This window comes from Lysobacter antibioticus, assembly GCF_001442535.1.
GTDB classification, from domain to species: Bacteria; Pseudomonadota; Gammaproteobacteria; order Xanthomonadales; family Xanthomonadaceae; genus Lysobacter; species Lysobacter antibioticus.
This window is the reverse complement of record NZ_CP013141.1, coordinates 2,065,290-2,122,960: the sequence shown is the minus strand read 5'-3', so window position 1 is coordinate 2,122,960 and position 57,671 is coordinate 2,065,290. Positions and strand designations below refer to the sequence as shown.

Below are 57,671 nucleotides of genomic sequence, written 5' to 3'. Positions count from 1 at the left end.
AGGCCGACCGGTGCATCGCTCAGCCAGATGGCCTGCTGCTTGGTCGCGCCATTGGCGTCGTAGTCGCCGAGCCAATGGCCGGCTTCGTCGTACAGCGTGTAGCCGGTGATCGCGCCGGTGGCGTTGTCGGCCCGCGAGACCCGCTCGCCCTTGGCGTTGTAACGGTAGCTGGCCTTCACCACGCCGGCCTGCTTGACTTGGCTCATGCGGTCGTTGGCGTTGTAGACGAACTCCCTCGCCGTGCCACCGATGCTGGTGGTGTTGCCGACCGCGTCGTAGCCGCGGCTGACGCCGCCGACGTTGCTCAGGCGATGGCTGGTGCCCGGGTAGGTGTAGCTGGTGGTGATGCCGCCGTGCAGCAGGCTGTTGCGGTTGCCGGTGGCGTCGTAGTCGTAGGTCTCCAGCGGCGTGCCGGTCGGGCCGTCGCGGGTGATCTTGAGCCGACCCAGGGTGTCGTAGTCGTACTTGGCCAGAGCGGCACTCTGCAGGCCGTCCTTGAGTTCGGTCAGTTCGCCGACTTCGTTGTAGCCGTACGCCAGCGACAGGCCGCCGGCGGCGCTGTCGAGGATGGTCTTGGCGCGGTAGTCCTGGTCGTAGGTGCGGGCCAGGCTGCGGCCGTTGCCGTAGGTCCAGCCGGTGGCCGGGCCGAACGGTTCGTAAGCCGCATTGTTGAGCAGCACCGTGCGCACGCCGCCGGCCGGCTTGATGCCGACTTCGGTGACCTGGTCCAGGGTGTTGCGGACGTAGTCGACGATGGCGTTGTCCGGGTAGGTGATGCTGCGCACCTGGCCCGAGCTGGCGTAGGCGTAGCGCAGGGTGAAGCTGCGGGTGCCGACCGTCTGCACCTTGCGCACGAGCTGGCCCCAACGGTCGTAGCAGTACTTCAGCTCGGTGCCATCGCTGCGCATCGCGGTGACGCGGCCGAGGGCGAAGTTCTCGCCGGCGGCGCAGACCGAGTTGACCGTGTCGTAGTCGTACTCGACGTCGGCGGCGCCGCCGCTGTACGAGATCGTCTTCGGCCGGTTCAGGGCATCGTAGGTGTAGGTATGCGCCTGGGCGTCGTTGGCGTCCTGCTTGCTCGCGAGCAGGCCGGCGCTGTTGTAGCCGTAGGTGGTGACGCCGGTGTCCGGGCTCGACAGCTGGACCTGGTCGCCGAAGCCGTTATAGCCGTAGGTCGTGGCCAGGCCCTTGGGGTCGGTGACTTTGGTGACTTGGTCGAGGGCGTTGTATTCCAGCTTGGTCTCGACCGCGAGGCCGCCGACGTCCTGCAGGGTACGGCTCAAACGATCGAGCGGGTCGTGGTCCTGATTGGTGACACGGCCCAAGGCGTCGGTGGTCAGGTCCGGGTTGCCGTCGGTGTCGTAGCTGAAGCTCGTGGCATGCGCCAGCGAGTCCTTGGCGGTCTGCAGCTGCCCCAGGGTGTTGAACACGCGCGACAGGGTGCGCTTCAAAGTGCCGGAAGCCGTCTTGGTGTCTTCCTGCTTGCGGTTGCCGGCCAGATCGAGGGTGTACTGGATCTTGTTGCCGGCCTTGTCGGCCACGCTGGTCAGGCGCTGGGCGGTGTCGTAGGTGTAGGTGATGTAGGCGCCGCCCGGCGGGGTGATGCGCTTGACCAGGCCGGTCGGCCAGTACTCGACCCGGGTGATGCGGTCGTCGGTCTCGACGCTGTTGTCGGCGCCGCGCACCTTGGTCGCGGTGAGCCAGCCGCGCGGGTGGTACTCGTAGTCCGTGACGATTCCGTTGGCGTTGACGACCGACAGCGGGCGGCCCTGCGGGTCGTAGCCGAAGGTCTCGGTGCTGCGGCCCAGCGCATCGACGACCTTGCGCAGGTCGCCCTTGCGGTAGGTGCACAGCGCCGGCTGGGTCGCGCAGGTGCTGTCGTCGCTGCCGTAGTACTGGAACGTCGTGACATCGTTGACGTCGGTGCGTGGCCCATCGACCGACTTGACCAGGCCCAGGATCGGGCAGGTGCTATTGCTCGCGGCCACGTCGGCCGCTTCGCAGTAGGCATAGGTGGTCGTGCGGGTCTGGTTGCTGACCGTGTCGCGCACGGTCGCCGTGACCGGCTGCAGGCGTGCGTTGCGGACGATGCGAGTCTCACGGTTGCCGACCTGGGTCAGCAGCGTGCGGTTGCTGGCCACGTCGCGCCGTTCGATGCTGCTGCGCTCCTGCGGCAGGCCGACCGCTTCCTTCACCGTATGCGTGCGCGCCAGCTGCCCGGTGACCGGGTCGTTGGCTTCGGCGTACGTGTGCTTGGTCTGGGTGCCGTTGCGGTCGGTGACGTTGTCGAGGCGGCGGCGGAAGTCGGTAGCGGTATCGGCGTATGTTTGCGTCACCGAACCGCGGCTGTCGGTGAATCCAGAGATCTTGCGGGGCAGGGCACCAGAGCCTGAGGTCAGGCCATAATCCTCTTGCTGGCCGAGCGCTCCGGTAACTACCGCTCCGCCGGCCGAGGTGTAAGTGAGGCTGACGCCATCCGCGCCTCCGGCATGAACGCTGGATATAACTCGACCTCGCTCGTCATACGAGAACGTACTGAACCGCGCATTGTCCTCGGTGCTGACGCCGGTCAGGTGCTTGGTGAAGCGAGTGTCTTCGTAGTGATACTTGCGTGACTTCCCATCCGCGTAGGTTGCTGTCTCTATCAGGCCGACCGTTGGAAAGTTGGGAAACTCGTAAAGGTAGGTGTAACTGACGAGCGTCGTGCCTTCCGACGAGATCGAGCTGATCGGAGAGTCGATCGCGGAGCTTTCGTAGTGCAGTTCGATGGATCGTCCGCTCGTATGAGTGACGCGCGTGATCCGGCCATAATTATCGTAAGAATAGGACAGCGAAATTCCGCTATCGAGCAAGAGCTGCAGGGCGCGCCCTTCGTTGTCGAAAATCAGTGTGGCGCCATCGGTATGAAGCGACCAATCGGAGCCATTGGCGACCAGACGATCGCCGCTGTCGTCTGTTGCCAGATACGCGGGCCCATCCTGACGAAACCGGCGTTGGTAACCGCTGCTGTCGATCAGGCCGATGCTGGTGCCGTCAATCGCCAGGCGAGTAGATAGCGAGTGTGTCCATCCTGGCCCAAAGCCGCCGTTGCTGGTCGCAGAGCCCGAGTGATAGAAACGGCGGAACGCAATCCACCCCAGATCGAAATCCTGCTGAGTTTCGAACTTCTCGCCTGTCTTTACGTCGCACGGATTCCCGACGAGACCGCTGGCTTGGCCCGCCGTGCCTTCGCATGAATTGACTTTACCGGCGAGGGTGGCGGTGATTTCGGTATTTACGCAGGCGTTGTACTCGTCACTCCATTGGGTATGCCCATTCGGACACTCGATTCGCCTGGTTCGACCGATGTTGGTGGGGCCGAAGTCGTGCAGGGTGCACGGGGAGTCCGGTGTATTTTTACCGACCTTGACAAGCTGCGAGTAACGTCTCTTCTCCATCCGCCCTTCGTAGCCTGGCTGCGATTCTTGCCAGTCATTGAGCGGTTCGGCGACGGCAGAAGGCGCGCAGGCAGCGCTCATCCCGTCCAGGGTCTGTTTGATCTTCGTGACCGCATCGGCTTCCGTAACGAAGCCGCTTCCATATACGGTGCCGTACTTCCAGTCTGGATCGGTCGGCTGGTCCTTACCCATCCAGTACGTTATGAGGACGTTGCCCTCTTCATCTATCTTCGTGCTCTTTATCTGTTCTACGAACTGATAAGCGCCTTCTGTTTCCGGCGAAGGCGCGGGAAGCTCCCAAATCGCCTCGACAGCTTCTTGTTGAGTGTTGTACTCGGTCGATTGTCCCGCCGGATCGGAGATCTTCCACTTATTTCCGCTTTCTTGTGCAGAAACGCTGGAGATAAACGAGTAGCACATTACAGCGGCTAACAAGCTACGGCTCATGGTCGAGTGGGCAATTTGGAGTAGCCCTCTCGCTGAACTTATGCGTGAAAATGGTTGGTGAAGTCTCGAAGGCATACCTGATCCTTGGTAAAAGTCGCTGGCACGACTAGCGGGCCCCGCCAGGCTCCAAATGGGGCGCGACGGAGCTGCGAATAAAGGCGGGGTTTGATGCAGATGGGTGGCGTCTTCCCTCCGTGGCGACGCAATAGATCGATAGGGGCCGCGTTCCGTGGCCGTGCTAGATTCTCGTCAGGGGAACCCTAAAGTGCAAGCGTCTCGTTGCTTGCGATGAGGGTTGATTGCTGGGTGCAGCCGGGTTATGTGTGTTTTATTGCAATGCGCCATCGCGCAGGAGCAAACGAAAGTATTGGTCGCCTTTTCCTTTGCATCAGCCGAATCGGTTGGTCGTAAAGGTTCCAGACCGGTGGGCGTGAGGTTGGCATGCGAACTCGGCCCGGGATATGTCGATGGCGATCAAGGCCTCGGCCCCTGGACCTGCACCGCTGCGAGCGGCTTCTCGGTCGCACCTAACGATGCCCAGGTCATCAGGGGGAGCTGTAGCTGGCCGTACTGGATTCGCACCCCAGCTTCGTCATGACTACCGAATACCCGATCCACAACCGGAACTCAGAGGAACCATGTCCAACTACCGCAACAAGATCCTGTCTTTCGCCGCCTTGGCCGTGGCGCTGGCGCCGATGCTGGCTTCGGCGCAGGACGCCACCGCCAAGCGGGTGGCCGATTTCGTCGAGTGCAAGCTCAGCCTGGAACAGGTCAATGCGTTCGGCGACGAGCTCAGCGCCGAGCAGATCAAGGGTCTCGCCCAGACCGACGATGGCGGCGACGCTGCGTTGATGCTGTGGAAGAGTGCCCGGCCGTTGTCGGCCTGGGGCGAGACGTCGAACTACATCAACTTCCCGAGCCGTCAGGAGATGCACTTGGCGTACAAGGTGCCGGCGGGGCAGGAGTTGAAGGTCGGCGAGGCGTTGGCCAAGCGCATCGGCGGGATGAGTCCGCGTCCCGACCTGGCGGCGATGATCGAGACTTACGGCTGGAAGGGGCTGGACTATCGCAAGGTGTTGCCGGGCGAGAAGACGGTGCGGGTGTTGGTCGATGTCTCGTATGCGCCGGGCTGGGTGACGGTGGGTTGCGGTTACGGCGACGCGATCCAGTAAGCGTCGGAGTTGGCGCCGGGCCAGTGGCTCGACGCCTCTCGGTTCGAGCGATGCGGTCGCAGTCTTGGCCGTTCGTGGCCGATGCATCGAACGAGCTCCATAGAAGCAGGCCCTAAGCGGCAGGCACTCGGGTAACCGAGTGCCTGGTTTGCCGTAAGCCGCAAAGGGTCGCGGCTCGACATCGCGCAGCACGACGGATGGACACGCTGTTGCGCCATCGTCGACGCGCTCCGCAGGCCGGGCTGGGAGGAATCCGAGCCCGGCAACTGGTCCGGTCGGATTCGCGGGGACTGGCTCACTCAAGGATCCAGTCGAGCCGTAGCGTGAGGCCTCGAAGTGGCGATGCATGCGGGAGCAGGCCTCGGGCCGGCCGTGCCCGGCGCGCCGATCGCGCGCATCGCTTCGCTGTCTCTTACCGAGGAATCCGTATGACTCTGTACTCCTCGCGCCTGTGGGCGCGAACGTCGGTGGCTGCCTGTGTATTGCTCGCGGCGTGGTGGTCGGGTGGCGTTCGGCCGGCACAGGCCGAAACCGGCAAGGAATACGCGCAGCAGGTCGGCGCGCGCCTGGTCGGGCAAGCCGTGCCGGCGCTCGTTCTGACCACCATCGATGGGCAGCGCTTGGACCTGGGTGCCTTGCGCGGCCGCAAGGCGGTGTATCTGAAGTTCTGGGCCACCTGGTGCGTGCCCTGCCGCGAGCAGATGCCGCATTTCGAAAAGGCGCAGCGTGGTGCCGGTGGCGATCTGCAGGTCGTCGCCATCAATATCGGTTTCGACGACACGGTCGAGCAGATCAGGGCTTATCGACGCGAGCTCGGGTTGAGCATGCCGATCGTTCGCGACGACGACGGTTCGCTCGGCGAACGTTTCGGCTTGCGGGTCACTCCGCAGCACGTGGTGATCGGCAAGGACGGCACAGTCCGCTATGTCGGGCATCTGGCCGACGCGCGGCTCGATGCCGCAGTGGCGCAGGCGCGGAACACGCCGGGCTTCGATCCGCGCACGCTCGTCGCGGAAACGCCGGCCGCACCCGTGCGGAATATTCTCCAGATCGGCGAGCCGGTGCCCACATCGAAGATCCGCACTCTCGAAGCACGCCAGCTCGCCTTGACCGACCCCGTGGGCCAGCGCCCGAGCGTGTTGGCTTTCCTCTCGCCTTGGTGCGAAAGCTATTTGCAGAAGACGCGGCCGCAATCGTCGAAGCAATGTCGCGTATTGCGCGAGCAATTGGTGTCGTTGGGGCGCGACCGTCGCGTGCGTTGGGTCGGTATCGCCTCGGGCCTGTGGGCGTCGGAGCAGGATCTGCGCGATTACCGCAACGAGCATCGGGTGCCGGTGCCGTTGAGCCTGGATCGCGACGGCGTGTTGTTTCGCCGCTTCGGCGTGCAGCGTGTGCCGGCCGTGCTGGTGGTCGGTGCCGATGGACGGCTGCTGCGGCGAATCGAAGTCGACGATGCGCTGCCGTCGCGTCTGCAGTCCCTACTCGGTGGGGCGGGCGGCATGGCGCGCGGCAATGCGGCATGGGCTCGTTGAATGACGGGCCTGCTGCGCGATGCCCGAGCCCTACGATGGGCCGGTTCGACCACTTGCGGTCTGGTGTTGGCGGCGGCGGTGCTGCTGTCGCCTTCGACTGCGTTCGCCGATGAGACGGCGACGAGCAGCGCTTACGATGGCGGCGCTTCCGACCTGAGCCGCTCGTTCGCCGATAGCGAGCCGCTGCCGGTCGAACAAGCTTTCGCACTGACCTCGACACTGCTGGGCGACGGCAGCGTAGCCCTGGAATGGCGGATGCCGCCGGGCTATTACCTGTATCGCGACCGGTTTTCCCTGCAGGCCGTCGATGCGCCGCAAGCGCTCGGTGCGCTGCAGTGGTCCGAAGGCCGGCTACACCAAGACCCACAGTTCGGCGAGGTCACGGTGTTCTACGAACATGCGCGGCTGCGCGTCCCGCTGCAGTCGGGTGCGACGCTGCCGCAGCGGTTGGAACTCAAGTTGAGCTTCCAGGGCTGCCTGGAGAACAGTGTCTGCTATCCGCCCACCCTGCGGCGGTTGTCGTTCGAGCTGCCGCCGCCGCTGCGCACGCAGGAGCAGGCCTCGTCGCCTTGGTTGGGCATGTTGCTGATGGCGTTCGCCGGCGGCCTGTTGTTGAACCTGATGCCTTGCGTGTTGCCGGTGCTGTCGCTGAAAGCGTTCTCGATCCTGCATGCGGCGGACGACCCGGTCGGCGCCAAGCGGCGTGCGCTGGCCTATACCGCCGGTGTGGTGTCGTCGTTCGCTGCATTGGGCGGGGTGGTATTGGCCTTGCGAACGGCGGGCGGCGGCGCGGGCTGGGGATTCCATATGCAGCAGCCATGGGTGATCGGTCTGTTGGTGCTGGTGATGTTGGCGGTCGGCCTGGGCTTGTCCGGCGTGGTCAACTTCGGCGCCGGCCTGGCCGGTGTCGGTCAGCGACATGCGCAGGGCCGAGGGCTGGCCGGCGACTTCGTCACCGGCGTGTTGGCCTGCGTCGTTGCCAGCCCGTGCACTGCGCCGTTCATGGGCGCGTCGGTGGCCTATGCACTGGCTTCGCCGCAACCGTGGGCGGCGTTGGCGGTGTTCGTTCTGCTGGGGCTCGGCTTGGCGGCGCCGTTTCTGGCGATCGCGTTCGTGCCGCGCGCCGCGCGCTGGTTGCCCAGGCCGGGTGCCTGGATGGACAGCTTGAAGCAATGGTTGGCCTTCCCGATGTACGCCACCGCGGTGTGGTTGTTGTGGGTGCTCGGCAAGCAACGCGGCGTGGACGCGATGGCGTTGGTGTTGCTGTCGGCGGTCGTGCTGATCCTGGGGCTGTGGTGGTTCGAGAAGAACCGTTTCGCCGGGGCCGGGCATCGCCTGCTCGCGGTGCTGATCGTCGCCTTGTCGCTCTCGCCGCTGACGATGCTGGACGCGCGGCCAGGCGATGCCGCGCCGTCCGTCGCGTCGAAAGCCGAGTTGCCGCCCGGCGCAGAGCGTTTCACCCCCGCACGGCTCGCCGAATTGCGCGGCCAGGGCCGAGCGGTGTTCGTCAACGTCACCGCCGACTGGTGCCTGACTTGCAAGGTCAACCAGGCCGCAGTGCTCGAACGCGACGGCTTTCGCGCCCTGTTGAAAGACGCCGACGCGGTGTACTTGGTCGCCGACTACACCCAACCCGATGAGGCCGTCGCCGCTTTGCTCAAGGCGCAGGGCGCAGTCGGTGTGCCCTTGTACGTCGGTTACGACCGCGAGGGGCGGCGGACGAAACTGCCGGCGGTGCTGTCCTTGCAGGGCATCTCCGATGCCCTGGTGCAGGCTGATTCGCCGGCCTCGCCGACACCGGGCGGCCAGCGCGGTTAGCACGGTCGGCCGTCGGGGCCGGCCAGTCATACAGGTGTGAGCGCTCTTCACGGCCGCGGGATTAGAGTCCGGCTTCGACGCCAGCCATTCGCCACGTCAGCCGCTTCGCGCTCCGCCGTGGTCCGCTCGCATCGCCGTTGGCCGCCGTCGACAGACGGCGCCGGATCACCAGGAGAGCGCCATGTCGACCACCCGCCACCCCTCCGACCTTCCGTATCCGAGCGTCGACGAGATGCTGGGCGAAGCGCTGTATCCGCACGAGTCCGATCTGGCGCTGCAGATCGCCGATGCGATCGAGAAATCGATCCGCGAGCAGTACCGCCCCGGGCAGGCGCGGCGCGACGCGCATCCCAAGGCGACCGGCTTCGTCGAGGCCGAGTTCCGCGTCAACGATTCGCTGGCACCGTCGCTGGCCCAGGGCGTGTTCGTGCCCGGCAAGGTCTATCAGGCCTGGATCCGCTTCTCGAACGGGGCCGGCGACCCGACGCGTTCGGACGACAACGACGACGGCCGCGGCATGGCGATCAAGTTGCTCGGCGTGCCGGGGCCGAAACTGCTCGAGAACGATCGCGAAGCCACCACCCAGGACTTCGTCATGATCAATCACCCGGTGTTCCTGGCCAACGATCCGCACCGTTATCTGTCCCTGGTCGAGAAGGCCAGCAGCGGCCGCTTGCTGGACAAGGTGACGATCCCGTTCGCGCTCGGCCTGAAGGGCACCTTGCGCGCCAAGGAAATCAGCAGCGGCAAGATTTCCAACCCGCTGCAGGTCCGTTATTTCTCCGCGGTGCCGTATCAGCTCGGCGTGGGCGCCGAGCGCCAGGCGATCAAGTTCTCGGTGATGCCGGCTACGGCCGAGGTCGACCCCATGCCTGCGCAGCGCGGCCCCGATTACCTGCGCGAGGCGATGAAGCGCACGCTCGCCGAGCGCGATGTCGTACTGAAATTCCTGGTCCAGCCCAGGACCTCCGACAGCATGAGCGTCGAAGATTCGATGACCGCATGGGACGAGGCGCAGGCGCCGTTCTTCGAGGTCGCAAGCATCCATATCCCGCGCCAGGAATTCGATACCCCCGAGCGCAACCGCCTCGGCGAGGACATCGCCTACAGCCCCTGGCATTCGTTGCCCGAGCATCGTCCGCTTGGCTCGACCAACCGTTTGCGCAAACTGATCTACGACCGCATCAGCCGGGTCCGGCATGAGATGAACTCGGTCGAACAGCCGGGGCGGTAACGGCGCGGCAACGCACGAGCGCCGATCCGATCGGCATACGGCACCGCATTGCAACAGCGGTGCTTGTGCAATGGCAAATGCGGGCGATTTTTTCCAATCGCGCCTGCCGAGGGAATGTGCTCGCGCGCAGCGGGTTCGACCGTCGCCGAAGCTGTGCTAGTTTGGCCGACAGTCAAGAGAGCCCGCCATGTCCTCAAGCCCGCGACGCACCAAGATTCTCGCCACCCTCGGCCCGGCCACCGATCCGCCGGGCGTGCTCGATGCCTTGCTCAATGCCGGCGTCGACGTCGTCCGCCTGAATTTCTCGCACGGCGATCCGTCCTCGCAGGTCGCACGCGCCCAGGCCGTGCGCGAGGCAGCGCTGCGGGTCGGCGTGGAAGTCGGCATCCTCGCCGATCTGCCCGGGCCGAAGATCCGCATCGAGCGCTTCGCCGAAGGCCGGGTCCTGCTCAAGGCCGGCGACCGTTTCGACCTGATCGCCAGCGCGAGCGCCCCTCCGGGCAATCTGCGCGAGGTCGGGGTGAGCTATCTCGGCCTGCCCAACGACGTGGCCCCCGGCGACGTGCTGTTGCTCGACGACGGCTTGCTGCAACTGCGCGTCGGCGCGGTCGACGGCGAGCGCATCATCACCACCGTGCTCAACGACGGCGCCCTGTCGGACCGCAAGGGCTTGAACAAGCTCGGCGGCGGCCTGTCCCTGGGCGCGCTGACCGAGCGCGACAAGGAACTGATCCTGGTCGCCGCCGAACTCGGCGCCGACTTCATCGCGGTGTCGTTCTGCCGCAATGCCGAGGACATGCACGAGGCCCGCCGCATCGCCCGCGCCGCCGGCAGCGATGCCGCGCTGGTGTCGAAGATCGAACGCGCCGAAGCCATCGAAAACCTGGCCGAGATCGTCGACGCCAGCGACGTGGTCATGGTCGCGCGCGGCGATCTGGGCGTGGAAATCGGCGACGCCGAGCTGCCCGGCCTGCAAAAGAAGATCATCCGCGAGTCGTTGGCGCGCAATCGCGTGGTGATCACCGCCACGCAGATGATGCAGTCGATGGTCGACAACCCGATCCCGACCCGCGCCGAAGTGCTCGACGTGGCCAACGCGGTGATCGACGGCACCGATGCGGTGATGCTGTCGCAGGAATCCGCGGCCGGCCGTTATCCGGTCAAGGCGGTCGAGGCGATGTCGCGCATCTGCCTCGGCGCCGAGCGCCAGTTCGACCACGACACCGATTTCGAAGCCGCGCCGCGCAACCTCGAACGCGCCGACCAGGCCATCGCGATGGCGGCGATGTTCCTGTCCGAGCACATCGGCGTGCGCGCGATCGTCGCCATGACCGAATCCGGCGGCACCGTGCGCTTTCTTTCGCGTTTCCGTTCGAATGCGCCGATCTATGCGTTCTCGCGCCACGGCGGCGCGCGCCGCCGCATGTCGATGATGCGCGACGTCTACCCGATCGATTTCGACAGCCGCGGCCTGGCCTCGCGCGACGCCGCGCGCAACGTCGTCAAGCAGCTGTTCGACGCCGGCAAACTGGGCCAGGGCGAGCGGGTGATCTTCACCAGCGGCGACACCATGGAACAGCACGGTGCGACCAACACCCTGCGCCTGCTGCAAGTGGGCGAGGGCGGTTGCGCCGAGGGGCTCGGCGAGCTCTGAGGGTAACGGCGGCTCGGATCACCGGGCCGCCGAGCGTTGCGGGGTAGGAGCGGCGCAAGCCGCGACCGAGACACCGCGCTGACCTCGTTATGGTGAGGTCCAGGTCGCGGCTCGTGACCGAAGGAAATCCAGGAGGACGCCGCTCCTACCCTTGAAGCGATGGCGCGGCGCCGGGCTCAGACGCCGACGTAGCCGCCCGCGTACACCGGCTTCCACTGACCGGACGAGCGACTCCAGATCTGGTACTGGCTGCCTTCGTACTGGTGGAGGCGGAAGATCAGTTCGGCCTCGCCGTCGCCGTCCAGGTCCAGGGCGTCGTGGAAGGCGTGCGATTCGATCGCATCGCCGGCGGTCTCGCCCGCGATCTCGCCGACCTTGCGGTACTGCTTGCCCGAAGCCTCCAGCAACAGCACCGAGTCCAGCGTCGTATCGGCCTGGTCCGGGCTGCGCGGCGGCACTGCGGCCACGGCGGTGGCGACCAGCAGGCGCTTGCCGCCGGCGAGGTCGAGCGCGTGCACGCGCAGGCCGCTGCGCTCTTCGGCGTCGTAAGGACGCAGTGCCTTGTCGACGGCGGCGCGGTCCAGGCGCTGCCGGCCCAGCAGGGCGCGCAGCTCGCGCTCAACCGCACGGCGCTCGTCCGCGCTCACTTTCGCGGCGATGACAGCGGCGCCGGCGCCGAGGGTTTCGTTGCTGGCCAAGCCGTTGAGGCCTTGATCGCGTTCGGCCGCGGGCGGGCGGCGTACCTGCGCTTCCATGCCGAGGCCGACCGCCTCGCCGCGGTCGATGACCTGCACCAGCCCATCGGCGGCGCCGTTGCGGTACAGGTGAAAACCGCGCCAGACCGCATAGGTGCTGTCCGGTGTCGCGGGGTCGGCGTAACGGCCGCGGCCGTCGATGCGCGCGATCGCGGTCAGATAACCGCCGTCGACGCCGAACAGCAGGCGCGGCTCGCCGGACAGGCGCTCGACCTTGGGCGCGGTCATGCGTTCGCGGCGCAAGGTCGCAGCCTGCGCGGCGGCGGTGTCGCCGTCGGCCTGTGCGGCATCGATCGCTAACTGGTGGCTTTCGCGTGCGAACGGGCGCAGCGCGATCGCGCGCTCGGCGATGGTGCGCCGTTCGGCGCCGGCGGCGCGGCGGTAGTCCTGCTCCAGCGAAGCCGCGGTCGGCGCGCGAGGGCCGAGCAGATCAGCGCGGATCCAGCCGACCGAGGGGTTGGGGCGTTCGGAGGTCGCGCGCACCCATTCGCCGAATACGCATTGCACCTTGACCTCGGCGCCGATCGGCACCGAAGTCACCGCGCCGCCGTCGGCGCGCGGCAGCGAACGCATCCGCGCCGCGTCGACGACGACGTAGCGGGTCGAGGCTTGCGGATGCGATTCGCAGTGGGCGACGGCTTCGCGGTAGTCGCGGTCGGCGTCGCTGGACTGGGCCAGAGCGGCGGCGGGCAGCAGGCTCAGTGCGCTGGCGAGAGCGATAACCAGGGTGTGGTGATGCGGACGGAGAACGGACATGCGGAAGGGCTTCCTTGCTGAGAATTGGGAGGGCGGCGTCCATGGCGCGCCGAATGCCAGGGGAATGCTCGGCGGTGGCCGCATGGGTGTCAACGCGGACCGGGTTCAGCGCCTTGCGCCCCAAGTTCCGCCGGAAGTTCCGCCGGAAGTTCCGCCGGATCGGCGGTGCGGCCGGCCGGCACCGAGCGCCGGCGTTTTGACATCGATGACGGCCATGCGCTGAAAACGGTTTCCGTCGAAACTGAGCGCAAGTGCCTGATTCGACAGGCCCAAGGAGGGGGCAAGGTTCACCGTCAGCGGCTATAATCGCGGGCTTCCCACCGCTGCCGCAGGATCTCCATGAGCATCGAACAGCTTGCCGAAACCGCCCAGGCCATGGTCGCCGCGGGCAAGGGCATCATCGCGATCGACGAGTCGAACGCCACCATCGCCAAGCGTTTCGCCGGCGTCGGTATCGACAACACCGAAGAGAATCGCCGCGCCTACCGCGAGCTGCTGCTCACCACGCCGAAGATCGGCGACTACATCTCCGGCGCCATCCTGTACGACGAAACCATCCGTCAGTCGACCAAGGCCGGCGTGCCGTTCACCAAGATCATGATGGATAACGGCGTGATCCCGGGCATCAAGGTCGACAAGGGCCCGCAGCCGCTGGCCGGCTTCCCCGGCGAAGTCGTGACCGAAGGCCTCGACGGCCTGCGCGCGCGCCTGGAGGAGTACTACAAGCTCGGCGCCCGCTTCGCCAAGTGGCGCGCGGTCATCAACATCGGCGACGACATCCCGTCGGGCACCTGCATCGAAGCCAACAGCCATGCGCTGGCGCGCTATGCCGCGCTGTGCCAGGAGCAGGGCCTGGTGCCGATGGTCGAGCCGGAAGTCATCATGGACGGCAGCCACGACATCGACACCTGCTTCGAAGTCACCGAAGTGACCCTGCGTTCGCTGTTCGGCGCGCTGTACGAGCAGAGCGTGGTGCTCGAAGGCACCATCCTGAAGGCCTCGATGGTCCTGCCGGGCACCCTGGCCAGCGACCGCGCCAGCATCGACGACGTCGCCGCGGCCACCCTGCAGTGCCTGAAGTCGACCGTGCCGGCGACCCTGCCGGGCATCGTGTTCCTGTCGGGCGGCCAGTCGGACGAGGACGCCACCGCGCACCTCAACGCGATGAACCAGATGGGCCCGAACCCGTGGCCGCTGTCGTTCTCGTACGGCCGCGCCATGCAGTCGGCGGCGCTGAAGCTGTGGTCGCAGGACCTGGTCGGCAACATCGCCAAGGCCCAGCAGACCGTGTACGAGCGCGCCAAGGCCAACGGCCTGGCGGCGCTGGGCCAGTGGAAGTCGGCGGCGTAAGTCTGCCGTTCGACGCATCGAAAAACGCTGGCCTCGCGCCAGCGTTTTTCGTTGGCGCCGGCTGTTTTCTTGGCACCGGCTGTTTTCATCGACGTGTTCGGAACCGATACCCATGGAAACCCAGTGGCTCGCTTTCTCCGTCGCCGCGCTGATGCTGACGCTGATGCCCGGTCCCGACACGTTCCTGGTGATCGGCAACGCGCTTGGCGGCGTGCGCCGCGGGCTCGCGGCGGTCGCCGGCATCACCTTCGGCGGGCTGTTCCATGTCGCGCTGTTCGCGCTGGGCGTGACCCAGTTGCTGATGTATTCCGAGCGCGCGTTCTGGACGGTGAAAATGCTCGGCGCCGCGTATCTGGCGTATCTGGGCGTGAAGGCGCTGCGCGCGGCGCTGCGGCCGCGCGCCGACGCGCCGTTGCCGGAACCGGCCGCACCGGCGAGCGGGCTGTGGCGAGCGTTCGCGCAGGGCGCGCTGACCAATGCGCTCAATCCGAAGATCGCGATGTTCTATCTCGCGTTCCTGCCGCAATTCCTCGCCCCGGGCGCGGGCATGGCGCGCGACTCGATGCTGATGATCGGCTTGCACTACAGCATCGGCGCGGTGTGGCTGTGCGTGGTCGCGATGGCCGCCTCGCGCATGGCCGGGACCTTGCGCAGCGCGCGGGCGGCGCGCGTGCTCGACGGTTTGATCGGCACGATGATGCTGGGCTTCGGCGCCAGGCTGGCGTGGTCGTCGCGCTGAGGCGCGGCCTGCGAGCGTGACGGATCCGGCCCCGGCCCGTTAGGCTGGCTGGATCCGCAGTCGGCAAGGAGCCCCGCGATGACCGACCACCGCACGCCCTTCGTGCCGCCGCAAGCGGCGACGCTGCTGAAATCCGGCCGCAAGATCGAGGCGATCAAGCTCGTGCTCGATGCGAATCCGGGGCTGGGCCTGCGCGAGGCGAAGGACGCGGTCGAGCGATACGAACGCCAGCCTGCGGACGCGATGCATGCGCCGCCGATGCCCGCCGAAGCGGAGGCGACGCCGGACGGTTTTCCAATGCAGGCCGAACAGGCGCTGCGCAGCGGCAACAAGATCAAGGCGATCAAGCTCGTGCTCGATGCCAACCCAGGCCTGGGCCTGCGCGAGGCGAAGGACATGGTCGAGCGATACGAAGGCCAGCGTGCGCACGCGACGCATGCGCCGCCGATGCCCGCCGAAGCGGAGGCGACGCCGCACGGTTTCCCGGCGCAGGCCGAGCTGGCGCTGCGCAGCGGCAACAAGATCGAGGCGGTCAAGATCGTGCGCGCGCTCTACAAGCTCGATCTGCACGAGGCGCTCGCCCGCGTCGACGCGCATCTGCTCGGGCAACACACGGATGCGTCCACCACCGGCGTGGGCGCGGGCCGCGCCGATCTGCCCGCCGACGTGGCGATGGCGCTGCTGCGCGGCGACCGGGTCGGTGCGCTCGAACTGCTGGAAAAGACCCACGGGCTCGCCAATGCGGAGGCGATCAGGCGCGTGCTCGACCACGAGCGCCAGCGCAGCAAGCGCGGCCTGAGCGGCCGCGCCGACGGCACGGTCCGGCGCGACGAAAGCAACGCCGGGATGCTGTGGTGGGCGTTGCTGATCGCCGTGGCGGCGGTGACGCTCTGGTATCTCGTGTTCCGCAACTGACCGAGCGAACGCCCGCGACCTGCCGGGCGCTCAGCCCAACGAGGCCAGCCAGTCGTCGTCGCTGCCTTCGTTGATGCCTTCGAACAGGAAGGTGCTCAGGTAGCGCTCGCCGGTGTCGGGCAGCATCGCCAGGATCACCGCGCCGTGTTCGGCCGTGCGCGCGACTTCGAGCGCCGCGGCCGCGGTGGCGCCGGCCGAGATGCCGACGAAGATGCCTTCTTCCAACGCCAGGCGGCGCGCGGTGTCGCGCGCGAGCACCTCGTCGACCGTCAGCACGTCGTGGGCAGCGTCGCGATTGAGCACCGCTGGGACGAAGTCCGGGGTCCAGCCCTGGATCTTGTGCGGCTGCCAGGCATTGCCGCTGAGCAGGGCCGCGCCGGCCGGTTCGCAGGCGGTGATGCGCACTTCCGGGCGCGCTACCCGCAGCACCTCGCCGACACCGGTCAGGGTGCCGCCGGTGCCCCAGCCGGTGACGAAATGGTCGAGCCGGCGTCCGGCGAAGTCCTGCAGGATCTCGGCCGCGGTGGTGTTGCGGTGATAGGCCGGGTTGGCCGGGTTCTCGAACTGGCGGGCGAGGAACCAGCCGTGCTTCTTCGCCAGTTCCTCGGCGCGCCGGACCATGCCGCTGCCGCGTTCGGCGGCTGGGGTCAGGATTACCTTCGCCCCATAGGCGCGCATGAGCTTGCGGCGCTCCATCGAGAAGGTCTCGCTCATGGTGGCGACGAACTTGTAACCGAGCGCGGCGCAGACCATCGCCAGCGCCACGCCGGTGTTGCCCGAGGTCGCCTCGACTACGGTGTCGCCGGGTTTGATCAGCCCCTTGGCTTCGGCGTCGAGGATGATCGCCAGGGCCAGACGGTCCTTGACCGAGCCGCCGGGGTTGAAGGCTTCGACCTTGGCGTACAGGCTGACGTGGGCCGGGGCGATGCGGTGCAGGCGGATCACCGGGGTGCGGCCGATGGTGTCGAGGATGCTGTCGTGGATCATGACCGGGCTCCAACTGGGGGATTCGCGGAGTATGAACTCCGTCCGTGCCGCCCGCGCCACCACGTTGATTACGACGATGAAACATCGGGCGGGCCGGGGCTCCGGCATACGAAGGCCGGCCGAACACAGGCCCGCGCTCGCTGGCCGCCGGCCCGAACACATCGCCGGGACGACTTTGCCTATACGGTGGTCAACCAATGGCCCACGCGAGCGTTAATGCTGCACCGCTAGAATCGCGCGGCTTCATCGCCGCGTCGGTTCTCCCCTCCGCGCGGATCGCCTGGCCGGGCCGCACCAGCGCCCGCCAGACCCGCGCCGCCGCCCTCACGGGTACCCGTTCAGAGATCCGCATGCGACCACGTTCCGGCCTTCGCACCTGCTGCACCCTTGCCTTCGCCCTCGCCCTGACCGCCTGCGGCAGCAAGGGCGGGGCGCCCCAGGGGGGCCAGGGCGGCGATCGCCCGATTCCGGTCACCACCGAGCCGGTCCGTCTGCGGCCCTGGAACGACACCGTGCAGGCGCTCGGCAACGTCAAGGCGCGCGAGTCGATCACGGTCACCGCCAAGGTCAGCGAGATCGTCCAGGGCGTGCATTTCGACAGCGGCGATCAGGTCGCCGCCGGCGCGTCGCTGATCACCCTCAGCGGCAAGGCCCAGCAGGCCGCCCTGGCCCAGGCCGAGGCCACCGCCAAGGAAGCCGATGCCTTGTACAAGCGGCAGAGCGAACTCGCCGCGCAGCAGTTGATCGCGCGTTCGGCGCTCGACACCCAGCGCGCCACCCGCGACGCCACCCGCGCACGGGTCGAGCAGATGAAGGCCGACATCGGCGACCGGGTGATCCGCGCGCCGTTCTCCGGCGTGCTCGGCATTCGCCAGGTCAGCCCCGGATCGCTGGTCACCCCGGGCACGCCGATCGCGACCCTCGACGACACCGGCCGGGTCTATGTCGATTTTCCGGTGCCGGAAACGCTGTTGGCGCGCGTCGCCAAGGGCCAGACCGTCGACGGCACCAGCGCCGCGTATCCGGGCCAGCCGTTCCAGGGCGAGGTCAGCACGATCGACGCGCGGGTCGACCCGGCCACGCGCGCGATCACGGTGCGCGCCGATTTCCCCAATCCCGACCATCGTCTGCGGCCGGGCATGTTGATCCAGGTGACCCTGCTGCAACCCGAGCGCCAGGCCCTGCTGGTGCCGGAGATCGCGGTGGTGCAGGTGGGCACCGACTCCTACGTGTTCCGGGTCAAGCCCGACAACACCGTCGAGCGCGCCGACGTCGAAGTCGGCACCCGTCGCGAAGGGCTGGCCGAGATCGTCAAAGGCCTGAAGGTCGGCGATGTCATCGTCATCGACGGCACTGGCAAGCTGCGCGTCGGCAACAAGGTCCAGGCCGCCGGTGCGAACCCGCCCGCGCAGAAGCGCCAGGGCGAGCCGGCCGCAGCCAAGGGCCGTGCGAATGGCTGACTGGATGCGGTCCCTGCTGTCCTCGCTGCCGCGCAAGCCCGATGCCGGCGACCTGCGCGCCGCGGTCAAGCGCGCCCTGGATTTCCGCCTGCGCGGCGTGCCGGAGGCTCCGCCTGAAGACCTCGCCTATGACCCCGAGCAGGCCCCGGGCGACCGGCCCAAGGTCGTGCCGATCTACATAGCGCCGAAGCGCAGTGCGCTCAAGCGCCGCGACGGCGGCGACGCGCGATGAATATTTCCGACCTGTCGATCCGCCGTCCGGTGTTCGCCACCGTGATGAGCCTGCTGCTGATCACCCTGGGCGTGATGGCATTCTCGCGCCTGACCTTGCGCGAATTGCCGGCGATCGACCCGCCGGTGGTCTCGGTCGACGTGACCTATCCCGGCGCCTCGGCGGCGGTGGTCGAAACCCGCATCACCCAGGTGCTGGAAGACGCCTTGGCCGGCATCGAAGGCATCGAGAGCATCGAATCGCGCAGCGTCAACGGACGCGCCTCGATCAGCATCGAGTTCACCTTGCAGCGCGAGATCGAGGCCGCGGCCAACGACGTGCGCGACGCGGTCAGCCGCGTCTCCAACCGCATGCCGGAAGAGGCCGACCCGCCGCAGATCGAAAAGGTCGAGAGCGACGCCGACCCGATCATGTGGCTGAACATGAGCTCCAAGCAGATGGACACGCTGCAGCTGTCCGACTACGCGGAGCGATATGTGGTCGACCGGCTGTCCTCGGTCGACGGTGTCGCCCAGGTCCGCATCGGCGGCCAGCAGCGTTACGCCATGCGCATTTGGCTCGACCAGGATGCGTTGGCCGCACGAGACATCACCGTCAACGAGGTCGAGGCCGCGCTCGGCGCCGAGAACGTCGAACTGCCGGCCGGGCGCATCGAGTCGCAATCGCGCGACTTCACCTTGCGGGTCGCGCGCAGCTATCAAAAGCCCGAGGATTTCGCCCAGATTCCGCTGAAGAAGGGCGCCGACGGCTATGTCGTGCGGCTCGGCGACGTCGCCAAGATCCAGCTCGATTCGGCCGAACGCCGCGCCTATTACCGCAGCAACGGCGAGCCGAACATCGGTCTGGGCATCGTCAAGACCTCGACCGCGAACAGCCTCGACGTGGCCCGCGCGATCCGCGCCGAGGCCGACAAGATCCGCCCGGGCCTGCCGGACGGCACCAACATCTTCGTCGCCTTCGACACCACCATCTTCATCGAGTCGGCGGTCGAGCGCGTGTATCACACGCTGGCCGAAGCGGTGATCCTGGTGTTGATCGTGATCTGGTTGTTCCTCGGCAGTTTCCGCGCCGCGCTGATCCCGGCGGTGACCGTGCCGGTGTGCCTGATCGCTGCTTTCATCCCGCTGTACGCCTTCGATTTCTCGATCAACCTGCTGACCCTGCTGGCGCTGGTGCTGTGCATCGGCCTGGTGGTCGACGATGCGATCGTCGTGCTCGAGAACATCCAGCGCCGCGCCGACCTGGGCGAACCGAAGTTGGTCGCCGCCGCGCGCGGCACCAAGCAGGTCGCGTTCGCGGTCATCGCCACTACCGCGGTGCTGGTGGCGGTGTTCCTGCCGATCGGCTTCATGGAAGGCAACACCGGGCGTCTGTTCCGCGAGTTGTCGGTGGCGCTGGCCGGCGCGGTGGCCTTGTCGGCCTTCGTCGCGCTGACCCTGACGCCGATGATGTCGTCGAAGTTCGTGCGCCCGCACAGCGAAGAGAAATCCAACCCGGTCAATCGCTGGATCAATGCGCGCCTGGAAAGCGTGAGCCGGCGCTATAAAGGCCTGCTCGACCACACCGTCGAGCGGCCGTGGCTGTTCGGCGTGCTGATGGTGATCGCGCTGGCCTTGAGCTTCGGCCTGTTCAAGCTGGTGCCCTCGGAACTCGCGCCGCAGGAAGACCGAGGCTCGTTCCAGGTCTCGATCATCGGCCCGGAAGGCGCCGGCTACGACTACACGGTCAAGCAGGTGCAGCAGGTCGAGAAGATCATCGCCTCGCATACCGGGCCGGACCAGACCATCCAGCGCTACAACCCGCGCGTGCCCGGCGGTTTCGGCGCCAGCGAGGAAATGCACACCGGCCGCATCGCGGTGTTCCTGCAGGACTGGGACAAGCGCGATGTCAGCACCGCCGACGTCGCCGACGGCTTGCGCAGCGAGCTCGGTCAGCTGACCGGCGTGCGCGCGCTGCCGCAGGTCGGCGGCGGCCTGGTGCGTACCCGCGGGCAGCCGATCCAGATCGTGCTCGGCGGCCCCGAATACGTCGAGCTGGCGAAGTGGCGCGACCGTCTGTTGGCGCGCATCGAACAGAACAAGGGCCTGTTCTCGGTCGACTCGGACTACAAGGAAACCCGGCCGCAGATGCGCGTGGAGATCGACCGCCAGCGCGCCGCCGACCTCGGCGTCAGCGTCACCGACATCGGCCATTCGCTGGAAACCATGATGGGCTCGCGGCGCGCCACCACCTTCGTGCAGAACGGCGAGGAGTACGACGTGATCGTACAGGCCGGCCGCGAAGTGCGCGCCTCGCCGGCCGATCTGGCAGCGATCCAGGTGCGCGGCCGCGATGGCGGCCTGGTGCCGCTGTCGAACCTGGTCACGCTCAAGGAACTGGCCGAACCCGGCAGCCTCAACCGCTTCAACCGCCTGCGCGCGATCACCGTCAGCGCCGGCCTCGCGCCGGGCTACACCATGGGCGAGGCGATCACCTGGCTCAACCAGGTGGTCGAGGAAGAATTGCCGGAACAGGCGCAGATCGACTGGAAGGGCGAGTCGCGCGAGTACCAGAAGGCCGGCGGCGCGGTGCTGATGACCTTCACCCTGGCGCTGCTGGTCGTGTACCTGGTGCTCGCCGCGCAGTTCGAGAGCTTCATCCACCCGTTCGTGATCATGCTGACCGTGCCGCTGGGCGTGCTCGGCGCCTTGCTCGGCCTGTGGATGACCGGCGGCACCCTCAACCTGTTCAGTCAGATCGGCATCGTCATGCTGGTCGGCCTGGCGGCGAAGAACGGCATCCTGATCGTCGAGTTCGCCAACCAACTGCGCGACGAGGGCCGCAGCATCCACGAGGCCATCGTCGAGTCTTCGGCGGTGCGCCTGCGTCCGATCCTGATGACTTCGATCGCGACCGTGGTCGGCGCCGTGCCCCTGGTCCTGGCCGGCGGCCCGGGCTCGGCGAGCCGGGCGACGATCGGCATCGTGGTGATCTTCGGCGTGTCGTTCTCGACCCTGTTGTCGCTGTTCATCGTGCCGGCGTTCTATGTCCTGCTGGCCCGCTACACCAAGTCGCCCGAGGCGGTCGCGCACGAGCTGGAGAAGCTGGAAAAGGACACCCCGCAGGCCGGCGGCCACGCTTGATCGCGTGAACGCGCCGGCCTCCGGGCCGGACGTCGCTTCAGGGGTAGGAGCGGCGTCCTCCTGGATTTCCTTCGGTCACGAGCCGCGACCTGCGCCGTGGCCGGAGTTTCGCGGTCGCGGCTTGCGCCGCTCCTGCCCTGAGCAGCGGCCCCGGTTTCCGCCCGCCAAGGGTGATGCAGTACGCTATCGCCATGAACGCCGCTCCCTTAATCGACCCGGGCGATATCCGCCTGCTTGGCGAAGGCTTCGTCCTGCGCCCCTGGCGGCCCGACGACCTCGACAGCCTGGTCGAACATGCCAACGACGAACACGTCTCGCGTTCCACCAGCGATCGTTTTCCCTATCCCTATACCCGCGAAGACGGCGAACGCTTCCTGTCCGGCCAGGTCGTCAATCTCAACGACCCGGTCATGGCGATCGAAGTCGACGGCCGCGCCTGCGGCGGTATCGGCGTGCGCGCCGGCCACGCCGAGCGAGGCCACAGCGCCGAGCTGGGTTATTGGCTCGGGCGCGCGCTGTGGAACGCCGGCCTGATGACGCGCGCGGTCGCCGTGTTCGCGCCCTGGGTCATGCGCGAGCTGTCCCTGTACCGCTTGTGCGCGACGGTGCTCGACCACAACCCGGCCTCGGCGCGGGTGCTGCTGAAGAACGGTTTCGAAGAAGAAGGTGCGCAACGCTGCGCCGTGTTCAAGCGCGGGCAACTGCACGACCTGCGGGTGTTCGCCAAGGTAAGAAGGAGTCTCGACGATGCGACGTGATCCACCGCGCGGTCCGCGCCCCCCTATCGCTCCGGGACAGAGCCCCTGGCGCACCGGTCCGCGCCGCGACGACGAACAACGCCCGCGGCGCGAGCCCGACGCGCAGGGCGGCGCAGGGCCGCTCGAACCGCCGCCGTCGCCCTATCGCGGCGGACACGATCGCAGCGGGCATGCGCACGCGCATCCGCATTCGCGCTCGGAACGGCGCGAGCAGCGCAACCAGCATCCGGTCGACGCGCGCATGCCGCGCGAGCGAGCGCGGCCGGAACGGCACGAGCGCGACGAGCGGCCCTATCGCCAACGCGACGAGGCCGATCTGCGCCAGCCTCTCGGCGAGGAAATGTTCGAGGCGCCGCATCCGCAACGCGCGCGCCGCGACGTCGAGCTGCGCCTGTACGGCCTCAATGCGATCCGCGCCGTGTTCGCGCGCCGGCCGCAGGCGATCCGCAAGCTGTATCTGAGCGGCAACCGCATTCCCGCCCTGCAACCCTTGCTGGCGTGGTGCGTGGCCAACCGCGTCGGCTATCGCGTGGTCGAGGAAGCCGATCTCGACAAACTCGCGGCGAGCGGGCATCACGAAGGTGTGGTTGCCGACGTGTTGCGCGAGGAGCCGGCCTCGTTGTCGGAATGGCTGCGCGAATTGCCGGAAGGCCCGCAGCTGGCGATCTGGCTCGACGGCGTCGGCAATCCGCACAACCTCGGCGCGATCCTGCGTTCGGCCGCGCATTTCGGCGTCGCTGCGGTGCTGATGCCGAAGGATTCCAACCTGGCCCTGTCGGGCGCCGCCGCGCGCGTCGCCGAGGGTGGCGCCGAAGCGGTGCCGATGGTGCGCATGGGCCGCAGCGACAACGCGCTGACCCAATTGCGCGGCGCCGGCTTCGCCCTGGCGGCGACGGTGGTGTCCGGAGGCGACAACGCCTTCGCGACTGCGTTGCCGCAGCGTCTGGTCTACGTGCTGGGTGCGGAAAGCGAAGGCATGGATCGCGACCTGGTCGCCGCCTGCGACCTGCGTCTGTCGATTCCCGGCAGCGGCAAGGTCGAGAGCCTCAACGTCGCCGCGGCGACCGCGGTGCTGTTGGCGGCGTGGACTGCGCGTAACGCTTGACCCATCGCGCTAAAGCCCCTCTCCCGCGTGCGGGAGAGGGGACTTCAAGGCCGTCGTTACGCTATGGGCACGACGACTGCCGTGCCGCCCTCACTCCTCCGGCGGCGTAACCTGCTTGGCTTCGCTGCCGAAATCGCCGTCGGCCGACGCCGCCAGGTAGGCGAACACCGCATACGCCGCGACGTTCTGCGCCAGCGCCTTCGGGTCGATCTTGTCCAGGGTGTCGTCGGGCGTGTGGTGGTAGTCGAAGTAATCGCTGCCGTCCTGGGCCAGACGCGCCCAGGCCAGGCCGCGCGCGGCGAACGGCGAGATGTCCGGGCCGGGGCCGCCCTTGCCCGGCGTGTGCTCGATGCCGAGCGGCGCCAGGGCCTCTGCGATCTGCTTGTCGGCGGCCTGCGCATGCGCAGGCGCCGAACTCGAATAAGCGTAGATGCGGCCCGCGCCGAAATCGCTCTCGGCGCCGATCTGGTGCTGCTTGACCTGCGCGTCGTGCTTGAGCGCATAGGCCTTGCCGCCGTACAGACCCTGTTCTTCGTTGGCGAAGGCGATCACCCGGATGCTGCGCGCCGGGCGCAGCTTGCTCTGGCCGATCAGCTTGCCCGCGGCCATGGTCAGGCCGACGCCGGCGCCGTCGTCGATCGCGCCGGTGCCGAGGTCCCACGAATCCAGATGACCGCCGATCACCACGACTTCCTCGGGCTTGCTCTTGCCGCGGATCTCGCCGATGACGTTGTGCGAGGTCGCTTCGCCGTCCCAGCCGCAATCCAGGGCGACGCGCACGCGCACCAGGCCGCGTGCGGTCAGGCGCGCGAGCTGGTCGGCGTCCGGCGCGGCCAGCGCGGCCGACGGAATCGGGGTCAGGCCATCGTCGAATCGGGTAATGCCGGTGTGCGGGTTGCGGTGCGAGTCGGTGCCGGCCGAACGCATCAGATAGGCGCTGGCGCCGGCGCGGATCGCCGCCGACGGGCCACGGCTGCGCACGCGACCGCCCGGGCCGTAGCCGGCGCCGTCTTTCGCACGCTCCATGCGGTAATCGATGAAGGCGATCTTGCCCTTCAGCGAACCGGCCGGCGCGGCTTCCAGCGCGGCGAGGTCGGCGAAGCGCACGATCTCGCCTTCGACCTTGCCGGCGGGGCTGCCGCCCAGCGCGGTCAGGTTCAGCGGCTGGCGATGTTCGCCGAGCACTTCGGCCTGCTCGCTGCGGCGCTCCCACTTGGGAAACGTCACCGGCTCCAGCCAGACCTTGTCGAAGCCGAGCTCGCGGAATTTCGCTTCGGCCCACTTCACCGCGCGCGCATCGGCTTCGCTGCCGGCCAGACGCGGGCCGACCTCGGTGGTCAGCGATTCGGTGATGCGATAGCCCAGGTCGCTGGCGAGCGCGCTTTCGCGCAATTCGCCGGCGGCGGCGATGGCGGCCTCGGGAATGCGCGTTTCGCGCGGGGCGGCCACGGCGGAGCCGACGAACAACACAGCAGCGATCGCTGCCCACAACGGTGCGCGCATCCCCAACTCCCTCATCTGGAAAGTACCGGAGGCCGCCTGGAATCAGACGGCCGGAAAAGACGAAGCCGCGAGCTTAGCAACCCGCGGCCCCGTCTCTACCTGTCGCAAGTCACGCCGGACTTGAGGGTTTTTTGTCGCTGCCTATCGCCACGTTTGAGGCACTTTGCCGCAACGGGCGAAGCATTCTCACTTCTTCAGCGAATCGCGGATCTCGCGCAGCAGCACGATGTCCTCGGGCGTCGCCGCCGGCGCCGCGTCGGCGGGCTTGCGGACCTTGTTGTAGGCCTTGAGGAACAGGAAGATCACGAACGCGATCAGGACGAAGTCGATCGCGGTCTGCACGAAGGCGCCGTATTTGATCGCGACTTCGGCCGCGACTTCCTTGCCGGCGGCATCCATCTGCGCCGCGGTCAGCACGTACTTGGCATCGCCGAGGCTGACCCCGCCGCTGAGGTAACCGATGAAGGGCATGACGATGCCGTCGACCAGGGCAGTGACGATCTTGCCGAAGGCCGCGCCGATCACCACACCGACGGCCAGATCGACCACGTTGCCGCGCGCTATGAACTCTTTGAACTCGCTGATCATGCCCATCCGCATGCTCTCCCTGGTTGACGACATGAATGCGGCGCCGTAGCGCCGAGGCGACTATACCGGCGCCGGAATGATGTGTCCGTGCAGTTCGGCCACGCCTTCGAGCACGGCGTGATAGCGGTCGCCGGGTAGCAACGGGCCGACCCCGGAGGGCGTGCCCATGTAGACCAGGTCGCCGGCGCGCAGCGCGTACAGTCGCGACAGTTCGTGCAGGATCTCGGGCACGTTCCAGACCAGGTCGGCGAGCGTGCCGCGTTGGCGCACTTCGCCGTTCACTTCCAGGCTCAGGGCGCGCGCGCCGAGTTCGCCGACGTCGGCGACCGGCACGATCGCGCTGATCGGCGCGGCGTGGTCGAAGGACTTGCCGGTGTCCCAGGGCAGCCCCTTGGCCTTGGCCTGCGACTGCAGGTCGCGGCGGGTCAGGTCGAGCCCGACCGCATAGCCGTAGACCAACGCCTGGGCGTCGGCGACGGCGAGTTCGCCGGCCGGCGCATCGCGACCGATCGCGACCACCAGTTCGACCTCATGGTGCAGGTCGTCGGTGCTGGGCGGGTAGGGCACGGCTTCGCCGAGCTCGATTGCGTCGTGCGGCTTGAGGAAGAACACCGGGCGGCCGCGATCGGCGGCCGAGGTCGGTACGGCCGCGCCCATTTCGCGTGCGTGTTCGGCGAAGTTGCGCCCGACGCAGTAGACGCGGCGGACCGGGAAGGTGGTGCCGTCGGCGACGTCGGCGCCGCGGACCGGAATACGGGTATGCGGCGGTGCCGCGATCGCGTCGCTCATGCGTTCAATGGGTGGAAGAAGTAGGGGAGCGATGGTCGATGCGGGCCGCATCGACGACGCGGAACTCGCCTTCGACGATGTCGTGGCCGTGGGCATCGCGATGCGCCATCGGCTTGCCGCGGCGCTTCCACAGTTTGTAGGCGAGGCCGACGGCGATCATCGCCGCGCCGACGAACACGCTGAACATCACCAGCAGCGCCAACAGCCCGAGCCCGATCACGCCGAGCACGAAACGCAGGATACGGTGACGCGGCTTGCGCGGCTCGAAAGCGCTGCGCACGCGCGACTGGAACGCATTCCATTGCGGTCGGTGATCGGAGAATCGGAAGGTCTGGGCAAACATTTAGGGTGTCGTGAGACAATGCGGCAAACGCCGGACACAGGAGTATCGTTCCAGGCATGGACGAGGGTGTGAGAAGTTCGTTAAATCATCCCGGCGCAGACGGCAACGCAGCGTTGCCCCTGATCGAGCTTGCGCGCCTGGCCGACGGCGCCTTCGTCGAGGTCGAAGCGACCCTGGACGGCGACGCCGAATCGCTGCTGCTGTACCGCGACGGCGAGGCCGTACGCGCCTGGTTGAATATTTGCCCGCATGCCGGCCGTCGACTCGACTGGGCGCCGGGCCAGTTCCTCAAGAGCAAGGACGGCTTGCTGGTCTGTGCCGCGCATGGCGCGAGTTTCGAGTTGCTAGGCGGCCAATGCGTCGCCGGCCCTTGCCGCGGCGAAGCGCTGCGCGCGGTCGCGGTGACGGTGCGCGACGGGGCGGTGTGGTTGGGCTGAGACTGAGAGCTAACAGCTAACAGCTAACAGCTAACAGCTAACAGCAAATCCCCCCTGGCCCTCTCAACAAAAGGGGGATAAGGCAGGCGAGGGTATTGAGGCTGGTTGGAAGTGCTGGCGATAGGCCGCGACCCATGGCAATTGAGCGAAGACGGAGCGAGGCTCCGAGCTTATGCAATCCCACCAGATGCATTCCCCCCTTTGTTGAGGGGGGCTAGGGGGGATTTGCTCTTTCGGCCACGGCACCGAAGCCGCGGTGTCTGCGAGGTTACTTTCCCCAGAACAGCAGGTTCACCATCAGCACCGTCACCACGGTGTAGATCAGCGACAGCGGGCCGCCGATGCGCCACAGCTCCTTGCCGGTGTAGCCGGCCGGGCCGGTGATCATCGAGATCACCGGGTTCGAGGCGGTCATGAAATTGTTCGAGGCCGACAGCGCCACGATCAGGGCGAAGGCGGTCGGGTTGCCACCGGCGGCGAGCGCCAGGTTGACCGCGAGCGGCACCACCACGATGGTCGCGCCGACATGGCTGATGACCAACGAGAACATCGTCGTCAGCAAGCCGATGAAGATCTCAAGCAACCACACCGGCGTGCCGGCCGGCAGGCGTTCGATGGTGTGGCCGGCGATCCACGCCGCCGCGCCGCTGGAATCCATCGCCCAGCCCAATGGAATCAGGCAGGCCATCAGGAATACGGTCTTCCAGTTGATCGCCGCGTAGGCTTCGTCGATGTTGATCACCCCGGCGATCAGCATGCCGGCCACGCCGGTCATCAGCGCGATCGACACCGGCAGGCGCGAGGACAAGGCCAGCAGCATCGCCACGGCGAAGATGGTCAACGCGAGCTTGAGCTTGTGCGGACGCTGCTCGCCCTTCGGGTAGTCGGTGACGACGACCAGGTCCTTGCTCGCCGCCGCGGTCGCCAGGTCGGTCCAGATGCTGTGGAACACCAGCATGTCGCCGGCGCGCATCGGCACGGTGCGCACGTTGTCGCGCAGCACGCTCTTGTCGCGGTTGATCGCCAGCAGGCTCAGGCCGGCTTGCTTGCGCAGGTGCAGATCGCCGGCGGTCTTGCCGATGTACCCGGACGTCGCCGGCACCACCGCTTCGGAAATGCCGGCGCGGCTGGGGTTGAACAGGTCGGCGAAGTTGCGCAGGCGCGAGGACAAACGCAGGAACTGGTTCTGGGCGAAGTCGGCGACCTGCTGCTTCGGCCCCATCGCGCCGAGCACGCTGCCGACCCAGATGCGGGTGTCGGCCGGCGGCGCCAGGCGGGCTTCGCCGTCGCTCTTGAGCGCGAGCAGCAGGGGCGCGCCGCGCAAGGCTTCGGCCTCGCCGAGCGACATGCCGACCAGCGGGCTGTCGGCGGTGACGGTCATTTCGTAGACGTCGCCCTCGATGCCGTAGGCCTTGGCGAAATAGCTCTGGGTGCGGGCCGGCGTGGCGCCCTTGTCGCTGTCGTCGCGCAGCAGCTTGTCGCCGAAGAAATGGAAATACGCCAGCGAGGCGACCAGCAGGGCGATGCCGATCGGCAGCGGCGCGAACATCTTCAGAGGCTCGATGGTCGCCGCGCCCGAGGGCAGGTTGCTGTTGGCGTTGAGCAGCAAGTCGTTGAGCAGGATCAGCGGCGAGTTGCCGACCATGGTCAGGGCGCCGCCCATGACGATGGCCGCGGCGATCGGCAGCAACAGGCGTGGCAGCGACAGGCCGGTGCGCGAGGACAGGCGCGAGGCGACCGGCATGTACAGCGCCATCACCGATGGGTTCTGCATGAAGGAGGAGTTGAGGCCGGCCACCGCCGTGGTCAGCAGCAGCAGTCGTTGCTCGACGCCGTGCGCGCGCCGCAGCAGCCAGGCGGCGAGGCGGTTGAGGGCGCCGGTGCGGTCGAGGCCGGCGCCCAGGATCATCGTGGCGATGATGCTGATGACCGCGTTGCCCGAGAAACCGTTGAACAGCTCGTCGGGTTCGACCAGGCCGGACAGGCCCAGCAGCACCAGCACGACCAGGGCGACGACGTCGGCGCGGATGCGCTCGAACAGGAACATCGCCATCGTGAAGACCACCAGCCCGAGGACGAGCTTCATGTCGGTGGTGAGCGCGAGGGCGGTGTCCATCAGGGCCGGGAACCGGGAATGGGGAGTCGGGAATCGGAAGAGCGGGAGCAAGGCAATGCATCGCCACCGGATTCGGTCTCAGCAAGGCCTCGCGAATGTTCGGTGGGGCGCATCCGATTCCCTGTTCCCGATTGCCTAATCCCGGCGCTTGTCGTACAGCAGATCCCAGACGCCGTGGCCGAGTTTCTGGCCGCGGGTCTCGAAGTGCGTCTGCGGACGCCACGCTGGCCGGGCCACACTGCCGCGCGGGCCGGCGCGGTTGACCAGGCCTGCGGTCGCATCGAGCACGTCCCACATCTGTTCGGCATAGTCCTGCCAATCGGTGGCGAGGTGCAAGCGGCCCTCGGGCGAAAGTTTGCGTACCAGCAGATCGGCGAACGCGGGCTGTACCAGGCGGCGCTTGTTGTGGCGCTTCTTGTGCCACGGGTCCGGGAAATAGATGCGGACCTCGTCGAGCGAACCGTCGGCGACTTCGTGGTTCAACACTTCGACCGCGTCGTGGTGATACAGGCGGACGTGGTCGCTGCCGTCTTCGGCCAGGGCGTTCAACAGGCGGCCGACGCCGGGGGCGTGGACCTCGATGCCGATCAGGTCGCGCTCGCGGTCGTGCTGGGCGGCGAAGCGCAGGGCCTCGCCGTTGCCGAAGCCGATTTCGAGCACGCGCTTGGCGCTGCGCCCGAAGATCTCGTCGTAATTACGCGGCGAGCCCTGGTAGTCGATGCCGAAGCGCGGCCACAGCTCGTCGAAGGCGCGTTGCTGGGCCGGGGTGAAGCGGCCCTGGCGCAGGACGAAGCTACGCACCTGGCGCCGGCCTTCTTCCACGGTGAACGGCTTGGGCGGGGTCTTGGCGCCGTCGCTGGAGAACGGGTCCGTCATCAGCCGATCAACCCGTCCACCGGGCTCGAGGCGCTGGCGTAACGCTTGCGCGGGATGCGGCCGGCCTTGAACGCGGCGCGGCCGGCCTCGATCGCCAGCTTCATCGCATGCGCCATCAGGATCGGGTCGCGGGCGCCGGCGATGGCGGTGTTCATCAGCACGCCGTCGCAACCCAGCTCCATCGCAATGGCCGCGTCGGAGGCGGTGCCGACGCCGGCGTCGACCAGGATCGGCACCTTGGCGTTTTCGATGATCTCGAGCAGGTTGTACTTGTTCTGCACGCCCAGGCCGGAGCCGATCGGCGCCGCCAGCGGCATCACCGCCACGCAGCCGATTTCTTCCAGGCGCTTGGCCAGGATCGGGTCGTCGGAGGTATAGACCATGACGTCGAAGCCGTCCTTGACCAGGATTTCGGCCGCGGCCAGGGTCTGGACGACGTCGGGGAACAGGGTGCGCTGGTCGCCGAGCACCTCGAGTTTCACCAGTTTGTGCCCGTCGAGCAGCTCGCGGGCGAGGCGGCAGGTGCGCACGGCGTCGGCGGCGGTGTAGCAGCCGGCGGTATTGGGCAGCAGGGTGTAGCGGTCGGGCGGCAGTACGTCGAGCAGGTTCGGCTCGCCCGGGTTCTGGCCGATGTTGGTGCGGCGGATGGCGACGGTGACGATCTCGGCGCCGGCGGCTTCGGTCGCCAGGCGGGTCTCGTCGAGGTCCTTGAACTTGCCGGTGCCGGTCAACAGGCGCGAGCGGTAGGTTTTGCCGGCGATGACCAGCGGATCGGATAAGGCGTTGTTCGTCATCGGTGAATTATGTCGGATAACGCCCTGCGCTTGGACCCCGGGCGGGCCGGCGTTTCACGCGGCATGCGGTTTTCGCCAGGGGGCCGGTCCGGCTGGGCCGGGCGGCGGGGATGGCGCGCGGTAGAACGGGGTTCGGCGCGGTCCCCGGCCAACCGGACCCGATGACGGCGTCTGGCCCGGCGCCGCTCATCACGAACGGCGACCGTTCGTCGCACGATCAACGAAATGTGATTGCAATCACATTTTGAAGCGTATATTGGCCGCCAAGCGGTACTGGGCGACGCTGAAAGCTCGCGACGCATCGGCCATCGCCGGCGGCGTCCGCTGGGGAAGCGGGCGCCGCGCCGTCGTACGGGACTCGAAAAAGGCACAACCGGCGCGAGCCGGTGTCGCAAAGCTACGGATGCCAGGCCGTCCAGGTCAGGCATGGCCGAGCTACCGAGCGCGAAGAACAGGGTGCTTTGCCACCCCGCTCACGGAGTTCTGACATGTCCACCACTCGACGCTGGCGTCCGTTGCTTGCAACGGCGCTCTTGCTTGCAACCGCTGCCGCCTTGCCCACCGGGGCCTGGGCGGCCTCGGTGCAGCCGACCACTTATTCGGGAAATTTCACCAGTTGCGACGACCTGCCCGGCGTAGCGACCTGGTCCGGATTGGGCGGCAGCACCGGCAGCGCACCGGTCAACGGCCAAAGCTACAACCTTGGCGCACCGGGTCAAACCATCACCTTCAACTACACCCCCGCCGACCAGAACAAATACATCGGCTTCACCTCGACCGTGCCGATGGACTACATCGTGGTCAAGGGCGGCAACGCCTATAACGTGTTCCAGTACGATCCAGCCGCGCTCAGCGACATCAATCTGTTCGCGCCCATCAATTCCAGCGGCGAACCCGCCGGCATCAGCCATGTCGTGTACTGCTTCCTGCCCAAGCCCACCGGCGAAAAGACCGCCGTGGCCAGCTGGAAGCGCTATACCGACTGGCAGATCGACAAGACCGTCACGCCCGACAACATCGTGATGTTCGATGGCGACAGCCACCAGGTCGAATACACCGTCACTGCGACGCCGACCACTCGCGGCATGTACCGCGTCGCCGGCACCATCACCGTCAAGGACCCGTTCGGCCTCGGCTGGAAGGGCACCGCCGTGGTCGACACCATGCAGTTCAACAACAGCGCGACCCAGTTCCAGCTGAGTTGGACCTTGCAGGGCGGCGACACCGACACCCTGGCCTGCGTCAAGCCGGCCGCGAATCCGGACAAGATCATCCTGACCTGCGATTACGCGTTCGACCTAAGCAGCAACACCCATCCGTTCCTGCTCAACGCCAGCGGAGGCGTTAACGCCGCCGGCATCACCACCGAGCGTAACGGCGGTACCTATACGTTCGTGGCTTCCGCTGCGTTCTCGATCCCGGCGAACCCGGCCGAGAGCTACGGCGACACGTTCGTGATCGACGACTCGATGCTGCCGGGCGACCCGAACCATAGCTTCAGCCTCGGCAACGGTCCGTATGTGTGGACCTATCCGCGTCCGTCGCCGTTCGTGTGCGGTGCCGACGAAGGTCAGCACAACAACACCGCAACCGGTACCTGGAGCACCAGCGCCAGCACCAATGCCACGGCCAGCGACTCGGCCACGGTCACCGTCGCCTGCAGGACTGTCGCGATCAGCAAGACCGCGCAGACCCGCTACGACCGCGACTATGCCTGGGTTCCCGACAAGCACGTGGTGGTCTCGCCGGCCGACGCCAAGGTCGTCGGTATGCAGGGCTGCCTGCCCGATCCGATCGCCAGCGGCATCTATGCCGGTAACTTCCTGTGCGACGACGTCGACGTGCTGCTCAATGTCGGCGGCAACTACGAGACGGTCTATCGTCTCGCGGCGACCCGCAGCACTGAGTCCGAGAGCGGCTTTGCGGTCAGCGGCAGCATCATGGTCACCTGGCCTGCCGACGCGACACCGCAGTTCAGCCCGGCCGATCCGAGCGACACTCTGCACTTCGCCGGTGGAGGCACCCAGTCGGTGTCGCCGACTTGCGACCCGCAGGGCGCGACCTCGCTCAACTGCACCTACGACGCAGCGCTGAGCGGCAAGCTCGAAGGCTATAACGAAGCGAGCATCCAGCGTGTGCTGAAGTGCTACGACGCCGCCGGCAACGCCAGCGATTGCGGCTTCAAGAGCTACACCTCCAACCAGGCCGCACTGGTGTACGGCTCGCCGAACGTCGAAACCGACGCCTGCGTGCAGGTCAGCGACCTGTTCAACGGCATCCCGGGCCTCAACCTCGGCGATACCTTCGGTTGGCTGGTCAGCCCGCTGATGTGCAGCAGCTTCGCCCAGTACGTCACTGGCGACATCAACCCCGATCCGGGCATCGTCAACAGCCTCGACCTGTTCGCGGCGTGGATCCTGCCGAGCCAGACCGGACCCGGTAACACTTGCGAATTCATGGTTCCGAACCTCCTGACCTTGGCGACCGACAACGGCGTCAACAAGAGCGACGAAGCCGTGATCACCGTGAACGTGCCGGAACTGTGCGCCACCACCGGATGCACCTACACCCAGGGCTATTGGAAGACCCACTCGAAGTACGGCCCCGCGCCGTATGACTCGACCTGGGCCGCGATCGGAGAAGACACGTTGTTCTTCGCCTCCGGTCAGACCTGGTACAAGGTGTTCTGGACGCCGCCGAAGGGTGGTAACGCGTACTACATCCTCGCGCACCAGTACATGGCCGCACGCCTCAACGCCGAAGCCGGCGCAGGCGCACCGTCCGAAGTGCAGGCCGCGATTGCCGAAGCCACTGCATGGTTCATCGGTCGCAGCACCACCGCGCCGAAGGGCCCCGCACGCGACACCGCGATCAGGCTCGCCGGTATTCTCGGCGCCTATAACGAAGGTACCACCGGTCCTGGCCATTGCTCGGTCTCGCCGGCCACCATCATCGACGCAGGCACCTGATACACCTGCCGTACTTGCAACGCGCATCAGAGCCCCGGCTTCGGCCGGGGCTTTTTTATGCGCGGACGCTATCGATTCAAACCTTGCATCGATACTGACGGCGCCCCGTCAAGGCCGTGCCGACATTCCAACTCCGCCTTTTGCAAATGGGGGGATTTGCTCCTGCTGTGCGCCGCAGGCGTTCGAATCCGCTGCGCAAGCAAGCTTGACCGATCCTGGCGCCAACCGCCGCGCACGCAATTCCATCGACGGCTGTCACGAATCTTTAAACGTCGCGGCCCAGCATGCGCAGGATTGCCGGGCTCGATGCAGGGCCTTCGGACGGAACCGGCCGGCAGCCTTCCCTTCCTTCCGAACGCCGAATCCATGATGCCTTCCACCCGCCAGCTGAGCCGGGCGATCCGTTGCGCCCTCGTATCGACCGCTTTCGCTGCTGTCGCCGTCTCCACCGCACAAGCCCAGGACACCGCTGCGGCTTCGGCCAGCGACGCGAGCATCGCCGCCAGCGCCACCGATCTCGACACCGTCATCGTCACCGGCCGTTCCGGCACGCGCCAGCGCAGCAAGGCCGAGACTAGCTATTCGATCACCGCCATCGACGAGGACCGTTTGCGCATGCAGGCGCCGACCTCGGTCACCGAGGCGATGAAGTCGGTGCCGGGCTTCTGGGTGGAAGCCACCGGCGGCGAAGCCAGCGGCAACATCCGCGCGCGCGGCATCCCGGTCGACGGTTTCGGTTCGGTGACCCTGCTCGAAGACGGCATCCCAGTGCAGCACGACCCGGCCCTGGGCTTCCTCAACGGCGATCAGGCGTTCCGGCTCGACGAAACCATCGAACGCATCGAAGTGGTGCGCGGCGGCCCCTCGTCGGTGTTCTATTCCAACGCGCCGGCCGGCGCGATCAACTTCATTCCGCGCGTGGTCGGCGACAGCGCCGAGGGCGTGGTCAAGTACACCGCCGGCGATTACGGCCTGAACCGTTACGATTTCTTCTTCGGCACGCCGCTCGGCGCCGGCTGGAAGCTCGGCCTCGGCGGCTTCTATCGTTTCGACGACGGCATCCGCGATCCCGGCTTCCAGGCCAACGATGGCGGCCAGTACCGGGTCAACCTGAGCAAGGAGTTCGAGCGCGGCCGCTTCGCCTTCGACTACAAGCGCCTGGACGACAACGTCGCGCTGTACCTGGGCATTCCGATGCGCACCTATGCCGACGGCAAGATCCGCGGCGTGCCCGGCTTCGACGATCACTACGGCACCCTGGCCGGGCCGGATACCCGGTATGCCTCGATGCTGCAGGGCGACCGCAGCCGCTACGCCTTCGACAACGCGCGCGGCACCGAAGTCAAGCGCGACCAGTACACGGTCAAGTTCGATTACGAACTCGGCGCCGGCTTCAAGCTCGCCCAGTCGCTGCGCTACGACCGCACCGAGACCCAGCGCAACGGCGTGTTCCCGCTGCAGTTGCTCAGCGCCTCGAAGTTCCTGTCCGACCCGGCCCTGAAAAAGCAGCTCGCGGCGATTCCCGGCGCGACCGGCGCGCAGCTGCGTTACGTCAACGGCGCGGGGCAGGTGTTCGACGTCGCCAACCAGAACGGCAACGGTCTGGTCACGGTCGGCGGCCTGCGCGGGGTGACCATGCCGGTCGACGAACTGATCAGCGACACCCGCCTGATGCGCCGTTTCGATTTCGGCGGGCAGAGCCACGATGTGACCTTCGGCTACTACTACGCGCGCTTCGACCAGGACTTCGACCGCTATTCGTCGACGACCCTGCTCGACGTACGCGACAACGCGCGACTGTTGGATCTGGTCGCGGTCGACGCGGCCGGCCGCTCATTGGCGACGCTCACCGACCACGGCTTCTACCGCTACGGGTATGAGTGGGAGAACGCCAGCGGCCGCTCGACCACCCAGGCCGTGTACCTGTCGGACGAATGGCAGGTCAACGAAAAGCTGCGCATCGACGCCGGCGTGCGCTGGGAGAAGGTCAACGCCAAGGGTTGGACCGAGATCCGCAAGCAGGTCAACCTCGGCACGCTGGCGAGCTCGCAGATCCTGACCGGCTCGGGCCGGTTCGTGAACTACGACCGCGACTACGACAAGCTCGGCTGGACCGTCGGCGCCAACTGGCAGTTCGACAAATACTCGGGCCTGTTCGCGCGCTGGACCCCGACCTTCCGTCTGCCCAATCTGTCGAGCTTCATCACCCGCTATTCCAACTGCACCCAGGCCGTCGCGCAGGACTGCGTGAGCAAGGACACGGCAGCGCAGCCGGTGATCCAGACCATGCAACTCGGCGAGGTCGGCTACAAGTTCAGCAACGAAACCTTCGACGTGTTCGCTACCTTGTTTTACACCAAGTACGAGAACGTTGGCTTCAGCAATGCCGTGTTCGACCTCAACGCCGGCACCTCGACCGTGCAGCAGGGCTATGCCGACACCAAGACCACCGGCCTGGAGCTGGAGGCCTCGTGGTTCCCGGTGCGCTGGTTCGATATGCAGCTGACCGCGACCGTGCAGGACCCGCAGTACAAGGGCCTGCGCTACACCGAGATCGTCAACGGCGCGCCGGTGTTGCGCGACTTCGTCGGCAACCAGCTGATCCGGGTGCCGAAAAACAGCTTCCGCATCGTGCCCGGCATCAACCTGCTCGACGACCGCCTGCGCCTGCAGCTTGCCTACGAGTACCAGGGCGAGCGCTTCGTCGACACCGCCAATTCAGTGCGGTTGCCGTCGTACAACGTGCTCAGCGCCAGCGCCCGCTACGAGTTCACCCCAGGGCTGACCCTGTTCCTGTACGGCGACAACCTGACCAACTCGCGCGGCCTGACCGAAGGTAACCCGCGCGCCGGCGAGCTGCAGAGCGCCGACGCGGGCGCCAACACCTTCATCGCCCGGCCGCTGCTCGGCCGCGCCTTCCGCGCTGCGCTGATGTACCGGTTCTGAGCGCGATGCGGATGGCGGTGATCAGGGCTTGGCTGGGTTGCGGCGCGCTGGCGGCCGCTGCGCTCGTCGCCGGCGCGGCCGGTGCGCAGACCGGCGCGGCGGTTGCGGCGACAGGCTGCAGGCTCGATGCCGATCGCGCCGCCGCGGCCGGCCAGGACTGCAGCCAGGCTTGGATCGACGCGCGCCTGCGGCTCAACGATCTGCAGGCGATCGGCACCCACAACAGCTACAAGCGGGCGATACCGCCGCAGGAGCTGGCCGCGCACCGCGCGGCCGACGCGGCCGGCGCGGACTCGTTGGACTATGCGCATCCACCCTTGTCCGCACAGTTGGAGCAGGGCGCGCGCACGCTCGAACTCGATGTCTACAACGACCCGCGCGGCGGCCGTTATGCGCATCCGCCGGGCGCCTTGCGCAGCGGCTATGGCGAGGCCGGCCCTTGGTCGCCCGCAGTCGCGGCCGAGATGGCGCAGCCGGGCTTCAAGGTCATGCATCTGGCCGATATCGACTTCCGTAGCCAGTGCATGGCTTTCGTGCAATGCCTGCGGCAGATCCGCGCCTGGTCGCAAAGCCACCGCGAGCATGCGCCGATCCTGATCCTGATCAACGCCAAGGACGGCCGCGGCGGGCCCGGCGCGGTCGCGCCGCTGCCGTTCGACGGCGCCGCCTTCGATGCGCTCGATGGCGAGATCCGCTCGGTCTTCGCCGCTGCCGAGCTGATCGTTCCCGACGAGGTGCGCGGCGATGCGCCGAGCCTGCGCGAGGCGGTGCTGGCCGGACGCTGGCCGACGCTCGCGCAGGCGCGCGGCAAGGTCCTGTTCGCGCTCGACGAGGACGCGCGCAAGGTCGCCTTATACCGCGGCGCGCGCCGCTCGCTGGAAGGGCGGGCGATGTTCGTCAACACCGACGAGCAGACCTCCGATGCCGCCTATCTGACCCTCAACGACCCGCTCGGGCAGGGCGAGCGCATCGCCAAGGCGGTCGCCGCCGGCTACCTGGTGCGTACCCGCGCCGACGCCGACACGCGCGAGGCGCGGCGCAACGACCCGCGCCGGCGCGAGGCCGCCTTCGCCAGCGGCGCGCACTACATCTCCACCGATTACCCACAGCCCGACCGGCGCTTCAGCCGCTACCGCGTGGTGTTCCCGCGCAGCGAAATCGCGCGCTGCAACCCGCGCCGCCAACCGGAGCGCTGCAACCAACGCCCGGTCGAAGCCGCCGAGAAGCACGATTGACGAGTCCGGAGCGATCATGAATCCGTTTGCCGTGTTGTCCGCGCGTCGCTTCGGCTCGCTTGTTGCGCTGCTGTTGCTTGCCTTGGCCAGTGCGGTGCCCGTGGCCAGCGCGGCCAGCGCTGCCGAGGCCGTCGATATGACCATCGAGGGCACGATCGAAGGCCGCGATAATCGCAGCTACCGCGAGCTGCTGTTCCGGGTGCCGGACGGCGTCGCCCGCATCACCGTCGAGTTCGACTATGACGGGCGCGAGCACAAGACCACCATCGACCTCGGCCTGATCGGCCCGGGCGAGTTCCTCGGTCGCGACGGCTTCCGCGGTTGGAGCGGCGGCAACAAACGCGTGTTCACCGTCAGTGCCGCCGATGCGACCCCGTCGTATCCGGCCGGCGCCCTGCCGGCGGGCGAGTGGAAAGTCCTGCTCGGCATTCCCAACATCCGTGCCGACCAACGCGCCCGTTATGTCGCGCGCATCCATTTCGGCACGGCCGATGCACCCGATGCCTTACCTGCCGCAATCGCCGCCAAGCCCCTGCGTTCCGGGCCGGGCTGGTACCGCGGCGACCTGCATATGCACAGCGGCCACAGCGACGGCAGTTGCGCCTCGCAGGGCGGCAGCAAGGTGCCGTGCCCGTTGTTCCTGACCGCACAGGCGGCGAGCCGGCAAGCGCTGGATTTCGTCGCCGTGACCGAACACAACACGGTCTCGCACCTGTCGGCCCTGCGCGAACTGCAGCCGTACTTCGATCGTTTGTTGCTGATGCCCGGCATCGAGATCACCACCTTCCAGGGCCACGCGAACGTGTTCGGCACCTATGCGCCGGTCGACTTCCGCGTCGGCAGCGCCGAGGTGCCGAATTGGGACACGGTGTTGCGCGCGCTGGAAAAGCGCGGCGCGCCGGTCTCGATCAATCACCCGATCCGTCCCTCCGACGAACGCTGCATGGGCTGCGGCTGGACGCCGATGCCGGCGGCGGACCTGTCGCGGGTCAGCATGGTCGAGGCGGTGAACGGCGGCGATGCCGACACCCCGGGTTCCGGCATCGCCTTCTGGCAGCGCGAGCTCAACGCGGGCCATCGCCTCACCGGCATCGGCGGCAGTGACAACCACGATGCGCCGACCGAGGCCGAAGAGGCCTTCGGTGCGAGCCGGATCGGCCGCCCAACCACGGTCGTGTATGCGCGCGAGCTGTCGATGCCGGCGATCCTCGACGGCCTGCGCGCCGGCAATGTGTTCGTCGATGTACGCGGATCGCAAGACCGTGCCCTGGAGCTGAGCGCGCGGCATGGCCGCCAGCAGGTCGCGATGGGCGGCGAACTGCGCCTGCGGCCCGGCGACGAGGCGATGTTGACGCTGACGCTACGCAACGTCCCCGGCGGCCGCGTCGAAACCATCGTCGACGGCGTCGTCGTGCCCTTGATCGGGCAGCCGACCGTCGGCGCACCCGAGCAGCGTTTCGACTTCGCTTGGCGCAGCGATGGCGCCCGCCATTGGTTGCGCGTCGACGTGCGCGATGCGCAGGGGCGCCTGGCGCTGATGGGCAATCCGGTGTACTTCAGCCCCTAACCGCACGCCCCCCGGCGGCTGCCGGCGTGGAAACGGTCAAGGACAGCCCGGCGGTCGCGCTCAGCCGCCGCCGAGGGCGTGCACGATCTCGACCTTGTCGCCGTCGGCGAGCGCGCGTTCGGCGTGGCGCCCGCGCGGGACGATCTCGCCGTTGATCTCGACCGCGACCCGGCGTTCGCCCAGGCCTTCGTTGTGCAGCAGTTCGACCACGGTGGTCGGCGCCGCGAGCGCGCGCGGTTCGCCATTGAGCAGGATATTCATGCCGCCATTGTCGCGTGGGCGCCTGCTTGCGACCAGTCTTGGCCCTGGCGGTTGGGCCCATCCGAACCGCGCCGAACCTCCGCTCTGTGACCTCTGGCCCCGGCGCCGGAGCGGCCGGCCGGGGATAATCGCGGCATCGTTTTGCCGCGCTGCGCCTTGCCTTGGTCCGCCGGCGCGTGCTTCGATTCGGCCATCCGCCGGCGTATGTCACACCCGTGCGGAGCCTCTACCGGCAATCGACCGATCGTTCGATCGCCACCACCCGTCACATCACCGCAGGGAAGTTCATGATGAAACCCGTTCGTACCGCGCTGGCCGCCGCCCTTGTGCTGGCCGCCGCTCCGGCCTTCGCCCAGGATTACTCGCAGACCGTTTTCATCGGCGACAGCCTGACCGACTCCGGCCATTTCCGCCCGGCCCTGTTCCAGGCGGTCGGTCCGAACGCGGCCCTGATCGGCCGCTTCACCACCAACCCGGGCCTGGTCTGGTCGGAATACGTCGCCGAGTACTACGGCACCAATGCCACCAGCGCCAACCAGGGCGGCACCAACTACGCCGTCGGCGGCGCCCGCACCGGCACCAACAGCGCCAGCCCGCTCGGCCCGATTCCGTCGCTGGCCACGCAGACCACCAACTACCTCGCCGCCAACGGCGGCCGCGCCGACCCGAACGCGCTGTACACCGTGTGGGGCGGCGCCAACGACCTGTTCGCAGTCGTCGCCGGCGCCCCGGCGCAGGCGACCATCACCAACGCCGTCACCGCGCAGATCGGCGTGGTCGCCGCGCTGCAGAACGCCGGCGCCCAGTACGTGCTGGTACCGACCGTGCCGAACCTCGGCCTGACCCCGCAGTTCCGCGCCGGCGGCGCCGCCGCCCAGGCCGCCGGCACCCAATTGTCGACCACCTACAACAACGCCTTGTACGGCGGCCTCGCCGCGGCCGGCCTGCGCGTGATTCCGCTCAATACCTTCAGCCTGCTGGCGGAAATCACCGCCAACCCGGCGCCGTACGGCATCACCAACGTCACCGGCACCGGCTGCAATCCGCAGATCACCGCCTCGTCGCTGACCTGCAGCCCGCTCAACTATGCTGCCCCCGACGCGCCGGAAACCTACGCCTTCGCCGACGGCGTGCACCCGTCGAGCAAGGCCCACCGCATCCTCGCCGACTACGCCTTGTCGGTGCTCGAAGCGCCGCGCTTCATCGCCGTGCTGCCGAACTCGGCGGCGATGAGCGGCCGCGCCCGCGCCGACCAGGTCGCCAACCACCTGGCCGGCCCGCAGGAAGGCGACGGCATGCGTTGGTGGACCAGCCTGCGTGGCGACTTCCAGCGCTACGGCCACGGCGATCTGTACGACGGCGCCGGTCCGGCGCTGAGCGGCGGTATCGACTGGAACCGCGGCAACCTGGTGTTCGGCGCCTTCGCCGGTTACGGCCAGCAGAAGAACGACTTCGGCTTGCGCAACGGTGAATTCGAACAGAAGGAAGCCACCCTCGGCGGCTTCGTCGGCTGGTACGGCGAGCGCGCCTGGGTCAACGGCCAGGTCAGCTACACCCAGCTCGACTTCGACATCGACCGCAACGCCAACCTCGGCCCGGTCACCCGCGTCCACCACGGTTCCGCCGACGGCGACAACCTCACCATCGCCCTCAACGGCGGCTGGGAATTCGGCCAGGACGCCCTGCGTCACGGCCCGGTGCTCGGCCTGGTCTCGCAGAAGATCGAAGTCGACGGCTTCGCCGAGAGCGATCCGACGCTCGCGACCTCGCTGGCCTACCCGAAGCAAGAGTTCGACTCGCTGATCGGCAGCGTGGGTTGGCAGATCAACTACACCCACAGCGAAAGCTTCCGCCCCTACGCGCGCCTGACCGTCGACCGCGAGTTCGAGGACGCCCCCGAACACGCCTACGCCCGTCTGCAGACGGTGCCGGGCCTCGGCGACTACGCCGTGATGGGCCGCAAGTTCGACCAGAACTACGGCAGCCTGCTGTTCGGCGTGCGCACCCACCTGTTCGGCCTCGACGCCAACATCGGCGCCAGCGCGACCGTCGGTCAGGGCGGCGGCAACAACACCACCGTGTTCGCACAGGTGGGTCGCGGGTTCTGATTGCTGCGTACCGCACCACTGCGTGATGCGTCATCGCATCAATGCACCATCGAGACCGGGCCGAAAGGCCCGGTTTCTTTTTGGGTGGAGCGTGGTGACGGGGTGTCAGGCGAGGGTTAGTCGCCGATAAGAGCGGCCGACACAGGGGGCGGGGCAACAGAGAGTTGACGTAGATTGCGTGCAGAGCAGACGGAGGGCGATAGCCTCGCGCCACGGCGCCATCCGCCCGGTGTTTGCCACCCGCGCGGCCTGCGCTATAAACTGGCCCGCAAGCGGGTGTAGTTCAATGGTAGAACTGCAGCTTCCCAAGCTGCTAGCGTGGGTTCGATTCCCATCACCCGCTCCATTTCTTTCACCCGCTCCTTTCTCGACCTTTGCCGCGCGTAAAACGCTGACCTGCAAAGGCTCTCGCGGGCCTTCGATCCCGATCGTGCTGCCTCCCACGAGGTATCGCCGTAGGTATCGTTTGCGCCGAAACCCTATTTTCTGTCTCGACCCGCTGGGCTCTACGTCCGCTTCGGGTGCCCGAGGGCCTGCGCCTCAGAATCGGCTTACGCTTCGTCGTGCGTTCGATGCGCGGGTTGCGTAAGGACGCCGCTCGGACCTAATGCGGGGGAGGTCAATAGTCAGCATCTGACTCGACCTGAGTCGCTCTCTGGGCCTCTGGAGAAGCGGTGGATCGGACAACTATACCTCCGCCGGGTTCGTCCGCGACCTCGGTGGAGGCTTGCTCAATTAAAATTATTTAGCCGGCAGATCGGGCTTCTCGCCAGGAAACTCTTGTCGCCAGAACATCGTTTTAAGCACTTTAATTCTCCCGATCGACTCCGTTGCGCCCCGGCCGCGATCACGGTTAAACAACCCGACCACAGTTACGGCGCCGTCGTAATTTTCGAACTCCGCCTTAAGACCTCGCTCCTGCTCCGAATCGATTTCCAAAAATACTCCACCTCTGCCGCCCGAGTATATGTATGCATCTTTGCTTGCATACAAATAGTACCCATTGGCGGATTTATGCAGGAAGCCAGTTATCTCCAGGTGCTTGCCGTAAATTCTGTCGGTCGCATTAAGTTTGTAAAAATTCGTCTTGCAAACGATCACCGTCTGGTGATTGGCGGGGATGGCTCGACACGCTTCATGGCCCGACGCATCGGCGTCGCGGGTGATTTGGAAAACAACGCTCCCCATAAGGATGAGAAGTGTTCCAGCAGATCTAAATGCAGTTTTAGTACTCGACATAAGAACTCTCCTGCATATATGAAGCGCCGCCGCTATTGATATATGAACTAGCGTCCCAGCCATATACTTTTCCGTCAGGACGACTAACAAAAGCGGTCTGGTCGATCGCTCCTGACGTGTTGCGTCCCCATCCATTCACTGCCCGATACATGCCCAGTACGTAATTTAAGTCATTTCCGCTGAAAAGACTATTCCTGGGGTGAGTGTGAATATATCCAACCGTCACGTACAGCGAATTCGGGCTTTCAGAGAAATCAGGATTGACTTCTGTGATAAATCCATCGCTAGTTGCGGACCCGGTTACAATCTTTTTATTCGGGGCGGCGAAAAGCCTGGAAGCAATCTCAGTGTTGTACTTATTCGCCACCTTTTGAACTACATTGGCCCAAGCCCTCGCCGCTCTCCCTTTGCTGCTATATGTGCTACTAGCCACGCCCGCTTTTGCCAAGGCAGAATTCGCTTCTGCAGATGCGGCGCGCCCGATGGCGCCAGTGGCTGCATTGTCGGTACGCTCTTGGACCATTGATGAAGGGCTGGAAAGGCGATAACTCTGGGTGGTGGCTCCGCCGGTACTTCTGCAAGTGCCGTCATCATTCGTCATGCGGGAACCTGTGCAGCGCCCATCCGGGTCGACATAACGATATGGGTTGGCTGCTGCATACATATACCGGTTAAACAGCGCCGCGGTATTCGTGTCCACTGAAACTGGATCAATACTCAAGAATCGGCCAATCTCAGTATCGTAGTAGCGTTGTTGCATGTAGGTTAGGCCGGTTGCCGCATCGCCGATATGACCTGTGTACCCCGGCCCATCTGTCAGTGGGCGGTTGAGCAAGCGACCATATGGCTCGTACTCGCTACGTTCAACCACGTTCTGATTTGCGTCGGTGACCGCGACCGGCGAGCCCAGCGCGTCGGTATGGATGTACTCGACTACTGTCTGGGCCTGGACGGTGAAGGCGGCAACGGCGAACAACGCCGTCGCTATGAGCTTGGATATCCATTTCATCTCGATACTCTCCGATCAGTCCATGGGCTCAGTACGGCGGGTGGCCGGGAACGGTGGCGTTGACCACGCCGAGCAGCCTCCCGATCCACACGCACGCACGGCGTAATTCAATGTGCAGTACTGCCCCTTGGTACTGGATGCGATCTGAGTCGCGGTCCCGCGATACAGCAGCGCGCCGTTGTCCGAGGACTGCAACTCGTAAGCTGTCGTCTTGGCGGCGGCGGTCCAGCGCACGGTGCAGGTGTCGTTGACAATCCGACCACTCAGGGTATTGCGCAGCCAATCCGCCAAGGTGATGGTCGGTGTCGCAGGCGGAAGATCGATCGTAATGAACTTGACCTCAGAGTACGGACCGCAACCGGCGGGATTGCAGCCGCGGACGTGGTACCCGTAGCGGCCATCGCCGCGGCCCCACACGGTCGTGCCGCCGCTGCCGTCCTGATGGATCAGCGTCCAGGCAGCCCCCTCTCGACTTTCCTCCAACTGATAGACCGTGGCGGTCGCCACACCGGTCCAACCAACGCCGAACGTGCCTGTATTGCTGATGGTCGGAACATCGAGCGATGGCGCCGCTGTCGGCGGGCCGATCACTTGGACATTGGCTTGCGCCGAGGTGGCGCCGCAACCTGCGGCGTTGCAGGCGCGGACACGGTAGCTGTAGGTTCCGGTGGTGCCGCCGTAGATCACCCGGCTGGTGGCATCCGCGTCCTGGATCATCGTCCAGCCGCCGCCGAGCGCGCTCTGCTCCAATTGGTAGCTCGTCGCGCCACCGATCGCATTCCAACTGACCGTGAAGCTGCCCGCGTCGCTTTGCGCTGGTGCGCTGACCGTAGGCGCGGAACCCGGCGGATACAGCACGTTGACGGTACTTGTGGCGGAAATGGGACCGCAGCTCGCCGGGTTGCAGGCCTTGATCCGGTACCCGAATGCACCGTAAGGCTTACTGACAAAGGATTGGTTCAGATCAGTCCCGGTGTATGCGGTAGTCCATTCTCCGCTATTGAAGCTTTCCTCCAAGACATAGTCGGTCGCGCCACCGGCCGCCGACCAGCTGACCGCGTACTGGCCATTCAACGCCGTTCCCGGCGCGGTCAGCACGGGCGCCGTGGCCGGCGGACGGCGCACTTCCACCGTCGCCACCGTGCTCCATCCACCGCAACCGGCCGCATTGCAGGCGCGTGCACGATAGCCGTAGTTGCCATCGGCCTTGCCGGAGATAGAGCGGTTACGTTCGCCGCCGCTGTAAACGCCCTGCCAGCTGTCTCCATTGGCCTGCTCGTGCAGCTCGTAACTGCCGGAGGCGGTCACTGCGCTCCAGCTGACGGTAAAGCTGCTGCCGGATGCATAGCTGGGCGCGTCCACGACGGGGACATCGGGAGCGGTTGGCGTGGTGGCGCGGGCGACCAAGCTGCCGTTCAAATTGATGTAAGCGATGTCCTTCTCTTTACGGTAATCGCGCTGGTAGCGCAGGACGCCATCCTGGCCGTACATCGACACGATGTTGCCGAGGGTCGGGCTGGTCGCCAATACGCGCCGGCCATGCCCGTCGTAGCGATACGTCTCTTTACCTGTGGCCTCGCGTAACCGGTTGCCGAAATCGAACTTGAACTGCTGGCCGTTCTTGTTCTCCAGGTTGCCTTGAGCGTCATAGCCAAGCCCGATCACCTTCAGTGTGGTTCCGGTGTTCTGGACCAGCTCCAGGCGGTTGGCAGCGTCGTAAAGGTACGTGTGATTCCGGCCCGGAACAGCAGACGTCCCGGTGACGCTGACGGTTTTAAGATTATCGAGGACATCGTAGCTATAGCTCGCCGTACCGAACATGGTCGACGTCGCTGCGGTCAGCCGGTCCACGCCGTCGTACACCATGCTGCGATTGCCACGTGCGCCCGGCAGGCCATCGCTGATGGCCGCCACGTTACCGTTGGCGTCGTAGTCGTAGTTGTCGTCGTGGATGGCCGCATTGCCGGCGTCGCGACTGCGCTCGGCCAAACCGCGCAGGTTCTGCTGCAAGGTATGCACGATGCCGTTGCCGTAGGTGAATTGGGACATGCCGCCGTTGGGGTAGTAGCTCACGCCGGTCGCGTAGGTGCCTGCCTGCCGCGGCTGGCCGAGCGCATTCGCGGCGTAAGCCACCGTCTGCCCATCGGGATAGGTGTGCGCGTCCAGGCTGCCTTCATTGGTGTAGGTCTGGCCGATCGCCCAGTCGACGCCGCTCAACTGCAATCGCTCGCGCGTCAGGAAGCGCCGCTTGTTGTACTCATAAGTATTGAATACCCAGTCAGTGCCGCTGGCGTTGTAAGTAGCGATCTGCTTTACCTGCCCGTCCGGATAGTAATCCCACGACTGGTTGCCACGGCCATCGGGAAAGTTGAGGGTCTTCACCCGATTGCGGCTGTCGTAGGTGCGCGTGGCCGCTCGGCCAGAGGCTAAAGCTTCATTGCGGTTGCAGGCGTCGGTGGCCGGAGCCGGTACGCCGGAGGCCGACCAAGCCACATTACTCGCGAGGTCGTAGTCGACGATGGTCGCCCCGGTCTCCGGTTCAATCGACTTGCACGGGCGGTGATGCTGATCGTAAATATACTGGCGTATTGCCTGCACACTGCCATCGCCATTGTGTCGCTTGATCATCTGTATTGATCCAAGCAGATCGCGATGCAGTTCGGTGGCTATCCCTTCCGGAGAAACGACCCCCACCGGGACGTCGTAACCGGGCTGATCGAAGGCCTGGAACAACGTCGTAGTTTGCTGCTGGCGTGGATTGGTCACCCGCGTCATCAGCTGCGGCAGATACTCAGTGCGGGTCATCAATTGCCCCAGCTCACTGTCTTGCTTGACCAGCGTGGTGCGGCCCAGGGTGTCGTACTCCGTATGCATGCCTTGGGTCGGAGCGGTGGTCGATACGCCCGGATAGCTGGCAAACACCGGCCGGTTCTGATCGTCGTAGCGCGCGGCGGTGGAGCGCAGGGTGCCGGCCAAATCGCTGCCGTCCCATTCGTGCACCAGCACCGGACGCCAGAGTGCGTCTAGGAACACATTCTTGGCGCGATTTCCGGTCATCGTGCTCTGCAACCAGTGGCCTGGCGCCAAACCGTACTCATCGACGTCGCGGCGCGAGAAGGTGATGTGGGTGGAATGCCACGCGTTGCTATCGCCACCGGGATAACTGATGGACTGTAGGCGTCCTGCTGCGTCGTAGGCGTATGTGGTGGCGAACGAATTTTCATCCGTGACCGAACTGATCCAGCCGTTATCGTCAACGACGGCGGCTTCGGCCGTCTGGTCCGGGTACTGGATCGACTGCGGAAGACCACGCTTCCAGTTGCTGAGCGAAGTCGTCTTGTCTCGACCGTCGGTCACCGATGCCAAGGTGCCGTCCGCGTGGTAGCCGTAGCTCTCGACTAGGCGACCGAACGCTGAACGCCGCACCGGCAACGCCTTGTCGTTATAGGTGGTCTCAGACATTACCCAGCCGGTGTCGGTGTTGATTTCCTTCTTGGGCTGGCCCAGCACCCAAAGCGCCAGGTCGTCGTGGTATTCGGTAGTATCGCTGCGGCTACGATCGCTTTGCGTGCCCGAAGACCATTTACGGACGTTGAGCGGACGCACCAGGGCGTCGAAGCTGTTGAAGCTGCGATTGAAGGTGGCGTTGTCCTGCGTCGTAACCACGGTCTTCAGGGGCCGATTGGCGTTGGGCAGCCGGTCGGCGTACTCGTCGCCGCTGGAGCCCATCCACTCGGGAAACGGTTGATTGATCGCCTCCGGTGTTGACAGGTACTCGTTCTGGACGATCTTGTAGACAGAACCGTTCTTGCGCGTCTCGACCCGGAACAGTTGGCCCTCGTTGATGTCGCGGTCGCGCCCGAAGGTATGAACGTTCTGCGTCCCGTCGGGTTCAGTGACCGTCACCGTCTTGTAGTTCGGTGCGGCAGGGGCGTACTTGGCGTTCCAGCCGGCGCCAATGTCCCAGCGGGATTCGTCCTGCGGCTCGTAGCCTTCACCGAGCCCGTCGTAGGCGTACCTGTATACCTGTTCCGCCACATTCGGGCCGGAGATATGTTTCTCGATCAGGGACCACGTGTCGTGATGCGTAGAGTACCGGTTGCGTTTGCTGTTCCCCTCATCCAGTCCTGTTTCACAGAGGTAGGGAACGCTCGTCCTTCCGTGCCGCATGGACTTGAAGACGTACTCCGCGATTGCTCCGGACGGATGGGTGATGCGGGCCTTGGACGTGGTGTCTTTGACGATAGCGCCCGGCGAACACGGAACGTTCTGTTTCGGATAGGTCTGATTGGTGTCCGGATTGAGTAGGTACTCGGCCACATCCAGGCGGAAGGCGTTGAACTGAGCCGGCCCGTCGTACTTCCATTGGGTTCCATCCGGATTTTGCACGTTACCGCCGTAGCCGTAGGGGTACGTAAACGTCCACTGACGGCCGTTGGTGGTCGCTGAAAGAATGTTGGTCTGGAAATTACCGTTGAACAAATACGGCACAGCGTCCGTATACGTCATGGTGATCTCGCGACCATCACTGGCGTAGATGCGCTTGGGGTGGTCGTACTCCCAGTCATACTTCACCCAATTGCCGAATCGATCCTCGACCTTGGTGACGTAGAGCTTGAGCTTGTAGCGATGCAGCAGTGCGTTCGGGATCGTATAGCCCCACGGATGCGTGATGGAGGAATAGCGCCGATAGACCAGCCAGTCGAAGGTGTACTTCGTGCCGTCCGGTGCATAGCCCACCAGGCCTTTGCCGGGACCGTTCTGCACACTGGGCAGATCGGAGAAGTACCAGCCGTCCTTCGTCGTGAAGGTATAGGTGACCGAGTTGTTTGGCTTGACCCGCTTCGGATCGTCAGTGATCTTCAGCAGGTCGCCACCACCGCCGCCATTGATAGTCAGACGGTTTCCGCTCCAGAACATCGACGGGTCGAAATCGACGTAGCCGTTGTTGACATAGGGCGGGAACGGCACCCAACCGTTGGATTCGGCGCTCTTGCTGTGATGGACCGCACTGACGTTGGGAATGTCCAGATCCCAGTTGCCGTTGATCTGGCCCTGGGTGATGTCGTGCGGATCGAGGAAGATGCCCAGCGCGACCGGCAGCGAGCTATTGCCCGGCAAGGAAATCAGGTCATGGCTAAACCGCACGGTGCCGTTGAACAGGTTGATCTTGTCGCCGAATGCCTCGTCGCTGAGGGGCGAGACATTCTCTGTCGATCGAACGCGCTTGGCGTACTCGTTAGGCCAATCGGTGCCTTGCGCGCGAGCCGTACTCAAAAGAAAAACGAACCCGAAGAAGCCCGCCCACGCTAAACCCAGTTGCAGCGCTTGCCACCCATTGAAACCGATACCCGAAGATTTCATGCCGTGCATCCCTGTAAGTCAGCCGTTGCAGCTGAAACCAATCTTCCGGGCAATCATTGCCCGCCCCGCGCTATGAAGCTTGTCACAATCAAAATGCGATGCAAGGCTCTCAGAAGATGAGATTTCATCGAAGGAACCGTACTGTAGAGAACGTTTGGAGTGTGCCGAGCTGCGTTCCGCCCGCAGGCACCATGGGCGGGCGGATTCCTACCGCGCGTGCCGCCTGCGCTTGACTTCGCGAACGTGGAACATTCGGGCCTAGGCGACGTCGCCGATGTTGATGGCTGGATAGAACTAAGTGAGCCATCAAGCACATGAGGGCTGCCTACCCGGCAACGGGAAGCTGTCGGCGATGATTCGGGTCCACCGCGCGGACTTCCTCTAGGCACCCGGTGTCCAGGACGAGAGCTCGATCTGCACTGGCGATCTTCTCTGGACGATGGGCGACGATGACCCGGGTTATAGCCAGGGCCGCAATCGAGTCGTTCACCACGGATTCGCCGGCGATGTCGAGGTGGCTGGTTGCCTCGTCGAAGAACAGCATCTGGGTTGTCGGTAAAGCGCACGCGCGAGCAAGATGCGTTGCTTCTGCCCTCCAGACAGCGAGCTGCCCATGTCGCCGACCTGGCTGAAGTAGCCCCATCGGCATGGCCTGAATCTCGTCGTGGATACCGGCGCGACAGGCCACTTATGCGCTATCCATGAGATTTCGCGTTGTTTGTGATTGAGGCCCACCGTTGGCCTGAAGTTGGATCGGGGCTGGTAGGCCTCTAGGACCTCCAGTTGCCAGTCGCAAAGCCCCGGTTCGGTCCGTCGGCGCTTGGGGCTGGTCTGATGATCGTAGTGTCGCTTGATGGTCTCGACCCGCTCTTAGGCCGTGGCGTCGCCCGTAATCAAGGCAATGTCGCGGTTCTGGAAGCCCTGTTGCTTGAGATCGGTGACCAGAGCGTGTCGGAAGACGTCGAAGCGCACCCCTTCTGGAATCCAAGGTCCGCCATGTTGGCGGTGAACTGGCGGCTGAAGCATTCGCCATAGTTGGTTTTTGTCTCCTCATATGCATCGCTCAGATTGCACAGCGATCTGGCCGAGCACGTCCAGCTAAATGTTCATCGCTTGCTGCGCCTCTTGGCCATTACCGATCCCGCGCAGGTTCCGCTTCCACGTCAAATCCCAAAACGTGATGCAGCCCCCCGCCGCTGTTGCAGCGCACATTGCACCCCCTGGAACCATACGCTAGCGTCCGGGGGCGATGGCAGGGGGGCGTGCCGCGGGGTCCGGGCATCCCCATCGTGATTCGGGTTTCGCGTTACTCATCGGGCACCAGCAGGTGTCCGCAGCGCACATCATCTCGAAGGGGAATTAAGGATGAAGATTCTGTTCCGCAATAAGGCGGGGCGGTTGCTTTCGGCTGTGGCGCTGTTCGCGCTCTCGGCCTCGGGCATGGCCAGCACGCTCAACCAGAACGTCTCCTGGACCGTCGATCGGCCCGCGACCAGCACCAAGTACCGCGTCGTCGCTTACGGCGATTCGATCTTCGCCGGCTACAACGGTTCGATCAGCAACGCGGCGCGCTACTCGGCGCCGACGGTGGATGCCGAATATCTGTCGGCGCGCTGGAATGTGGACGTCGAAAGCATCCGCCGCGCCAAGTCCGGTGCGGTGGCGCGCGATGTCTACGAGAACAAGATCGTCGCCGATCGTTCCTATATGCAAGCCGCCTCGACCCGGGTGGTGAGCTTCGAGATGTGCGGTAACGATGGTTTGCAGGCGCGTACGGCGTTCAAGGAGCAAACCGGCACCTGCAATTACAGCGGGCTGGATGCGGCGGTCAGTTCCTGCCGGACCTACGTGGCGGCGGCGATGGACTACATCAACGCCAACGCGCATGCCAACACCAAGCTCAAGGTGATTTCCAATCTGTACTACCCCGGTTACAACGCCGACAACGTGCAGAGCTCGTGCCGCGATTCCGCCACCGGGCAAACGGTGAACATGCGCGATCGGTTCCTGCCCGCCATCGCCAAGATGAACTACTGGATGTGCGAATACGCCCGCCAGAAGGGCTTCAAGTGCGCGGACAGCTTCGCCCAGTACATGGGCGCGGACTACGATAGCAACGGCGACGGGCAGATCGATTCCGACGCGCTGCGTTACGTGTCCGGCGAAAGCGAGGCCAGCTACATCAACCGCACTGCGGTGACTCTGCGTGCGACCTTGCGCGACGCCAACACCAAGTTCGTGTCGTCCTCCAGTTCGTTCGACTATATCCAGTCCGACGACACCCATCCGACCTATACCGGCGGCACGGTGTCGGCCGGCCTCTGGGGCGGCAGCACCGGCACCGGCGCGCCGCGCTACTCCAGCTTCACCAACGGCCGCAGCCCGATCTGGAACCAGTACGGGCACGAGCGCATGGGCTGGGCGTTGTCGGTTTATCAGCCGGCTTCGCCCTGACGGACGCGCGCGGCGGATAGCCGACTCATGACCAGGCGCGATCATCCGCATGCCCCGTCGTCCCGAGCGGACGGCGAGGGCATGCGTGTGATTGCGAAGACGCCGGCGGCCCGCGGTGGGCGCTTGCTGTGGGCGGTCTGCGCCGTGGTCGTGATCGCCGTGGCGTCGGTGGGATGGTGGTGGATGCGCGAACCTGCGCAAGGCGCGAATGCCGTCGTCGCACAGGCCGGTGTGGATGCCGATGCGGCAGCCGCTCCCGCGGACAGCCGTTCGCTATCCACGCGGGCGAGACAGCAAGCTGCGTCGGAACAGGAGCCGCCAGCCATGCCGAGCAACGATCCCGACGATTTGGCCGCTTACTTCCAACCCGGCGATCCCGAGCCCACCGGCGCGCAGGTCATCGAGGCCTTGCAGCAGGCCGGCGTGCGCACGGGCCTGGGCGCGTTCAATCCGCCCGGCACCAGTCCACCGCTGCTTGGCTTGGCGGTGCCGGAAAACTATGAATTGCCCACGGGCTATGTTCGCCATCATCAGGTGACCGACGAGGGCGTGCCGATCGAGCCGGTGCTGATGTTCGCGCCGGGCTTCACTTTGTACGACGCGCAGGGCCGAGCCATCGCGATGCCGGCCGACCGGATCGTGCCGCCGGAACTCGCGCCGCCCGGGATGCCGCAGCGGCCGATCCGGATTCCCCCGCGCTGACCCAGCGACACGGAGTGTTTCGATTTGATCCAGGAGCGGTTGTCCCTATCCCGCTGGCGTAGCCTCGCCGGCATTCTCGCCACCGCTGTCTTGCTCGGCCTGTACGCTCGCGGCGGCCCCGCCTGGGGCCTGGGCTTCGTCGCGCTGGTGCCGTGGCTATTGGTGCTCGACAGCGACAGAAGCACGCTGCGTGTGTTGGCCAACGGCGCGTTGATGAGCGTCGCCTTCGCGGCGGCGGTGTTTCATTGGTTCGGTGCGGCGATCGGCGCCTTTACCGGGGTAGGGGCGTTGACGGCGACGGCGGCATTGCTGGTGTTGGCGCCGTTGTTGCAGCCGCAATTCCTCGCCTTCGCGCTGGTACGCCAGTGGGTCGGGCGCCGCTACGGGCCGGTGCTGCGCGCCCTGGCCGCGGCGTCGGCGTGGGTGGCCTGCGAGTGGCTGATGCCCAAGCTGTTGGGCGACACCTTGGGGCACGGCTTGTTTCCATCGGCGGTGTTGCGCCAGGTCGCCGACCTCGGTGGCGCCGCGGGCATCACCGTGTTGTTGCTGTTGGTCAACGAGGCGATCGCGCTCGCCATCGAACATCGCGAGCGCGGCCTGCGCGTGCTGTTGCGGCCGCTCGCGCTGGGGGCGTTGATCGTCGTGTGCATGGCCGGCTACGGCGCGGTGCGGCGCGCGGGCTTGCAGGCGCCGGTTGCCGATGACGCGCCGACGCTGCGGGTGGCCATGGTCCAGGCCAACATCACCGACTACGAGCGGCTGCGTAAGGAAATCGGTGCCTATGCGGTGGTCCGGAAGGTGCTCGACACGCATTACGAACTGTCTTGGTCGGCCATCCGCGATCACGGTGCGGACGTGCTGCTGTGGTCGGAGACCGTATACCCCACCAGCTTCGCCAGCCCGCGCAGCGAGGACGGCGCCGCGCTGGATCGCGAGATTCAGGGCTTCGTCGATACGGCGGGCGTGCCCTTGGTGTTCGGCACCTACGACCGCGACGGGCAGGGCGAATACAACGCCGCCGCGTTCCTCGAACCCGGCAAGGGCTTGCTCGGCTTCTATCGCAAGACCTACCCGTTCCCGCTGACCGAATACGTGCCGCGTTGGCTGGATGGGCCTGTGTTGCGGAGCTGGTTGCCGTGGGTCGGCGGCTGGCGCCCGGGCGACGGCGCGCGCGTGCTGCCTTTGCGCAGCGCGGACGGGCGCGAGGTCAACGTAGTGCCGCTGATCTGCCTGGACGATGTGCATACCGACCTGGCCATCGACGGCGCGCGGCTCGGCGCGCAAGCCATCATCGGCATGTCCAACGATTCCTGGTTCACCGCGTATCCGGTGGGCGCGCGCCTGCACCTGGCGGTCGCGGCCTTCCGCAGCATCGAAACGCGGTTACCGCAGGTGCGCGTCACCACCAACGGGCTCAGCGCGATCATCGACGACACCGGCGAGGTGCTCGCGAACACCTCGGTCGGTGATCAGGCGGTGTTGACCGCCTTCGTCAGCGCCCGCGATCCGTCGCCCACCTTGATGGTGCGCTGGGGCGATTGGGTGGGGCGTGCGGGCGCGGTCTTTCTGCTGGCGTTGGCGGCGCTGGCCGTGTGGCAGGCCTTGCGTCGCCGCGCTGTCGCCGCACCGGAGCTGGAGTCGGTGATCGAGGTCGTGCTGCTGACGCCGTTCTGGCGTGCGCTGAGCGGCGCGTTGAGGTTGTGCGCAGGGTTGGGGCTGCTATGGCTGGCCTTCGACATGCTGGCGCGCATCGGCCTGCAGGTTCAGTCGTTGTCGCAGCTGCGGCTGTTCGCCGCCGCGGTGCTGCTGCCATCCGTGGCGGCATGGGCCATCGAACGCAGGTTCGCTGCGCAAGCGCGCGTCGAAGGCGTGCTGTGGATACTCGACCAGCGCCGGCAGCGGATCGAGCTTCCGGTGGCGTCGATCGCCGCGTTGCGGCCTTGGCGCCTGCCGTTGCCGCGCAGCGGTGTCGATGTGCGCCTGGCCGCAGGTCCGCGCTGGACGTGGAGCCTGGCGCTGACGCGTCCGCAGGCCTTGCGGCGCATGTTGGCTGCGACCGGCGTGCCGATCGCTTGGGAAGGCCGCTTCGCCGCCGCTCGGGCCGATCTGATCCAGGCCCGCGCCGACGCGCATCGGCGCCGGTTCGATCATCCCCTGGTGAAGTTCGCGTTGTTCCCGCTGCTGTTGGCGCTGATCGCCTTCCGTCTGCACCAAGTCATCGCCTTCGGCGGTGCCTTCGGCGAGTACTACAGCTACGGGCTGGCGGCTTATCTCACCGGATTGCTGATCTGGTGGGCGTCCTGGTCGATCGGCTTGATGCTGTTCGCCGCGGTGCTGCGGGTCGCGATCGAAGCGGCCGTGGTACTCGCCATGGCATTGCGCTACGCGCACACAGCCGCCCTGTGCGACGCGTTGGAATGGCTGGGCCGTTCGGCGTTCTACCTCGGCGTCCCGGCCTGGCTGGCGTGGCGGTTACTGTCCACGGGGTGAAAGGCGGGGTTTGAATATGGGTGGTGGCCGGAACTCGCGGATTCAGCCCGCGAAGCTTTAACCGCGGCCAACCGCGCTCGCTGCCGAACCTTGCGGCATGAAGCGCAGCAGTCACACTGCTGCGCGATCGACAGCGAAGGGATGCGAGCGATGGGGCAGGATGCCGGGGTCATGGGGTGGCTGTGCGCGGCAACGAAGAGCGGGGGCGCCGATGCGCGCGCCTGAGTTCGGCGAAGTGCGCTTCGAACGTGCTCTTGCCTGGACGGTGGTCGCGCTGGTCCATGCGGGGTTGATCTGGGCGGCGTTGCAGTTGCGCAGGCCGGCCGATCCGGTCGACAGCGAAGCGAGTCTGACGGTGATTTTTCTGCGACCGGCGGTATCGTCGTCCTCGCGCCCGAACGAAGCCCTGCGCACACCGCCGGCGCGCGATCTGCCGAGGAAGACGACGCCACGATCGCTGCGCCCCGTATTCATCCCCGAACCTGCCGCGCCGCTCCCGATGACGCCGCCACACGCGGCGCCGGCCGCTTTGAGGGAACCTGCCGAAGCGACCGGCCTCACCGCGATCCGCATCGACCGCAACGCGCTCGATCCGACCGGAGCGACGCGGGTGCCGTGGGATGCGCCGGCGCCCGATCTGTTGGCCAGCCGCGCGCCGGTGTTGCCGGGGCAGGGTGCGCGGCGTTTCCGCATGCAGCCGCCGAACTCGATCGCCCGTACGGTCGAGCGCGTCGGTCAACTGTTCGGCGGCCGTGGCGAGGACCCTTGCCTGCGCACTCGCGACAACATCGGCGAACTGGCGGTGCAGGGCGATTCGGCCGCGCTGCAGCGCGAACTGGAGTACGAGCGCCAGCTGTGCCGTCCCTGACCGGTTCAGCGATGCCAGGCCGCCGTGCGAGGCGAAGGTTCATTGCCGTGCCGGTGGCTCTCGCCCGATCCGGCCGCGGCGAGGCGCGCATCGACGCTTCACCGCCGGCGCGCTAGACTGCGCGCCCGGTCCCGAGTGGGTCGTCGCGTATCGCACCGTAGCCCCTGGCCGGACGATCCGCGCCCGCCTCGGTCCGATACGTACGGCGGCCGCGAGGTCGCCGTTTTTTGTCGCCGCGCGGCACCTGGAACGGAACGACCGACGGTGGTCGCGGTCCAAGCCGGATCGCGGTCGTCGCAGGCCGACAGCAGTCGCTACAGCGGAGGTACGATGTCATCGAAGATCGTCCTCGGTTGGCGCGAGGCGGCGGCGTTGCCCGCGTTGGGTCTGGCTGCGATACGCGCCAAGATCGACACCGGCGCGCGCAGCTCGGCGTTGCACGTCGATTCGCAATGGCGCTTCGTCGAGGCCGGCATGCCCTGGGTCGGTTTCGAGCTGACTCCGGGGGCGCTGGGCGCCGGCCGGGTCGAGGCGCGGGCGCCGGTGCACGACGAGCGCTGGGTCACCGACTCCGGCGGTCACCGCAGCAGCCGGGTCTTCATCCGGACAGTGCTGAGTCTGGCCGGCATCGAACGCGAAATTGAAATAAACCTGGCGGATCGTCGTGGCATGCGTTTCCCGATGTTGCTCGGCCGCACCGCGGTGACCGGGGCGTTCACGGTCGATCCGTCACGCTCGTTCCTGCACGGACGCATCCGGCGGCGCCACCCGCGCGTCTGAACGCGCCGGGCCGTTCGTCTTTCTTCTCCACGTTTCTTCCACCCACGCGAATCCCTTCCGATGAAGCTTGCGATCCTGTCGCGCAACACCAAGCTCTATTCGACCCGCCGGCTGGTGGAGGCCGCCCGCGAGCGCGGCCACAGCGTGCGCGTGCTCGACCCGTTGCGCTGCTACATGCGCATCGCGTCCGACGGCTTCGAGATGCACTACAAGGGGCGCGAGATCTCCGGCTACCACGCGGTGATCCCGCGCATCGGCGCCTCGGTGACCCGCTACGGCTCGGCGGTCCTGCGCCAGTTCGAACTCATGGACACCTACACCCCGAACACCTCCGACGCGATCCTGCGCGCGCGCGACAAGCTGCGCAGCCATCAGTTGCTGGCCGCCGAGAGCATTGGCCTGCCGGCAACGGTGTTCGGCGACAACCCCGACGACACCGCCGACCTGCTGTCGATGCTCGGCCCGCCGCCGCACGTGATCAAGCTCAACGAGGGCACCCAGGGCGCCGGGGTGATGCTGACCGAGAAGCTGTCGGCGTCGAAGGGCGTGATCGAAGCGCTGCGCGGGCTGTACGCGAATTTCCTGGTGCAGGAGTTCGTCGCCGAGGCCAAGGGCGCCGACCTGCGCTGCTTCGTGGTCGGCGGCCGGGTGGTCGCGGCGATGAAGCGGCAGGCGCCGAAGGGCGACTTCCGCTCCAACCTGCACCGCGGCGGCACCGCCAAGGGCGTGCGCGCCAGCGCGGCCGAGCAGGAGGTGG

At 66.4% G+C, this 57,671-nt stretch carries 38 protein-coding genes, 1 tRNA gene, 3 pseudogenes and 1 riboswitch (1 of these 43 only partly in view); of the genes and pseudogenes, 27 read left to right on the top strand and 15 right to left on the bottom strand.

Going from position 1 to position 57,671, the window contains the following annotated elements; translation table 11 throughout:
* On the bottom strand, positions 1 to 3,857 hold the 5' portion of the coding sequence (locus tag GLA29479_RS08525; RefSeq protein ID WP_144436417.1) for an RHS repeat-associated core domain-containing protein. Its footprint begins 829 nt before the window's first position; only the first 3,857 of its 4,686 coding nucleotides appear in the window; it begins with the start codon at positions 3,855 to 3,857; the stop codon falls past the left edge of the window.
* Positions 3,858 to 4,522: 665 nt separating this feature from the next.
* Between GLA29479_RS08525 and GLA29479_RS08520 the strand changes: the two genes are divergently transcribed.
* The 5 genes from GLA29479_RS08520 to pyk all read left to right on the top strand — a co-directional run bounded on the left by GLA29479_RS08520 (position 4,523) and on the right by pyk (position 11,297).
* Positions 4,523 to 5,059 (top strand): hypothetical protein, encoded by a 537-nt coding sequence (locus GLA29479_RS08520; protein WP_057971337.1) that lies wholly within the window; start codon positions 4,523 to 4,525, stop codon positions 5,057 to 5,059.
* Positions 5,060 to 5,256: 197 nt separating this feature from the next.
* Positions 5,257 to 6,591: a TlpA family protein disulfide reductase gene (locus tag GLA29479_RS08515; protein ID WP_248842818.1), complete on the top strand. Its 1,335-nt coding sequence runs from the start codon at positions 5,257 to 5,259 to the stop codon at positions 6,589 to 6,591.
* Positions 6,592 to 8,409: a protein-disulfide reductase DsbD family protein gene (locus tag GLA29479_RS08510; RefSeq protein WP_057971336.1), complete on the top strand. Its 1,818-nt coding sequence runs from the start codon at positions 6,592 to 6,594 to the stop codon at positions 8,407 to 8,409.
* A 181-nt stretch (positions 8,410 to 8,590) separates the two neighbouring features.
* On the top strand, positions 8,591 to 9,643 hold the full coding sequence (locus GLA29479_RS08505) for a catalase family protein (RefSeq protein ID WP_057971335.1): 1,053 nt from the start codon (positions 8,591 to 8,593) through the stop codon (positions 9,641 to 9,643).
* A gap of 187 nt (positions 9,644 to 9,830) precedes the next feature.
* Positions 9,831 to 11,297: a pyruvate kinase gene (gene pyk / locus GLA29479_RS08500; protein ID WP_057917106.1), complete on the top strand. Its 1,467-nt coding sequence runs from the start codon at positions 9,831 to 9,833 to the stop codon at positions 11,295 to 11,297.
* Between the two features lie 176 nt (positions 11,298 to 11,473).
* On the opposite strand, the gene GLA29479_RS08495 is transcribed toward pyk, so the two are convergent.
* A complete protein-coding gene (locus GLA29479_RS08495; RefSeq protein ID WP_057971334.1) occupies positions 11,474 to 12,808 on the bottom strand; it encodes an SH3 domain-containing protein in 1,335 nt (444 codons plus the stop codon).
* A 339-nt stretch (positions 12,809 to 13,147) separates the two neighbouring features.
* Here GLA29479_RS08495 and GLA29479_RS08490 point away from each other — a divergent pair, with 339 nt between their 5' ends.
* The 3 genes from GLA29479_RS08490 to GLA29479_RS08480 all read left to right on the top strand — a co-directional run bounded on the left by GLA29479_RS08490 (position 13,148) and on the right by GLA29479_RS08480 (position 15,812).
* Positions 13,148 to 14,158 (top strand): class I fructose-bisphosphate aldolase, encoded by a 1,011-nt coding sequence (locus GLA29479_RS08490; protein WP_057971333.1) that lies wholly within the window; start codon positions 13,148 to 13,150, stop codon positions 14,156 to 14,158.
* Between the two features lie 112 nt (positions 14,159 to 14,270).
* Positions 14,271 to 14,897, top strand: coding sequence for a LysE family translocator (locus GLA29479_RS08485; RefSeq protein WP_057971332.1), 627 nt, complete (start codon positions 14,271 to 14,273; stop codon positions 14,895 to 14,897).
* A 78-nt stretch (positions 14,898 to 14,975) separates the two neighbouring features.
* Positions 14,976 to 15,812, top strand: coding sequence for a ribosomal L7/L12 family protein (locus GLA29479_RS08480; RefSeq protein ID WP_057971331.1), 837 nt, complete (start codon positions 14,976 to 14,978; stop codon positions 15,810 to 15,812).
* 30 nt (positions 15,813 to 15,842) lie between these two features.
* Here the strand turns inward: GLA29479_RS08480 and cysK are convergent, their stop codons facing one another.
* Positions 15,843 to 16,799 carry a cysteine synthase A gene (cysK, locus tag GLA29479_RS08475; protein WP_057917111.1) on the bottom strand — a complete coding sequence of 319 codons (957 nt, stop codon included), beginning with the start codon at positions 16,797 to 16,799 and terminating at the stop codon, positions 15,843 to 15,845.
* A 350-nt stretch (positions 16,800 to 17,149) separates the two neighbouring features.
* On the opposite strand from cysK, the gene GLA29479_RS08470 reads away from it, so the two are divergent.
* The 5 genes from GLA29479_RS08470 (at position 17,150) to GLA29479_RS26060 (ending at position 23,476) form a co-directional block, all read left to right on the top strand.
* Entirely contained in the window at positions 17,150 to 18,259 is a 1,110-nt protein-coding gene (locus tag GLA29479_RS08470) for an efflux RND transporter periplasmic adaptor subunit (RefSeq protein WP_057973123.1), read from the top strand.
* Entirely contained in the window at positions 18,252 to 18,491 is a 240-nt protein-coding gene (locus GLA29479_RS08465) for a hypothetical protein (RefSeq protein WP_144436416.1), read from the top strand. The genes GLA29479_RS08470 and GLA29479_RS08465 overlap by 8 nt, the downstream gene beginning before the upstream one ends.
* Complete coding sequence (locus tag GLA29479_RS08460; protein WP_057917113.1) at positions 18,488 to 21,613, top strand: efflux RND transporter permease subunit; 3,126 nt, start codon at positions 18,488 to 18,490, stop codon at positions 21,611 to 21,613. The genes GLA29479_RS08465 and GLA29479_RS08460 overlap by 4 nt, the downstream gene beginning before the upstream one ends.
* Before the next feature lie 191 nt (positions 21,614 to 21,804).
* The gene (locus GLA29479_RS08455; RefSeq protein ID WP_248842817.1) at positions 21,805 to 22,371 is read left to right on the top strand and encodes a GNAT family N-acetyltransferase; all 567 of its coding nucleotides are present in this window, start codon (positions 21,805 to 21,807) and stop codon (positions 22,369 to 22,371) included.
* Positions 22,372 to 22,612: 241 nt separating this feature from the next.
* A complete protein-coding gene (locus GLA29479_RS26060; RefSeq protein ID WP_169795736.1) occupies positions 22,613 to 23,476 on the top strand; it encodes a TrmH family RNA methyltransferase in 864 nt (287 codons plus the stop codon).
* 90 nt (positions 23,477 to 23,566) lie between these two features.
* Here the strand turns inward: GLA29479_RS26060 and GLA29479_RS08445 are convergent, their stop codons facing one another.
* The 4 genes from GLA29479_RS08445 to GLA29479_RS08430 form a co-directional block, all read right to left on the bottom strand.
* Positions 23,567 to 24,979, bottom strand: a complete 1,413-nt coding sequence (locus GLA29479_RS08445) for a M28 family peptidase (RefSeq protein ID WP_057971328.1) — start codon at positions 24,977 to 24,979, stop codon at positions 23,567 to 23,569.
* A 186-nt stretch (positions 24,980 to 25,165) separates the two neighbouring features.
* On the bottom strand, positions 25,166 to 25,573 hold the full coding sequence (mscL, locus tag GLA29479_RS08440; protein ID WP_057917116.1) for a large-conductance mechanosensitive channel protein MscL: 408 nt from the start codon (positions 25,571 to 25,573) through the stop codon (positions 25,166 to 25,168).
* Between the two features lie 54 nt (positions 25,574 to 25,627).
* Complete coding sequence (locus GLA29479_RS08435; RefSeq protein WP_057971327.1) at positions 25,628 to 26,356, bottom strand: fumarylacetoacetate hydrolase family protein; 729 nt, start codon at positions 26,354 to 26,356, stop codon at positions 25,628 to 25,630.
* Between the two features lie 4 nt (positions 26,357 to 26,360).
* Positions 26,361 to 26,699 (bottom strand): hypothetical protein, encoded by a 339-nt coding sequence (locus GLA29479_RS08430; protein ID WP_057971326.1) that lies wholly within the window; start codon positions 26,697 to 26,699, stop codon positions 26,361 to 26,363.
* 56 nt (positions 26,700 to 26,755) lie between these two features.
* Between GLA29479_RS08430 and GLA29479_RS08425 the strand changes: the two genes are divergently transcribed.
* Entirely contained in the window at positions 26,756 to 27,136 is a 381-nt protein-coding gene (locus tag GLA29479_RS08425; RefSeq protein WP_057971325.1) for a Rieske (2Fe-2S) protein, read from the top strand.
* A gap of 268 nt (positions 27,137 to 27,404) precedes the next feature.
* On the opposite strand, the gene GLA29479_RS08420 is transcribed toward GLA29479_RS08425, so the two are convergent.
* The 3 genes and pseudogenes from GLA29479_RS08420 to GLA29479_RS08410 all read right to left on the bottom strand — a co-directional run bounded on the left by GLA29479_RS08420 (position 27,405) and on the right by GLA29479_RS08410 (position 30,922).
* A complete protein-coding gene (locus GLA29479_RS08420; RefSeq protein WP_057917120.1) occupies positions 27,405 to 29,252 on the bottom strand; it encodes an SLC13 family permease in 1,848 nt (615 codons plus the stop codon).
* A gap of 124 nt (positions 29,253 to 29,376) precedes the next feature.
* A pseudogene (gene trmB / locus GLA29479_RS08415) lies at positions 29,377 to 30,128 on the bottom strand (tRNA (guanosine(46)-N7)-methyltransferase TrmB); the annotation flags it as partial.
* Positions 30,128 to 30,922 (bottom strand): thiazole synthase, encoded by a 795-nt coding sequence (locus tag GLA29479_RS08410; protein WP_057971323.1) that lies wholly within the window; start codon positions 30,920 to 30,922, stop codon positions 30,128 to 30,130. The gene GLA29479_RS08410 and the pseudogene trmB, both read right to left, overlap by 1 nt.
* A gap of 356 nt (positions 30,923 to 31,278) precedes the next feature.
* Positions 31,279 to 31,365: riboswitch (cyclic di-GMP riboswitch) on the top strand.
* Between the two features lie 45 nt (positions 31,366 to 31,410).
* Between GLA29479_RS08410 and GLA29479_RS25560 the strand changes: the two genes are divergently transcribed.
* The 4 genes from GLA29479_RS25560 (at position 31,411) to GLA29479_RS08390 (ending at position 39,639) form a co-directional block, all read left to right on the top strand.
* The gene (locus GLA29479_RS25560; protein ID WP_211265047.1) at positions 31,411 to 33,891 is read left to right on the top strand and encodes a hypothetical protein; all 2,481 of its coding nucleotides are present in this window, start codon (positions 31,411 to 31,413) and stop codon (positions 33,889 to 33,891) included.
* A gap of 366 nt (positions 33,892 to 34,257) precedes the next feature.
* Positions 34,258 to 36,837, top strand: a complete 2,580-nt coding sequence (locus tag GLA29479_RS08400; protein WP_248842816.1) for a TonB-dependent receptor — start codon at positions 34,258 to 34,260, stop codon at positions 36,835 to 36,837.
* A gap of 17 nt (positions 36,838 to 36,854) precedes the next feature.
* Positions 36,855 to 38,072, top strand: coding sequence for a phosphatidylinositol-specific phospholipase C1-like protein (locus tag GLA29479_RS08395; RefSeq protein WP_248842815.1), 1,218 nt, complete (start codon positions 36,855 to 36,857; stop codon positions 38,070 to 38,072).
* Positions 38,073 to 38,088: 16 nt separating this feature from the next.
* Positions 38,089 to 39,639 (top strand): CehA/McbA family metallohydrolase, encoded by a 1,551-nt coding sequence (locus GLA29479_RS08390; RefSeq protein ID WP_169795630.1) that lies wholly within the window; start codon positions 38,089 to 38,091, stop codon positions 39,637 to 39,639.
* Positions 39,640 to 39,699: 60 nt separating this feature from the next.
* Here GLA29479_RS08390 and thiS read toward each other — a convergent pair whose 3' ends face one another.
* Complete coding sequence (gene thiS / locus GLA29479_RS08385) at positions 39,700 to 39,900, bottom strand: sulfur carrier protein ThiS (protein WP_057917124.1); 201 nt, start codon at positions 39,898 to 39,900, stop codon at positions 39,700 to 39,702.
* 311 nt (positions 39,901 to 40,211) lie between these two features.
* On the opposite strand from thiS, the gene GLA29479_RS08380 reads away from it, so the two are divergent.
* Both GLA29479_RS08380 and GLA29479_RS08375 read left to right on the top strand, forming a co-directional pair.
* Entirely contained in the window at positions 40,212 to 42,008 is a 1,797-nt protein-coding gene (locus GLA29479_RS08380) for an autotransporter domain-containing protein (RefSeq protein ID WP_211265078.1), read from the top strand.
* 272 nt (positions 42,009 to 42,280) lie between these two features.
* Positions 42,281 to 42,354: transfer RNA gene (locus GLA29479_RS08375), tRNA-Gly, on the top strand.
* A gap of 395 nt (positions 42,355 to 42,749) precedes the next feature.
* On the opposite strand, the gene GLA29479_RS08370 is transcribed toward GLA29479_RS08375, so the two are convergent.
* The 4 genes and pseudogenes from GLA29479_RS08370 to GLA29479_RS25960 form a co-directional block, all read right to left on the bottom strand.
* Positions 42,750 to 43,247, bottom strand: a complete 498-nt coding sequence (locus GLA29479_RS08370) for a hypothetical protein (RefSeq protein WP_144436415.1) — start codon at positions 43,245 to 43,247, stop codon at positions 42,750 to 42,752.
* A complete protein-coding gene (locus GLA29479_RS23590) occupies positions 43,234 to 44,256 on the bottom strand; it encodes an RHS repeat-associated core domain-containing protein (protein WP_082638409.1) in 1,023 nt (340 codons plus the stop codon). The genes GLA29479_RS08370 and GLA29479_RS23590 overlap by 14 nt, the downstream gene beginning before the upstream one ends.
* Before the next feature lie 15 nt (positions 44,257 to 44,271).
* A complete protein-coding gene (locus GLA29479_RS08365) occupies positions 44,272 to 49,620 on the bottom strand; it encodes a hypothetical protein (protein ID WP_169795629.1) in 5,349 nt (1,782 codons plus the stop codon).
* A gap of 325 nt (positions 49,621 to 49,945) precedes the next feature.
* Positions 49,946 to 50,296: pseudogene (locus GLA29479_RS25960) on the bottom strand (ATP-binding cassette domain-containing protein); the annotation flags it as partial.
* 158 nt (positions 50,297 to 50,454) lie between these two features.
* Here GLA29479_RS25960 and GLA29479_RS24420 point away from each other — a divergent pair.
* The 7 genes and pseudogenes from GLA29479_RS24420 to GLA29479_RS08330 all read left to right on the top strand — a co-directional run.
* Positions 50,455 to 50,655 carry a hypothetical protein gene (locus GLA29479_RS24420; protein ID WP_144436414.1) on the top strand — a complete coding sequence of 67 codons (201 nt, stop codon included), beginning with the start codon at positions 50,455 to 50,457 and terminating at the stop codon, positions 50,653 to 50,655.
* A 330-nt stretch (positions 50,656 to 50,985) separates the two neighbouring features.
* Complete coding sequence (locus tag GLA29479_RS08355; RefSeq protein WP_057971319.1) at positions 50,986 to 52,074, top strand: SGNH/GDSL hydrolase family protein; 1,089 nt, start codon at positions 50,986 to 50,988, stop codon at positions 52,072 to 52,074.
* 27 nt (positions 52,075 to 52,101) lie between these two features.
* Entirely contained in the window at positions 52,102 to 52,776 is a 675-nt protein-coding gene (locus tag GLA29479_RS08350) for a hypothetical protein (RefSeq protein ID WP_144436413.1), read from the top strand.
* A gap of 39 nt (positions 52,777 to 52,815) precedes the next feature.
* Positions 52,816 to 55,266 (top strand): apolipoprotein N-acyltransferase, encoded by a 2,451-nt coding sequence (gene lnt / locus GLA29479_RS08345; RefSeq protein ID WP_211265046.1) that lies wholly within the window; start codon positions 52,816 to 52,818, stop codon positions 55,264 to 55,266.
* 211 nt (positions 55,267 to 55,477) lie between these two features.
* Complete coding sequence (locus GLA29479_RS08340) at positions 55,478 to 56,134, top strand: hypothetical protein (RefSeq protein ID WP_057971317.1); 657 nt, start codon at positions 55,478 to 55,480, stop codon at positions 56,132 to 56,134.
* Between the two features lie 330 nt (positions 56,135 to 56,464).
* Positions 56,465 to 56,914 (top strand): ATP-dependent zinc protease family protein, encoded by a 450-nt coding sequence (locus GLA29479_RS08335; protein ID WP_057917131.1) that lies wholly within the window; start codon positions 56,465 to 56,467, stop codon positions 56,912 to 56,914.
* 60 nt (positions 56,915 to 56,974) lie between these two features.
* Positions 56,975 to 57,670: pseudogene (locus GLA29479_RS08330) on the top strand (RimK family alpha-L-glutamate ligase); the annotation flags it as partial.
* Position 57,671: the final 1 nt, after the last annotated feature.

What these genes read in the sequence shown, in the direction of transcription:
- GLA29479_RS08520 (WP_057971337.1), top strand. Translation starts at nt 4,523, where the DNA reads ATGTCCAACTACCGCAACAAGATCCTGTCTTTCGCCGCCTTGGCCGTG.
- GLA29479_RS08515 (WP_248842818.1), top strand. Translation starts at nt 5,257, where the DNA reads ATGGACACGCTGTTGCGCCATCGTCGACGCGCTCCGCAGGCCGGGCTG.
- GLA29479_RS08510 (WP_057971336.1), top strand. Translation starts at nt 6,592, where the DNA reads ATGACGGGCCTGCTGCGCGATGCCCGAGCCCTACGATGGGCCGGTTCG.
- GLA29479_RS08505 (WP_057971335.1), top strand. Translation starts at nt 8,591, where the DNA reads ATGTCGACCACCCGCCACCCCTCCGACCTTCCGTATCCGAGCGTCGAC.
- pyk (WP_057917106.1), top strand. Translation starts at nt 9,831, where the DNA reads ATGTCCTCAAGCCCGCGACGCACCAAGATTCTCGCCACCCTCGGCCCG.
- GLA29479_RS08495 (WP_057971334.1), bottom strand. Translation starts at nt 12,808, where the DNA reads ATGTCCGTTCTCCGTCCGCATCACCACACCCTGGTTATCGCTCTCGCC.
- GLA29479_RS08490 (WP_057971333.1), top strand. Translation starts at nt 13,148, where the DNA reads ATGAGCATCGAACAGCTTGCCGAAACCGCCCAGGCCATGGTCGCCGCG.
- GLA29479_RS08485 (WP_057971332.1), top strand. Translation starts at nt 14,271, where the DNA reads ATGGAAACCCAGTGGCTCGCTTTCTCCGTCGCCGCGCTGATGCTGACG.
- GLA29479_RS08480 (WP_057971331.1), top strand. Translation starts at nt 14,976, where the DNA reads ATGACCGACCACCGCACGCCCTTCGTGCCGCCGCAAGCGGCGACGCTG.
- cysK (WP_057917111.1), bottom strand. Translation starts at nt 16,799, where the DNA reads ATGATCCACGACAGCATCCTCGACACCATCGGCCGCACCCCGGTGATC.
- GLA29479_RS08470 (WP_057973123.1), top strand. Translation starts at nt 17,150, where the DNA reads ATGCGACCACGTTCCGGCCTTCGCACCTGCTGCACCCTTGCCTTCGCC.
- GLA29479_RS08465 (WP_144436416.1), top strand. Translation starts at nt 18,252, where the DNA reads ATGGCTGACTGGATGCGGTCCCTGCTGTCCTCGCTGCCGCGCAAGCCC.
- GLA29479_RS08460 (WP_057917113.1), top strand. Translation starts at nt 18,488, where the DNA reads ATGAATATTTCCGACCTGTCGATCCGCCGTCCGGTGTTCGCCACCGTG.
- GLA29479_RS08455 (WP_248842817.1), top strand. Translation starts at nt 21,805, where the DNA reads ATGAACGCCGCTCCCTTAATCGACCCGGGCGATATCCGCCTGCTTGGC.
- GLA29479_RS26060 (WP_169795736.1), top strand. Translation starts at nt 22,613, where the DNA reads ATGCCGCGCGAGCGAGCGCGGCCGGAACGGCACGAGCGCGACGAGCGG.
- GLA29479_RS08445 (WP_057971328.1), bottom strand. Translation starts at nt 24,979, where the DNA reads ATGCGCGCACCGTTGTGGGCAGCGATCGCTGCTGTGTTGTTCGTCGGC.
- mscL (WP_057917116.1), bottom strand. Translation starts at nt 25,573, where the DNA reads ATGGGCATGATCAGCGAGTTCAAAGAGTTCATAGCGCGCGGCAACGTG.
- GLA29479_RS08435 (WP_057971327.1), bottom strand. Translation starts at nt 26,356, where the DNA reads ATGAGCGACGCGATCGCGGCACCGCCGCATACCCGTATTCCGGTCCGC.
- GLA29479_RS08430 (WP_057971326.1), bottom strand. Translation starts at nt 26,699, where the DNA reads ATGTTTGCCCAGACCTTCCGATTCTCCGATCACCGACCGCAATGGAAT.
- GLA29479_RS08425 (WP_057971325.1), top strand. Translation starts at nt 26,756, where the DNA reads ATGGACGAGGGTGTGAGAAGTTCGTTAAATCATCCCGGCGCAGACGGC.
- GLA29479_RS08420 (WP_057917120.1), bottom strand. Translation starts at nt 29,252, where the DNA reads ATGGACACCGCCCTCGCGCTCACCACCGACATGAAGCTCGTCCTCGGG.
- GLA29479_RS08410 (WP_057971323.1), bottom strand. Translation starts at nt 30,922, where the DNA reads ATGACGAACAACGCCTTATCCGATCCGCTGGTCATCGCCGGCAAAACC.
- GLA29479_RS25560 (WP_211265047.1), top strand. Translation starts at nt 31,411, where the DNA reads ATGTCCACCACTCGACGCTGGCGTCCGTTGCTTGCAACGGCGCTCTTG.
- GLA29479_RS08400 (WP_248842816.1), top strand. Translation starts at nt 34,258, where the DNA reads ATGATGCCTTCCACCCGCCAGCTGAGCCGGGCGATCCGTTGCGCCCTC.
- GLA29479_RS08390 (WP_169795630.1), top strand. Translation starts at nt 38,089, where the DNA reads ATGAATCCGTTTGCCGTGTTGTCCGCGCGTCGCTTCGGCTCGCTTGTT.
- thiS (WP_057917124.1), bottom strand. Translation starts at nt 39,900, where the DNA reads ATGAATATCCTGCTCAATGGCGAACCGCGCGCGCTCGCGGCGCCGACC.
- GLA29479_RS08370 (WP_144436415.1), bottom strand. Translation starts at nt 43,247, where the DNA reads ATGTCGAGTACTAAAACTGCATTTAGATCTGCTGGAACACTTCTCATC.
- GLA29479_RS23590 (WP_082638409.1), bottom strand. Translation starts at nt 44,256, where the DNA reads ATGAAATGGATATCCAAGCTCATAGCGACGGCGTTGTTCGCCGTTGCC.
- GLA29479_RS08365 (WP_169795629.1), bottom strand. Translation starts at nt 49,620, where the DNA reads ATGAAATCTTCGGGTATCGGTTTCAATGGGTGGCAAGCGCTGCAACTG.
- GLA29479_RS24420 (WP_144436414.1), top strand. Translation starts at nt 50,455, where the DNA reads ATGATCGTAGTGTCGCTTGATGGTCTCGACCCGCTCTTAGGCCGTGGC.
- GLA29479_RS08355 (WP_057971319.1), top strand. Translation starts at nt 50,986, where the DNA reads ATGAAGATTCTGTTCCGCAATAAGGCGGGGCGGTTGCTTTCGGCTGTG.
- GLA29479_RS08350 (WP_144436413.1), top strand. Translation starts at nt 52,102, where the DNA reads ATGACCAGGCGCGATCATCCGCATGCCCCGTCGTCCCGAGCGGACGGC.
- GLA29479_RS08340 (WP_057971317.1), top strand. Translation starts at nt 55,478, where the DNA reads ATGCGCGCGCCTGAGTTCGGCGAAGTGCGCTTCGAACGTGCTCTTGCC.
- GLA29479_RS08335 (WP_057917131.1), top strand. Translation starts at nt 56,465, where the DNA reads ATGTCATCGAAGATCGTCCTCGGTTGGCGCGAGGCGGCGGCGTTGCCC.